Source organism: Roseobacter sp. HKCCA0434, from assembly GCF_032464675.1.
In the GTDB taxonomy this organism is placed as follows: domain Bacteria; phylum Pseudomonadota; class Alphaproteobacteria; order Rhodobacterales; family Rhodobacteraceae; genus Pontivivens.
On record NZ_JAWDKL010000013.1, the window covers coordinates 1 to 57,671 of the forward strand.

Consider the following 57,671-nt stretch of genomic DNA (forward strand, 5'->3'; position numbering starts at 1 on the left):
GCCCCGCCCGAGGCCGCGAGCGTGAGGTCGCCCGACAGCACGTCGATGGTGGCGCGGTCCGCCGTGACGGTCGTGTCGCGATCGTCGAGCGACAGGGCCACGCCTGCGCCCGCGCCGACCGAACCGCCCGCCGCGGCGATCAGGCCGCGTGCCGTCGCCTCGCCCGAGGTGATCGCGGTCGCCGAGAGGCTGCCCGCCTCGATGGTCGCATCGTCGAGGGAGATGCCGCTCTGCCGCCGGTCGAGCGCCATCGCGAAGCTGCCGGTCGCGCCTGCCGTTCCGCCGACGGCGACGCCGACCGAGGTGACGGAGAGGTCGCCGGTATTGGCCGCGTCGAGATCGACCGTACCGCCCACGCGCAGGGTCCCCGCAAGTGCGCTCGTGTCGAGATCGACCTGCGCCTGGGTGCGCGCGATGCCCATCGCCGCGACGGCCCCGGCGGACGCCGTGCCGCCGACGCCGACGGTGCCGACGCGCATCTCGACCCCGGTGCCGACGGTCGCGTCCATGTCGAGCGCGCCGAGCGTGACGTCGCCCGTGCCCGCGAGGTCCAGCGTCGCGGCGACCAGGCCGTCGCCGAGGGGGGGCTGCAGCGGCTGGGCGGTTTGCGCCTCGGGCGCTTCGGCCGTTCCGGCGGTGAAGATCTGCTGCGTGGCGGCGTCGCCTGCCGCGCGCAGGGCATCGAGCTCGGATTCCTCCTCGCGGACCAGCTCGCCCTCACGCGCAGGGTCGGCCGTTGCGCCGTCACCGCCGAGAATGACGAGGACGCCTTCGCCGAAGGCCCCGACAGTCGATCCGACGCTGGCCGCGTAGCTGTCGGCGGAAATGGTGGTGTCGTCGGAGGCCGCGACGGTCACGGCGCCCGTGACCTCGCTGCCCGCCACGGGGCCGAAATTGGCGGTGGTGCCGCCGCCCTGCTGGATCAGGGTGAACTTCGCCCCGACCGACGTGTTGCCGGAAACGGCCACATCGACTGCGAGGGTATCGAGCGCATCCGCCCGGGTCGCGGTGACGGTGGCGGAGGGGGCCACGAGCTCTCCACCCAAAGTGGCGGAAGTGTCGCGATCCGCGGTCAGCATCCGGTAGGTGGCGTTGACCCCGGCCGTGGCGGCGGCATTGGCCGAAAGGGCCCGCGCCTCGACCCGTGCGGCCGAGGTCGCGGCGACGGTGACGGCATGGCTCAGCTGCGAGGCCTGCGTGTCGCTGACATCGACGGTCGCGCTCACGTCACGGCGCAGGACGCTGCCGAGCACCTGCGCGCCGACCGCGGTGTTGCTGGAGAAGCCGACATCGAGCATCCGCGCGGCGACGAGCCCGGTGTCGGTGGCGGTGACGGACAGGGTTCCGGTGCCGAAGAAGCTGCGTGCGCCCAGCATCTCGGCGCGGATGCTGCCGCCTGCGACGACCGTCGCGCCGTTGACGTTGACCGCCGCCCCCGAAGCGTTGACGCCGCCGACGCCGCTATGCGCCGTCAGGGACCCGCTGCGGTCCGCATGCAGTCCGATATCGCCGTTGCCGAACAGGATGACGTCGCGGCCCGAGGCCGTGACCTCGCGCGTGTCGACGGTGGTCGCCGTGCCGACGCCCACCTGCGCACCGCCCGATTGCAGCGAGAGCGAGCCGGAGGTCGCATCGTAATCACGCGCGTCCAAGGCGGTCAGATCGACGAGGCCGGTGGCGAGCGTCGCGCCGTCCTGCGTCAGGTCGGCTGAGAGCAGGCCGAACTGTGCATTTCCATCCGTCGTCGGGCTGCCGAGGCTGACCGAAACCGTGCCGCGCCCGAGGGTCAGAGCCGAGGAGGCCGCAACGCCCGTGCCCTGCCCGCCGGTCAGGACGTAGATGTCGCTGCCGGTCTGCCCCGTATCGCGGGCACCGCCCGTCAGCGTGCCGCCGGTCATGCCGATCAGCCCGCGATCTGCGGTCAGCGTGAGGTCGCGGGAGCCGGTCACGAGGGCCGCCGCCCCTCCGACGCGCGGCTGTTCGCCGAGACCGCCCTGAAGCTGAACGGCGGTGGCCTGGGTGGTGCCGCCGCCCACGGCTTCGACCGTGCTGTCGGCGGTGAGCGAGAGCTGCTGGCGATCCAGCGTGACGGTGCCGCTGGTGCCCGCGGTGACGAGGGCCGCGGCGACCGCGACGCTGGCCCCGGCATCCGCATCCGGCAGCGCGAGGGCCGCGGTCTGGGCCTTGGCCGTGCGGGTCTCGTTCGTGGTGGCAGTAATGGTCGCAGACCGGATATCGAGCGAATTGGAAATCCCTGCGGACTCGCCGTTCTCGGGCGCGGGGGAGCCGAGCAGCTCGACCGACGCATCCGTGTCGTGCTCGTCGAGCGCGAAGCTGACGCCGACCGAGGTGCCGCCGCCCTGCTGGCGCACGCCCGCGAGGGTCGTGATCTCGCCGCCGCTGCGGGCGGTGGCGATCACGCTGCGTTCGCCTTCGATGGTGTTCTGGCCGAGATTGGTCAGGACGGAGGTGGCGCCCAGGTTGAGCGCCGCGCTGCCCGCCACGCGGAAGGTGGCATCGGAACGGCCCTGCTGGCCCGCGGCGAGCGTGCGGGTCGTGTTCGTTGCCAGCGCGCGGATGTCGACGGTGCCGGTGCCGGTCTGGCCCATGCCGCTGAGGCGGGCGGAAACGGACTGATCCCGCAGGCCGATCGAGGCCGCGCCCGCGATGCCGTTGGTATCGGCACCCTCGACCATCGCGCCGGTCGCGGTGGTGCTGAGGCCGTTGGACGTGGCGGCGATCGTCACGTCGCCCGATGCGACCTCGCCCCATGCGATCGAGGCGGCATCGACCGTCGTGTCGCCGAAATCGAGCGCGAAGGCGCCGGAAATGCCGAGGCCGTAACCCGCCTCACCCGAACCGGCGGTATCCTCGGTCTCGCCGCTCAGCGCCTCGGCTTCCTCGGTGTCGAGGTCCTGGCCGAGGACGGTGCCGACGCCCCAGGCGGTCTCGGTCTCGCCATCGTCGGCCTCTGGGCCAGTGCCGGAGGCGGCGCTGAGAGAGCGGATCGAACTGTCGGTCGCGGTGATGTCGAGCGTGGTGATGGCGCTGCCCGTACCGACCATCTGGCCGCCCAACGTGCCATCGGCGGCGAGCGTGCCGAACACGGCCTGCGTGCGGCTGTCGTCGAAGGCGAGCGCGGCGCTCGCGCCGATGGTGACGCCCTCGCCCGTCGTGGAGGCGAGCGCGGAGGTCACGCTCTGGCTGCGGTCGGTCGCGGTGATGGCGAGCGCGCCGGTCAGGCCCGCGCGCGGATCGACCACGGCCTGCACATCTCGGTCGAGCGACAGGATGGCGAGCGCACCATTGACGCCGACGGAGCTGGCAGCCCCCTTGGAACTTGCGAGAGTGGCGAGGCGGGTGGCGCTCTCCGCCTCGGCCGTGGCCGAGCCGGTGATGGACGCCGTGTCGACGATATCGGCGCGCGTGCGCTCGTCCCAGGCAGTGATGGCGACCGCGCCGCCGATGCCCACACCCGCACCGTCGGTGCCGACCAGATAGGTGGGGCGGCCGACCTCGGCGCTGAGCCCGCGCACGGTGCGCGCAGTGACGGAAGCACTGCCGATCACGTCGCCGGCGAGCAGGGCGGAGGTGGTCAGATCGACGTTCACGATCCCGGCCTCGACGCCCACCGTCACGTCCTCGCCCGCCGCGGCGGCGCCTTGTGAGATCGACCAATCACCGTCGGCGATGTCGCCGTTCAGCGCAGGGGCGGAGTTGTTCGGCGTGGTCTCGAACGTATCGTCGGCATCCGCGCCCTCGCCCACCTTGCGCAGCGCGGCAGCCCGGTCGGTGTTTGCCTCCGGGTCGAGGTTGGTCGTCGCCGCCACATCCGCAGTCGTCACGGTCACGGTGGCGTTCTGGCCGAGGGAGGCCTGCGTGTCGAAGTCGAGCGCGACATAGCCGAGGGCGGCGGAGACGCCGACGCCGTTCGGATCGCCCTCCTCCCGCTCGCCCAGGAAGGCCTGGGTCCGGATCTTCATGCCGTCGAGCGTGGTGTTCGCGGTCACGTCCACATCCGCCGCGGTCACGGTCGTGGTGCCGAGCGCGAGGTCGGAGCCGTCCGCGTCGATCGCGGTGCCGCCGAGGGTGGCGTGGGTCACGTCTTCCTGCCGCAGGACCGTCACGGCGCCTGCGAGGCGCACGGCATCGGCGAGGGTGCCTTCGCCGTCCGCCTCGCCCGAAGCGCCGTTCGTGCCATCGTCCGCCTCGGTCTCGGCGTCTTCGTTCACGTCGTCGCCGAGCGCTGCGAGCCGGGCACCGATGCCGTCGCTGCCGCCCTTGTCGGTCTCGCCCTCGGGGGCCGCCGTGGTGCGCCCGCCCGCCGCACGTGTCTGCACGTCGAGCGTCGTAGTGGCCGTGGCGTCGACAACCACGCCATCGGCTGCCGTCCCGTCGGAGCGGGAGACGATGCCGCCGAGACCGGCGGAGGTCAGCCCCTCGCCGAAGCCGATATTGCCCGCCATCGCGAGGAACGTGTCGTCGCCCGCCACCGCGTCCGCGTCGAAGGTCAGGGTGCGGTCGGTGGCGGCCTCGACCGTCACGACGTCGCCGAAGAGGCCCGAATTCTGTGCGGCATTGTCGACCAGCGCGGTCGCGCGGGAGCGGCGGATGCTGACCACCGCCGCGGCGTCCACGGCGCTGGCATCGGCTGCGCCGACGCGGGCGGTCAGGGTGTGATCCTCGACCGCGCGTGCACCGATCGAGAGGTTGCCAATCGCGCCGATGGCGCTGTCGGTAACGCGGGTGTCGGCGCTGACCTCGCTGACGGCGATGGTCGCCGAGATCGGCGCGTCGGTGGCGCCGAGCGTGATATCGGTCGTGGCCTGCGAGGCGATATCGGCATCGCCGACTGTCGCACCGACGATGCCGTTGACGATGTCCACTCTCGCGGCGGAGGTTGCGGATTCCGGCGAGATGGAGGCGGAGAAGGCGGTGCGCTCCGCCTCGTCGCCGCGCGCCGCGGACCCGGCCTCGTCCACCAGGTCGGCATTGGCCTGTTCCTCGGAACGGGCATCGGTGCCGTAATTCGTCTCCCCCACCGTGCCGTCGACACGGACGGCGGAGCGGGAGGTCGCGTCGATGTCGATCTCGGGTCCGAGGATCAACGCGTTCTCGCGGATCTCGACCAGTGCGGATGTGTCGACGAGGCCAGCGGTGGAGCTTGTCACGTCGCTCGCCGCCTGGATCGACACGCGGTCGGCCACATCCTGGCTCGACGTCTGGATGTCGGTGGCGCGGACGGAGACGGTCGCGTCAAGGTCGATATCGGAGAGGCTGGCCGCGATGCCGAGGTTGAAGCCGCTGTCGGCCTCGCCTTCGCCTTCGCCCTCGGCTTCGTTGGTCGCGAAATCGAGGCGCAGGTTGTCCGCGCCCAGCGAGCTTGCGGACACGGTCGGGGTGGCGTCGGCGCGGATCTCGACCGAGCCGGTCGCCCTGATATCGCCGCCGCCCAGCGCGACGTCTGCGCCGCCGTCGATGCCGAAGCCCGCGAGACCGACATTCACGCTGGCGCTGCCGTCGTCGCCCACGGGGGCGGCGGAACTGGCAGTCGCGACATGCGCGTTGGCCACTTCGGCCCGGATGGTCACGTCGTCGCCTTGCAGAAGGTCGCCATCGTCCGGCTGGGCGGAGAGATCGCCGAAGGAGATGGATGCATCGGCGGCGGTGGTACCGCCCGCGACGTTGACGCCGACATTGACGAAGCCCTGCTCGGAGCCGTTCACGGCGCGCGCGTCCAGCATGCCGTCCGTGCGGGCCGTCACGCCGATATCGCCGGCCGCGTCGATGCGCAGGCTGCGCAGCGCGATGGTGGCGGCGCTGTCGGTAACGAGCAGCGCGGAGCCGAGACCGGCGCCGATCCCCTCGCCCGCCTGGGTCAGGCCGCCCGCCGTCGCCACCATGTCCGCCCCGGCGATGGCGTCGAGCGAAACGGAAGATGCCGCGATGCGCGAGGCGCCGTAGCCGACGCCCTCGGCCCGGATCGCGGCGCTGTCTGATGCGGTGACCAAGGCGACGGAGCCGTTGAAGGCGACCGCGCCGCCTGCATCTTCACCCTCTTCGGCCGGGGCGGACTGGGTGTCGGGAGCGGCTGCCCCGGCGATGGCTTGCGCGCGCATCCGGCCAGAGGTCGTGGCGTCGAGTGCGACGGAGCCCGCGAAGCCCTCGACGTCGGTCGTGGCCCCCGCCCCGCCGATCGTGGCGGTGTCGAGCGTGATGAGAGACGCGCGATCCTCGGCCTGCAGGGCGAAGGCGACGCCGACACCGACCGTAGCGCCCGAGGCGGTGCTGCCCGCCTCCACCACGCTGTCGCCCGACACACGCGCGGCGATGACCGTGTCCGCGGCGAGCGCCATGTCCGCGCCGAGCAAAATGTCGGCCACGCTGCTGCCGGTGCGGATGGCGACGGCGCCGGACCCGGCGAGGCCGGTGGCGGCGCCGGAGGAGCGGGCGAGCACCGTGCGGGTGCCGGTCGCGTGCGCGTCCACGCTCAGCGATGCGGCCGCGACGAGGAGCGTGCCGCGCGGGGTCTTGGTAAACTCTCCCGCGTCGGTCCCCGGCTGGACGTAGTCGCGGATCTCGATGGCGACGGCTTGTGTGGACCGGTCGAGTGCGACGGCAGCCCCGATGCCGACCGAGGCGTCGGCGGTGTCCTGCGCGGCCCCCGCGACGGTTGTGATCTCTCCGCCATCAGTGGCCTCGAGCGCCGCCGTGCCCTGCGACAGGCGCAGTTCCATCGCGCCGATGTCGAGCGTGGCCGTACGGCTGCCGGACTGGAGCGCCAAGGCGCCCGCGACGCCGAGCGCGCCGCCGCCCTCGCCACCCGCACCGCCCGCGATGGTCAGCGACCGTCCGGTCAGGAGTGCGCGACCGGCGAAGCCTTCCGCCGTCCAGCCGCCGCCGACCAGGCTGGTCGCGACAGAGCGGGCGAGCGCGTCATGCGCCATGCCGCCCGCGATGCCGACCGTGACGTCGCCGGGCACGCTCGCGCCCGTCAGGGTCACGGTGTCGGATGCGTCCTCCGCCGTGACCGTCAGGTCGCCGTCCAACGTGCCGTCGCCCGCGTGGCCGAGATAGGCCAGCGTATCGACCGTGCCGAAGGTGCCCGCATAGGCGCCCGACAGCGAGAACCCGGCGCGCGCACCTTCGGCCGGATTGCCATCCTCGCCGGTCTGGACCGTCTCCTCCGACAGATCGGCATCCGAGAGGGAGACGTCGCCGACCGAGGCGGGGGTGCTGCGCGTGTCGCCCTGCGCGGCGGCTTGCGGCCGCGTTCCGGCGGAGGCGGCGGAAATGACGATGCCGTCGGTGCGGGCGGCGACGCTGAGCCCGTCGGAGAATATGCCGTAATCGTATTCGCGCGCGAAGATGGGGCTGCTCTGCGCGTAGGGGCCGGTGCCGACATAGGCGAGATCGTCGGGCTGGCCCAGCGCGGCTCGGGTGTGGCGGTCGAGGATGGTGAGCGCGGCGGAGGCGCCCACGCCGACGGTGGCCGTATCGGTCAGCGCGCCTGCCAGCGTGATCACATCCGTCGCATCGGTGGCGCGGATGCGCAGCGCACCGCCTTCGGGGCGGTCGGCCTCGGCCAGCTCGGGGGCGAAGCGGGTCTCGCTGCTGCCGGGTATCAGCCACGCATCGGTCTGCGCGGTATAGCGTGTCAGCGCAAAGGCCCCGGCAAGATCGACGGTCGTGCCACCTGCGCCCGCGGAGGCGAGGGTGGAGACCTCCAAGGCCTGCTCCGCCGCGAGCTCGAGGCCGAAGGTGGTAATGTTGCCGCGGCTCGTGGCCCTCGCCCCCGCGGTAACGTCGCTGACCGCGACACCGGCCCCGATGCCGGTGGTCGCGCCCGCGGCCAGCCGCGCGGGATCGTTGGCGCGGGTGCTGACCGCGCCGGCATTGCGTGCGGTCAGGGAGAAGCCGGACAGCGCCTCGAGCGGGGGCGTCCAGTTGCCGTAACCGTCATCGTAGCCATATCCGTCGCCGTAGCCGTAATCACCGTATCCGTAGTCCTCGTAATTGTAGGGACCTTTCAGGTAGGCATCGCCCCCCACATCGGCGGAAGTGGCGATGTCGAGCGTCGTCACGGCTGCCGTGATCGACCCGGACACGGTGCCGCCCGATCCGGTCGCGTTGGCGGAGAAGGTCATCGCGTCGGTCGCCACGAGGGTATCGGCATCCGGCAGCCCGGCGGCGGAGGACACGGTGCCCGACGCAGCCCCTGCGCCGATACCGCTGCGCGCAGCATCCAGTGCGCTGGTCGACATCTCGGGCGCGAGCAGCGTCTCCGCCAGAACAGTCACGGCGCCGCTGGTCTCCAGGTCGATATCGTCGATCTGGGCGATCGTATCCACGCCCCAGTCAGCCACGGTTCCCGCCAGCGCGATGCCGACGGCGCCGTAGCTCTCGCTGATGGCGGAGACGTCGACATCCTCCATCCGCGTGCGGGCGGTAATGGTGACGTCGGGCGCGCCATTGAAGTCGTAGAGGGAGCTGTAGAGGCCGCCCTCGGTTCCGAAGGTACGGAAATCGGGGCCGGGCAGTTCGACCCCGCCCAGGCCCGCGGCGGTGATGTCGTCATGCAGGGTCAGCACGAAACCGCCGGTCAGGTTGGCCGCGCCGCCGACCGTGTCGCTCGCCGTGCCATCCTGATCGCCAAGCGTCTCGACCGCCGAGGCACCCTCGGCGATATCGGCCTGTTCCTCCGTGGAGGAATCGCGCGCCTGCGCGTCGCCGGTCACCTCGCTCGCATCGCCCGAGACGCCGCGCGCGTCCACGTCGTAGCGCGACCAGACGGTCTCCGCCCGCAGGTCCAGACCGCCGGTCGTGTAGAAATTGCCCGCGGCGATCGCCTCACCGTCGCCGAGCGAGACCACGCCCGCCAGTGCGAGGCCGGAGGCGCCGCCATTGGCCGCCTCCGCATCGAAATCGAGGTCGTGCCGGGTTTCGGCCGCAACCGCCCCGCCGCCGCTCAGCTCGACCCACGGATCGACCTGACCGGCGAAGGGGGACGGGGTGGCTTCGGTCGTGACCCGCGCCACGGCGTCGCGCTGGGACACGATGGCAGCCGTCGCGGCCGCGCCCTCGGCACGGGCGGAAAGGCTCTGCGTCTCCTGTGCGATGGCCCGGATGTTGAGGTCGCGGTTCGCACGCAGTTCCTGCCGGTTGGCGTAGGAAGTGCCGTAGTCGAAATTGTTGACCACGTTCGCGCCGAAGGTGATCGTGGCTTGCGTATCGGTGCTGACACCGATGATCGCCAGCATGTTCGCGTCGGGCGTGATGTCGACATCGGTGGTCGCCAGCGCCTCGATGGTGACATCGCCGAAATCGGACTCGATGGTATCGGCATTGGAGTGGATGGTCGCCGTCGCCTCGGCCCGCGCGGGCAGGACGGTCGCGCCGATCGAGGCGAGCTCCCCGGTCAGGAATGCTGCGGCGTCGTTCACGAGATCGGTGACGGAGGCGTTGAGCGGGTCGGTCGCGAAGGCATCCACCTGCGCCACGTCGTCGATGGCGAAGCCCGCGGTCGCGACCGCGCGGATGGTCACGTCGCCGCCCTTGATCTGGACGTCGTTGCCCAGCGTGATGGCGGTCGACGCGCGCGCGATGCCCGCGGTATCGAGAGTCTGGTCGGCGACCGCCTCGAGCAGGACGGAGCCGCCGCTGTAGAAGGTGGAGAAGCCGAAGCCGCGCCCGCCCTCGGCGATGATCTTGGACCCCTCGGCCATGTCGATGATCGGTGCGCGCAGGGTCAGGTCGCCGGAATCGCCCAGCAGTGTCGGGTAGTAGGCGTCAATCTCCGCCTCGTCATAGAGCCGCTGCGTCGAGAGGATCACGCCGCTCCGCACGTAGATGGCGTCCGACGCCTCCAGCACCGTGTCCTGCCCTGCATAGAGCTGGTTCTCGGAGATCGTCAGCGTCTCGGGGTCGATGTAGAGGTGGCCCAGCGCGCCGGTTCCCTGCGCCGCGGCGCTCAGCTCACCGATCACGGTGACCGTCTTGAGGCCGGAGAAATGCACCTCCCCACCAGCGCCGGCGCCGATGGAGGTCGCGGTGACGGAGGCTTCCTGCGCGATGGTTGCGTGGCGCTGCGCGAGAACGTCGATCCGGCCCGCATCGGCACCGTCCACGCCGTCCGCGTCGATCCGACCGGAAACGGTGATGTCGCGTCCGGCAGTCAGCGCGACCTCGGCCCCGGCCTGGCCGTCGCGGGCCGTGACACGGCCATCCACGACGATGTCGCCGCCCGCCTCGGCCACCAGTCCGCCGGTGCCGGTATTGGCGAAGGCGCCGACCAGCGCTTCGCGCGCACCGACATCGATCGTGCCGCCGACCAGGATGTCGCCGCCCGCTCGCAGGGCCACGTCACGCGCGGTGACGGCGCCGTCGACCACGATGTCGCCGGGCGCGAGGTCCGCCGTGCCGTCGATCAGCGCGTCGCGCGCGCCGGTGTCGATGCTGCCGTCCGGGCGCACGAAATCCTCGACGAACTCCCGGCTGGGGGTGGAGACGGAGAGCCCGCCGGCATTGATCTGCCCGCCCGCTCCGACGATCACGCCGTTGGGGTTGGCGACGATCATCGTGCCGCCGACGGAGCCGTTCATCACCGAGTTGAGCGTGCCGTCGATCCGGCTCGCCCGATCGCTGACGAGGTTGACGGTCGTATCGGTGCCCTGCGGCACATGGATGTTGACCGTCCGGCCGGAACTGGCGTTGAGCTGGCGCAACGTGTTGACGCCCACTCCGCCCGAGATCGTTCCGGTCCGCACGTCGGACACCAGCCCGTTGACGGTCACGGAGGTATTGGTGCGTCCGTCGGGGATGACATCCTGCGCCGCGGCGGGGCCAGCCATGCCGAACAGGGCCGCGAGGCCGATCCCCCGATAGGCGGTGCTTCCCATCAAGCGTGCGCGCGCGCGACCCGTGCCGATCATCGATCCACTCTCCAAAACATGTCCCGCCTGCGTCGGTACGCGCAGGTCGGCCCGACCCCGACGGGATCCGGCCAGCTTTACCGAAAGGATTAATTCCCCGGTGAAACCGCGCCAGTACCATCTGGTATAAGAGCGGCCGCAACACGCCCTTCGGTTGTAAGTCTACCGTCCCGCAATCGCGTGGGTCCGTGCGCAGGCGCACAGAAGCAGACCGGGATTGGTCACCGGGAGGGTGTGGCCCGCCTCCTCGACCAGCTCGATTCTGCTGAGTGGGTTCTGCGAGAAAGCCAGCAAATCGACCACGCCGCGATGCGACACGGTCTGGGATCTCGCCCCGTGAAACAGCGTCACCGGCGCGGTCACGCGGCAGGCCAGATCGCTCCAGTCCGTGTTTGTCAGCATCATGTCGTTGCGGAACCCGCGGCCGTCCTGAGCCTGAGCCATCAGCCAGGCCTGGCGCGACACGCCGGCCTGCTCCCATTGGCGACGATCCCAGCCGCTGTCCGCGAAGACGAAGCCCGGAATGCTGTCAGCGCCCTTGCGTGCGATCTGGCGCATGCCCAGCACGACGATCCTGTCCATCAGACGGGGAAATCGCTGTGCGGCGAAGGCATTGACCCGGTGCATCGGCGGCATCTGGGCGGTTTGCTCCCAGCTGCGCATGGGGGGCGTGGTCGGACCAGCCACGAGGCCGTGCACCCGGTCGGCCCGTTCGGCGGCATAGGCATAGGCGAAAAGCGTGCCGATATCGTGCGCCATCACGACGACTTTGCCGAGACCTAGCTGGTCGAGAAGAGCGTCCGCACACTCGATCGCCTCGCGGATCGCCGCGTCGCCCGTGTCGGGGAACGGTGTCCTGCCGTAGCCCGGCCGCACGGGAGCCACGATGTCGAGACCGACATGCGGTGCGGCCTCACGCTCCGTCGCGGTGCCCGCGATGCCGAACAGCGCCCCGTGGAAGAACAGGACCGGCATCCCGCCTTCCCGTCCGAAGCGGAGCCAGTCGCATCCGGCGCGTGCGTCCCAGAGCGGCGTCGGCACGTCGGTCCGGTGGACGGCGGCGTCGTCCAGCGCGGCCAGCTGTCCGATCAGGGCGACGGCGCGTGCCTGCGAGCGCACGCCGAGCTTGCCCAGGATCGACTTGATCTGCTGCCGAACGGTCCCCTCGGACCGGGCGGCCTCCACCGCGATCTCGGCGGCACCCAGTCCCGCCGTCAGTCCCGCCAGCACGTCCCGCTCCCGCTGGGTGAGGCCGAAGAGGCTCTCGGTCAGCCGGTCGAGCTGCGGGGACCAGATCGGCTCCGCACGCGTGAGGCGGATGCCGTTCTCCACATGCGGACGGCCGACGAGCAGCAACATCTCCTCGCCCGATGTCACGAGAAGCGGGGCATGCCGCGCGCCGTCGCGCAAACGTTCCCGCAGGTAGGCGAACCCGTGCAGCGCGCCGAGGTCGTCGCCGAGCTCCAAGGGGACCGGCGCGTCCGCCTCGATCCGCTGCACGACGCCCGCGGCGTCGACGATGATCGAAAGAGTGCTTCCCCGCTCGCGCGGGACCGTCATCTCCGGCGCGCGCCCAAGCGGCAGGTGCGCCTGCCCGTCCATTCGGCGGATCAGCTCCCGCTGCACGCGCTCCAGTGCTTCGAGGTCGGTCTCTGCAAGCGATCGGCTCATGCACGAAGCATGGCGACACACCGCTTTCGGCGCAAGCGCGTGCATCGGCTGAAAATGTGCGGAAAGTGGTGCCCGGGGGCGGATTTGAACCACCGACACGCGGATTTTCAATCCGCTGCTCTACCCCTGAGCTACCCGGGCACGGGCGAGGTTTCCCTCGGGTGCCGCGTATCTAGACGAGGGGCCGGGGGGTGTCCAGAGGGTTTTTGCGTGCGCGATCGCGCTCAGACGTCGTCTCCGCGAAAGACCGGCTGCGGTGGAGTTTGCTCCGCCTCCTCGGCGCTTTCGTCGGGGATGGCGTAGCTGCCGTCGAACCAGCGGGAGAGGTCGACATCCGCGCAGTGCTTCGAGCAGAAGGGGCGGTAATCGGGCTGCTTGGGCCGACCGCAGATCGGGCAACTCATCGCAGGACCTCCCGTAGCGGCAGGCGCTCACGCTTGCGGATCAGCTCGATATGGCCGAGCGGCGTCCAGCCGACGAACTGCGTATCGACCGCGTCGCGTTTGAAGGCGCGGCGGGCGGCGGCCTCGACCTCGATGCGCTGCTTCTTGGTGATCGGCGCGCAGTCGATGACGATCTGCCCGCCGAGCCCGCGCAGGCGCAGGGCGCGCGGCAGGGCACCGATGGCAGCGAGCGTCGCCTTCAGCCCCGCGGCGGGCGAGGTGTCGCCGCCGGTATTGACGTCGACCGCCGTGAGTGCGGAGGTCGGCTCGACGCTCATCCATGCGCCGCTCGACAGCCTTTCGCGCGGGGCGCGCAGGGCGTCGATCTGGTCGTTCACGCCGTGGCGGTCGAAGGCGCCGGGCACGTCGTCGACCGTGTCGGGCGCGGGCCAGTCGCGCCAGGCCCGCTCCGCCGCGTCGGGACCGGCGACCAGCAATTCCGGGCTGCGGCCATCTTCGGCCAAGATCGCCTCGGCCAGCGCGCGCATGTCGGCGATGTCGGCGGCGACCTCCTCCTCGGACGCGGCCTCGGCGGCGGAGCGGATGACGAGGCCGAGGCCCTCGGTCCCGTCCATGCCGTCGCGAGCCAGGAGGTCGAGCCGGTCGCGCAGCTCCTCGTCACGGATCGCGCGGGCGACGTTGAGACCCGGCGCGCCAGGAGTGACGATGGCAAAGCGGGACTTGAACGTGAGGCGCGTCGTGACGGGAATGGCCTTGCCCGGCTCAGCATGGGTAGAAATCTGCACGGTCAGCGGCGTGCCGGGGGCAATCCCCTTCGCCTCGCGCAGCCAGCCGGTCGCGCCGTCGGGCAAGCGCACGGTGGCCGCCCCCTGTCCCTTCATCGGGCGATTCATCACCGCGCGCACGATGGCACCGGGAACCAGCGCCTCGCCACCCGGCGGGTCGATCAAGAGATCGTCGAGCTGGCCGTCGACGATCAGCGCCGCGCGGCGGCCCTGCCCGTCCGGATTGTCCTCTATGGCGATCGTTGTGCCCCTCATGCCGCCGGTCCCGCGTAGTCCAGCGGATAGCCCGCGGCGGCGAGCATTCCCGCAACCTCGGTCAGTGGCAGACCCACGACATTGGTATAGCTGCCGGAGATCCACGGCACGAAGGCCGCGCCGATCCCCTGGATGGCGTAGCCGCCCGCCTTGCCACGCCACTCGCCACTGTCGAGATAGGCGTCGAGTTCGTCCTGCGACAGACGCTTCAGCTTCACCGCCGTCTCCACCGTCCGGTCGCGCACGGTGCCGTCGGGAAGACGCAGGGCGATACCGGTGGTCACGCGGTGCCGCCGCCCGCCCAGCAGGGTAAGGAATCTGGCTGCCTCCCGCGCATCAGCAGGCTTGCCCATGATGCGGCGACCCGCGCTGACGACGGTGTCGGCGGCGAGGATCAGGCCATCCGCCTCGATGGCGGCAGCCTTTTCGCGTGCAAGCCGTCCGGCATAGGGGCGCGGCAGCTCTCCGCGCGCGGGCGTCTCGTCGATGTCGGCGGGAACGATCGCGTCGGGCACCACCCCGATCTGCGCGAGCAGGTCGCGCCGCCGGGGGCTGGCCGAAGCGAGGGTCAGGTGCGGGCGTGCCTCCACGCGCGCGGCCTCACTTGAAGCGGTAATTGATCCGACCCTTCGTCAGATCGTAGGGGGTCATCTCGACCTGTACCTTGTCACCGGCCAGCACGCGGATGCGGTTCTTGCGCATCTTGCCCGCGGTGTGGGCGATGATCTCATGGCCGTTTTCGAGCTTCACCCGGAACGTCGCGTTCGGCAGAAGCTCGGTCACGACTCCGGGAAATTCAAGCAGCTCTTCCTTGGCCATGCTCTCTCCAGAATTGAAAAACCGTGCACGCGGCATCGTCGCCGACCCCGCGCGTGACCGGATATGGGCCGAAACGTGCGGGGAATCAAGCCTTACGCCGCGCGGCGGGTCAGCGCGGTCACGGCGCCTGCCAGGATCAGGAAACTACCGCCGACGCGCGCGATGATCGCTTGCGCGCGCAGGCCCGCCAGTCGGTCGCGCATCGTGCCCGCCGCGACCGCCCAGATCGCTGCGTTGAGCGCGCCGAGCGTCACGAAGGTCGCCACCAGGATTGCCATCTGCGGCAGGACGGGCCGCGCGGCGTCGATGAATTGCGGCACGAAGGCGATGAAGAACACGATGCCCTTCGGATTGAGAACGGTGACGGTGAAACTGTCGCGGAACAAGCGGCGGCCGGTGGCGGGACGGGCCTCTATCGCTTTGGGACGGGCGCGCCAGAGTCCGATACCGAGCCAGACCAGATAGGCGGCACCCGCGAGCTTGAGCACGGTGAAAGCCGTGGCTGACGCGGCGAGGATCGCGCCTGCGCCCGCGAGGCTGACGACCATCGCCACCAGATCGCCCAGTGCCACACCCGGCACGGTCGCGAAGGCGGATCGCCGCCCCTGCCCCAGAGCGAGGCTGACGACGAGCACAACCGTTGGGCCGGGGATCGCGACAAGCACGGCGGAGGCGACAGCGAAGGCCAGCCATATCTCGAAACTCATGCCGCGAAGATCGGCTCGAAGCCGCCCCACATCATGCGTTCGCCATCGAAGGGCATCTCCACACCCTCAAGTTCGGGATCCTGCATCATCGCGGCGAAGGCCTTTTCATAGCTTTCGCGGTCGGGCCAGAGGATCCACGAGAAGACGACCTTTTCTGCCGGCCGCCGCTTGACCGCCATCGGGAAGGAGGTGTGCTGCCCGTCCTCGACGGCATCCTCCCAGCATTCGGTGGTGGAGATGGCACCGTGCTTCTGGAAGTAAGGCCAGAACTCTTCGGCCATCTTGCGATAGTCCTCCTTGCGATCCTCCGGGACGGCGAGCGGGAAGGCCTGGACATAGGGCATGGGGTGATCCTCCGCGTTCGAGGATAGTGAACGCAGGGTCGGCGCGATCTGGCAAGGGTGTCCCACGGCAATTCCGCACCACTAATCCAACTCGCATTCGACGACAGTACCAGCATGGCTCGCCCGTGGGTCCGGTCGGGGTCGCCTTCAGCCGAAAGTCTCGTCGATCCTCGCCGCGATCTGGTCGCGCGCGGCGCGATAGTGGCCAAGCTTTTCCTCGCGCACCTCGGACAATCCGGTCGGGTCCATGATCGGCCAGTACAGCACCTCGACCGCGCGGGTGCGGGTGAATTCCTGCGCGTGCCGCAGGCTGGCGGGCGACAGCGCGACGATCAGGTCGAAGGCCCCCAGATCGTCGCCCCACTCTGCCATCTCCTCGAAGGACCGGGACCGGTGACGCGACAGCTCCAGCCCGATCTCGGCGCAGACGGCGATGGCGAAGCCGTCGATTTCCTGATCGTGGTGCACGCCCGCGGACTGCACGTAGATCTCCCGCCCGAAACGGTCCTTCATCAGCGCCTCGGCCATCGGTGAGCGCACGGCGTTGTAATCGCAGCAGAACAGCACCGATGAGGGGCGATCGGCCATCAGCCCTTGAAATGCAGTACGCAGATCAGCGTGAAGAGCCGCCGCGCCGTGGCGTGATCGGTCACGACCTTGCCCTCGAGCCGCTCGGCCAGGATACGGCTGCCTTCGTCGTGGATGCCGCGACGGCCCATGTCGATTGCCTCGATCTGCGCGGGCGGCAGGCGCTTGACCGCGTCGAAATAGGCCTCGCAGATCTGGAAGTAATCCTTGATGACCTGCCGGAAGGGGCTGAGGGACAAATGGAAGGCCCCGACCGGCTCCCCCCCTTCGGTGCGGACGTCGAACACCAGCCGCTTGTCCTGAATCGACAGGAACAGGTGAAACGGCCCGTCGCCGGCGCCCGCGGGAGCGAACTCGTTCTGCTCCATCAGGTCGAACAGGGCGACGCGCCGCTCCTGCTCGATCTCGGGCGTGGGAGGCGGCAGCCCGGCATCGTCGAGTTCGACATGGGTGAGATGGGTCATCGGTTCAGCCTTTCGAGGCGGGCGCGGACGCTGTGGCCGTGGGCCTCGAGGCTCTCGGACTTCGCCAAGGTTTCGGCCGCGGGGCCGATGGCGGCCAGCGCGTCGGGGGTCATGCGGGCGAGCGTCGTGCGCTTCATGAAATCGAGGACGGAGAGACCGGATGAGAAGCGGGCAGAGCGGGCGGTCGGCAGGACGTGGTTCGGCCCGCCCACATAGTCGCCGATCGCCTCTGGCGTCCACGATCCGATAAAGATCGCGCCTGCATGGCGGATCCTGTCGGCGACCGCGTCGGCGTCGGCGCAAGCGATCTCAAGGTGTTCGGGCGCGATTCGGTCGGACAGGCGGACGGCCTCGTCGAGGTCGCGGACGGTGACGATGGCGCCGAAATCCGCCCAGCTTTTGCCCGCGATGGCGCGGCGGTGGAGCGTTTCAAGCCGCTTGGCCACCGCCTGCGCCACGGACTGACCGAAAGCGGCGTCATCGGTGATCAGGATGGACTGGGCGCTCTCGTCATGTTCGGCTTGGCTCAGCAGGTCGACGGCGATCCAGTCGGGGTCATTGTCCGCATCGGCGATCACGAGGATCTCTGACGGCCCCGCGATCATGTCGATGCCGACCTGGCCAAACACCCGGCGCTTCGCCGCCGCGACGAAGGCATTGCCCGGCCCGGTGATCTTGTCCACCGGGGCGATGCTGTCTGTGCCGTAGGCCATCGCGGCCACGGCCTGCGCGCCGCCGATGCGGTAGATCTCGTCCACCCCTGCCAGGCGGGCGGCGAGCAGGACCAGCGGATTGACCGCTCCGTCCGGTGTCGGGCAGCAGATGCACAGACGCTCCACCCCAGCCACCTGAGCCGGGATCGCGTTCATCAACACGGAGGAGGGGTAGGAGGCGAGACCGCCCGGCACGTAGAGCCCCGCGGCGGAGACCGGCGTCCATCGCCAGCCAAGCTCCGCCCCACTCTCATCCGTCCAGCGCGCATCTTCGGGGCGCTGGCGTTCGTGATACGCACGGATACGTACGGCGGCGAGTTCGAGGGCCGCGCGCTCGTCGGCGGGCACGTCGGCGATGGCCGTCTCGATCTCGTCGCGCGTGAACGCGAGGCCCTCGGGGTCCAGTTCGAGCCGGTCGAAGCGGGCGGTGTAGTCCACGAGGGCGGCATCGCCGCGAGAGCGCACATCGGCGATGATGGCGGCCACGGCGTCGTCGACATCGGCGTCGGCCTCCCGCTTCATGCCGAGAAGGGCAGTGAAGCGGGTTTCGAAATCGGGATCGGTGGAGTCGAGGAACAGGGGCATCGGCGCTCTCGTCTGGCTACCCGCCGGGATTAGCGCGGCCCCGGCGCGGCCTCAAGTGTCGTGGTCGGGAACCTTGCGCGACGGAGCGAGATAGGGGCGGGTCACGTCGGTGAGCGTGATGTTCAGGCTTTCCACCTCCAGAGCGATCTCGCCATCGCCCGCCAGCAGCAGGGTCAGTGTCCCCTGCCCGTCCTCCGCCGGGGTCCAGCCCAGCGACAGGATCGACAGGACGAGTTCCTTGTCGGCGGGATCGACGCCGTTCGCACGCACGCGCGTCACGTCATCGACGACCAGCGTGGACTGCACCCGCTCGGCAGGTTGGCCCGGCCGGTCGGCATGGTATTCCCAGCGGAACCGGTTGAGCAGCAGCGCGAACTCGCGGCGCGACCGCTTCCACGACATCTCGGAGGTCTGGGCCACGGCGTCCTGGCAGAGCGCCGACACCACGCGCAGATCCTCCTCGTCGGCGGCGAGGATACGCAAGGGCGCCTCGCCGCCATCCTCAAATTTCGCGTCTTCGCTCATTCGTCGACCCGCTTGATGTCGGCGCCGCAGGCCGACAGCTTCTCGACCACGTTCTCGTAGCCGCGATCGAGGTGGTAGACGCGGCTGACGCTCGTCTCTCCCTCCGCCGCGAGACCGGCCAGGATCAGGGAGACCGAGGCGCGCAGGTCGGTCGCCATCACCTTCGCACCCTTCAGAGGCGTGCCGCCATGAACATGTGCGGTACCGCCGCGCACGACGATGTTGGCGCCCATGCGCTGCAGTTCGGGCGCGTGCATGAAGCGGTTCTCGAAGATTTTTTCCTCGAGCACGCTCTCCCCGTCCGCGAGCATCAGCATCGCCATCATCTGCGCCTGAAGGTCGGTAGGGAAGCCGGGATAGGGTTCGGTCACGACATGGAGCGGCTTGAGCCCCGCCCCGTTGCGGGTGACGCGCAGGCCGTCCTCGGTCTCCTCGACCTCGACCCCGGCTTCCTCGAGCTTGTCTGCGAACGCGCCCACGAGGTCGCGGCGTCCGCCGATCAATTCGACCGAGCCGCCGGTCATAACGGGGGCGAGCATGTAGGTGCCGAGCTCGATCCGGTCGGTGACGACGCGGTGCGTCGCACCGTGCAGTTTCTCGACGCCGTGGATGGTGATGGTGCCCGTCTCGGCGCCCTCGATCTTCGCGCCCATTGCAATAAGGCAATCGGCGAGATCAACGATCTCGGGCTCGCGCGCCGCGTTCTTGAGAACGGTCGTGCCCTCGGCCAGCGTGGCGGCCATGAGCGCGTTTTCGGTCGCGCCGACGGAGACGACGGGGAACTCGAACTCGGCGCCCTTGAGGCGGCCGTCGACCTTGGCGTGGACATAGCCGTCGCGCAGCTCGATCTCGGCCCCCATCGCCTCCAGCGCCTTGAGGTGCAGATCGACGGGACGCGCGCCGATCGCGCAGCCACCCGGCAGGCTGACCGTGGCATGGCCGTCGCGTGCGAGCATGGGGCCAAGCACGAGGATCGAGGCGCGCATCTTGCGCACGATATCGTATTCGGCGGTGTGGTTGGTGATCTGCTTGCAGCCCATCGCCAGAACCTGGCCGTCCTGCAGGCGCGCAACCTCGCAGCCGAGGGATTCGAGCAGTTCGGTCATGGTGCGGATATCGCTGAGGCGCGGCGCATTGGTCAGCGTCAGCGGCTCCGCCGTCAGCAGAGCCGCGGGCATCAGCGTCAGGCACGCGTTCTTCGCCCCCGCGATCGGGATGCGTCCCTGCAGCTTGTTGCCGCCCTTCACGATAATCTTGTCCATTCGGTTCTGCCCCTCAATCCTCGGTCTCGTCCGCCTCGGCGGACCTGTCCTTGCGCGCACGGCCCTGTGCCTTGCGCCGCTGGAGATTGGCGCGAAGCTGCGCCGCGAGCCGTTCGGCCCGCGCCTCGGCAGGCGTCTTGTCGCCCTTTTCGTCGCCATCTCTCCGCGTCATGGCGCTGACATAAGTCGGATGCTGCACATGGTCCAGATTGGGGTTGCGCCGGAAGGTGAATCAGCTAAAAGACGCGCCACGGGGCTGCCGTGGCTCAGGGGTAGAGCACTCCATTGGTAATGGAGAGGTCGTGAGTTCAAATCTCACCGGCAGCACCACCATCCCAACATACGATTATCTCGATCTGCAGGATCCGCATCGGCTGCATGTGCACCGCTGCTGATCATCGCATCGTCGTGCCGTTCGATAGCGGAACGCCCGCCCCTCTTTCCAAGGGACGGGCGTCGTATCGCATCATAGCCAATTCAGCGGATCAGTCGGCCCATTGCCAGGGGCGCGAGTAGCTGCCGAGCACCGCGTTCACACCGTCATCGGTGATCGAGGCATCGTCCGCGACGAGGATCGCGACGAGGCCGCGCTTCTTGTCCTCGACCACCTCGGTCACGTGGGCCTGGACACCCGCGTCGCGCAGGGCCTTGTCGTAGATCCGCGTGATGGCGGAGCGGCGCAGATCGGGCTTGAAGATCTTGCCGACCGCCGTCTTGGGCAGTTCGTCCATAATCTCCAGATATTTCGGGATCGCTGCCCGCTCGCCGATATGCTCCTCGGCATAGGACATGAGCGCGTCCTCGGTCACGCTCGCCCCGTCGACAAGTTCGACATAGGCGGCGGGAAGCTCGCCCGCATGCGCGTCGGGCTGACCGATCGCGCCGCAGAAGGCGACGTCCTTGTGGCCGGCCAACGCCTCCTCGATGATGGCGGGGTCGATGTTGTGGCCACCGCGGATGATCAGGTCCTTGGCCCGGCCCGTGATCCAGACGAATCCGTCCGCGTCGATGCGGCCCAGATCGCCGGTGCGCAGGTAATCGCCCGCGAAGAGCCCGTTGTTCTTGGCCGCTTCGGTATAGGTCGAGCCGATCGAGACGCCGGGGTTCGACACGCAGATCTCGCCCACCTCGTCGGTGCCGCATTCCTTGTTGATCGAGCCATCGGGGGCGCAGTCGAGGATCTTCACGTCCGTGTAGGGGAAGGGCAAGCCGACCGAGCCGATCTTGCGCTCGCCCGTCGCGGGGTTGCAGGAAATCAGGCAAGTCGCTTCGGTCATGCCGTAGCCTTCGAGGATACGCACGCCCGTTGCCTCCTCGAACCGGCGAAACAGCTCGACCGGCAGCGGGGCGGAACCGCAAAGCGCATAGGTCAGCGACGACACGTCCGCGTCCACCTTGCGCTGCATCAGCGCAGCGGCCGCGGTCGGCACGGTCACCATGAAGGTCGCCTTGTAGCGCTCCACCAGCTTCCAGAAATTGTCGAACACGCCGTCGCCGCGATAGCCCTGCGGCGTCGGCATGACCATGTGTGCGCCCGAGACCACGGCGGTCATCAGGATCGGATAGGCCGCGAAGACGTGGAACAGCGGCATCGGGGCCAGCAGGACATCCTTCTCGGTGAACAGGATCTCGTTGGAGACCCAGCCGTTGTAGATCATGCCCGAATGGCGGTGCTGGGCGATCTTGGGCATGCCTGTCGTGCCACCGGTGTGGAAATAGGCGCCGACCGGATCGTCGTCCCGCTCGGTGAAGTCGAGCGCGCCGGCGTTCATCTTGTCCATCTCGGTATTGAAGTTCAGCACCGTGGCGCGGTGCCCGCCGGTCTTCTTGGGCCGGATCATCTTGGCGATCCAGGAGGTCGGCGGCGTGAGGTAGCGGGTGAGGTCGACCTCGAGGATATGTTCGACATTCGGGGCCTGCGCCGCGGCGAGTGCGGCGAGCTCGGCCACGTTGGTCTTGGGCATCGGCGCGAGGGTAACGAGGACCTTCGCCTTCGTGTCGCGCAGGATCGAGGCGATCTTTTCCGGCTCCAGCAGTGGGTTGACCGGGTTCACGATTCCCGCGGTCGCACCGCCGAGCAGCGCGATGGCGGTCTCGTTGGCGTTGGGCAGCAGGTAGGCCACGACATCGTCATCGCCGACCCCGAGCTTGCGGAAGAGATTGGCCGCCTGGGTGACGCGGGCATGCATCTGCTTCCAGGTCAGGGTCTCGGCCTTGTCCTTCGGGCCGGACTTGATCTGGAAGGTCATCGCCGCGCGGTCGCCATGCTTGCGGGCGGTGTCCGAAAGCTGCTCGTAGACGGTCTTGGCCGTCCAACGCTCCGTCACCGGCATTTCCTGTTCGATCGCGATCTTGTCGGCGAGCGTCGCCATGTCGGCCATGAGCCGTCCCTCCCTGAAATCCGGCCCGCTTGTCCGTGCGGGCATCCGTCGTTGCGGTGCAGAATGCGCAGGGCCGACGGTGACACAAGCCAGACGCGGCGTCAAAATGCACGCTTGGCGGAAGGTTCGCTTCGCGCGGTGACGCGCCGTTCAGGCGCCCCCGGTGAATTGCAGGTTCGCAAGCTGCGCGTAGAGCCCGTCCTCGGTCATCAGTTCCTCGTGCGTACCGATGGCCGCGATGCGCCCGGCTTCCATGACGACGATGCGGTCGGCCTTCTTCACGGTGGCGAGCCGGTGCGCGATGACCAGGGTGGTGCGGCCTTCGGACAGGGTCTCTACCGCCTGCTGGACCGCCCTCTCCGACTGGGCATCGAGTGCCGAGGTCGCCTCGTCGAGCAGCAGCACCGGCGCGTCGCGCAGGATGGCGCGGGCTATTGCGATGCGCTGTTTCTGTCCGCCCGAGAGCATCACGCCACGCTCGCCTACATAGGTGTCGTAACCCTCGGGCAAGGCGGTCAGGAAATCATGCGCGGCGGCCGCGCGAGCGGCCTCCTCGACCTCGGCATCGGTGGCACCCGGTCGACCGAAACGGATGTTGTCGCGGGCCGAGGCTGCAAAGATCACCGGGTCCTGCGGAACGAGGGCGAAGCGCGCGCGCATCGCGGCTCGGTCGAGGGTCGAAATATCCGCGCCATCGAGCAGGACACGCCCCGCATCGGGATCGTAGAAACGCAGGAGAAGCTGGAAGATCGTGGTCTTGCCGGCCCCGGACGGCCCGACGATCGCGACCGTCTCTCCCGGTGCGATGCGCAAGGTGACATCGTCGAGCGCGGCCACGCTGGGGCGCGCGGGATAGCGGAAGGAGACGTTCTCGAACGCGACGGCTCCGTTCGGGGCCGGCAGGTCCGCGGGAGGACTGGCATCGACGATGGGGTCCTTCGTCTGCAGCAGTTCCACGAGGCGTTCCGTCGCCCCGGCGGCGCGCATCAGCTCGCCCCAGATCTCGCTGAGCGCGCCGACTGCCCCGGCGACGAGAATGGCGTAGATCAGGAACTGCACCAGCGTGCCGGGGGTCATCAGATCGGCCCGGACGTCGCGCGCGCCCAGCCACAGCACGCCGACCACGCCGCTGAAGATCAGGAAGATGACGATGGCCGTCATCGCCGCGCGCACCTTCACGCGCCGTCGGGCGGAATCGTAAGCGGCTTCGGTCAGGGCACCGAAGGCATTTCGGCTGACTGCCTCATGCGTGTAGGCCTGCACGGTCTGGGCCGCCATAAGAGTCTCGCTCGCCTGGGCGGAGCTGTCGGCGATGCGGTCCTGATTCTCGCGGCTGAGCCCGCGCAAGCGGCGCCCCAGCAGTACGATGGGAAGGATGACCAGGGGCACGACCACCAGCACGGCCAGCGTCAGCTTGGGCGAGGTCCAGAGCATCATTACCAGACCGCCCGCGAGCGTCAGCACGTTGCGCAGCGCGACGGAGACCGACGACGAGACGACGGACAGGATCAGCGTGGTGTCGGTCGTCAGGCGGCTCAGCACCTCCCCCGTCATCAGACGTTCGTAGAAGGTCGGCGACAGGCCGATGACCCGGTCGTAGACGGCACGGCGGATGTCCGCGACCACCCGCTCGCCGATCAGCGTCACGAGCATGTAGCGGATCGCCGTGCCGACCGCGAGCAAGGCCACGATGACGAGGGCCGCGCCGAAATACGCATCCATCGCACCGACATCGTCGCCGAGGAAATTGTCGATCACCCGCCGGACCGCCAGTGGCAGGATTAAAGTCAGGGTCGCGGTCGCGACCAGCGCCGCCGCGGCGCCCGCGATCCAGAGGCGGTAGGGTGCGAGGAAGGGAGCGAGCCCGCGGATCGGCGACAGCCGGGTCGCGGCGGCGCGATCTGAGGTGGTATCGGTCATCGGGCGGTCTGTCCTGCGGTTTGCAACCGCTCTATCAACCGCGCCCGCAGGCCGCAACCGCGCGCCGTGTCGCGCCCGTCAGTTCAGAAGGCCGAGCACCACGGCGGGATCCACATCCTCGTACATGCCGACCGCGCGGTTCATCTCGATCAGAACCGGCTCGGAAAGGGCCGACAGCTCCGCCAGATCCGTGTCCGACAGGACCTCGCCCCCGCGCGCCCGCAGCAGGAGATCCTGCATCGGCGTGTAGAGTTCGGCCACCAAGGCGAGTTGATCCGCGATAGCCTCGTTCGGTTCCGGCAAGACGCCCGCATCGGGGAAGCCTTGCTGCAGCGCCGCGAGGGATGCCTCGAAGATCGACATCGTCGTCGCGAGCGACTGCGCCTGAACCTGCGGATCGGAGGCGACACGCATGAGGCAGGCTTCCTTGACCGCTTTCTGGGTCAGCATCCGCTGGCGGCCCGCCACGTCGACGGTGATCGTCAGTGCGAGAGGCAATTGCGGACCGGCCGAGCCGTAGGCACGCGCCGTGGTGTTCACGGCGGCGTTCATGTCCCGCAGCAGTTCCAGCGACATCGCATCGAGATCGAGCAGGGCCATGCTGGGTGCATCGACTTCTTCGATCGAAGCAAGAGCGCGACGATACGCCGCCCATTCGGCGTCGATCTCCCGCAAAGCCCCAAGCACGACGTTATAGCGCTCGGCCGGAAGGCCCAGATCCTCGCTGCCCTCTCTCAGCGCGAGGTCCGAATGACCGAATAGCTCGTATGCCGCATTGCGTTGATCGGCATAGGTGGCGTCACCAAGGACAGCGCCCAAGCACGCCGCCTTCGTCATCCGCTGTGACAACATACGCTGGCGGCCGGCGATGTTGACGCGCAAGGTCGCCACCTCCACCGTCACCGGGTCCGCGGCTGGCGCCTCCCCCTGCGCGGCCGCTGCAGTTGCGAGTGCAATAATAGCGGTGAGGGTCGCGGCCAAACGCATGGAAGTCTCCTGTAGCGAGGATCGAATGGCGATCAAATTGTTGCTGCAAGTGCGATGTTGCACCGCAACAGCGCCATCGCCTAGCTCTAATTCCGCAAGGGGAGACGGTCTTGGACAGATCGACGCCTTCCGAAGCCACGTTCACGCTGCCTCAAGATGGAAAATCGGCCCCGGACGCAGCCAGACGGTGTCGATCAGTCGAACGGGTCCCAATCATTCTCGATCTCGTCCGGGTCGATCGGCACGATATCGGCATTCGCGTCGGTCTCGATCTCGGGCGGGATGACGCGCATCTGCGCACCGGGGAACATCGCGAGGGCCGCGTCGACGAGCGGATGACGGCGCGCCTGGGCCTCCATGTCGTTGGCCTGCTCCTGCCGCACCTCGTCGAGCGTTCGTGCGCCGCCTTCGGACACGATCGTCACCGCCCAGCGGCTGCCGGTCCAACTCGACAGGCGCTGCGCGAGCGTCGCGGCGAGCTTCGGGGGCGCGTCGGAGGTCGGCTCGAATTCGATACGACCGGGGGTGTAGCGCGCCAGCTTTACGTGTCGTTCGACATCGACGAGCAGTTGCATGTCGCGCCGCTTTCGGATCAGGGCGACCACATCGTCGAACGCGGCATAGCGGCCGAGCGGATCCTCGGCAGGCGCTTCGACCGGAACAGGGCGGGCGACCGCCTCGGCTCCGCCGGCCAGGCGCATGCGAGCCGTCGCACCGCCCGATCCGGCTTGCTGGGGTGCACCCGATCCCTGCGCCGAAAGGCCTTTCTGATCCTGCAGCTTGCGGACGAGTTCCTCGGGACTAGGCAGATCGGCCACGTGGGTCAGCCGGATGATCGCCATTTCGGCGGCCATCATGGCATTCGGTGCGGCGGCCACCTCCTCCAGCGCCTTGATCAGCATCTGCCAGGCGCGTGACAGGGCCCGCATCGGCAGCGCCTCCGCCATCTCCAGCCCGCGCGCACGCTCGTCGGGGGAGACCGTGGGATCCTCCGCCGCCTCCGCGCTGATCTTCACGACGCTGATCCAGTGCGTGACCTCGGCCAGGTCGCGGATGACCGCGAGCGGATCGACCCCGGCAGCATACTGAGAGGACAGTTCGGACAACGCGCCCGCCGCGTCGCCACGCATTATGCGCTCGAACAGATCGAGCACGCGCCCACGATCGGCAAGGCCGAGCATGGCACGCACTTGATCGGCTGTGGTCTCCCCCGCCCCGTGGGCGATCGCCTGGTCCAGAAGGGACAGCGCGTCACGCATCGAACCTTCGGCTGCGCGGGTGATGAGGGCGAGCGCATCCTGCGCGACCTCGGCCCCTTCCTTCGCCGCGATCTCGCCCAGGTAGCGGATGGTTTCCTCCGGCTCCATCCGGCGCAGGTCGAAGCGCTGGCAGCGGCTGAGCACCGTGACCGGAACCTTGCGGATCTCCGTCGTGGCGAAGATGAATTTCACATGCTCGGGCGGCTCCTCCAGCGTCTTCAGGAGCGCGTTGAAGGCCGAGGTGCTGAGCATGTGCACCTCGTCGATGATGTAGACCTTGTAGCGGGCCGAGGCTGCGCGGTAGCGGACGGAGTCGATGATTTCGCGGATGTCGCCCACCCCGGTGCGGGAAGCGGCGTCCATCTCCATCACGTCGACATAGCGCCCTTCGGAGATCGCCACGCACGGCTCGCACACGCCGCAGGGTTGGGTGGTCGGGCCACCCTGCCCGTCTGGTCCGATGCAGTTGAGGCCCTTCGCGATGATGCGCGCCGTCGTGGTCTTTCCGGTCCCGCGGATGCCGGTCATCAGGAAGGCATGGGCGATCCGGTCGGCCTCGAACGCATTACGCAGCGTGCGGACCATCGCGTCCTGCCCGATGAGGTCGGCGAAGGTCTCCGGGCGGTACTTGCGCGCCAGCACCTGATACGTGGATTCGCTCATCTCTCGCCCCCGGATGGTTCGGCGCGCAGGGTATGCGGCGGCGCCGCGCGGCGCAACGGCGGGTGGGTCAGCGCTTCGACGCGCCTCGGATACGGGCCCGGTGCGCGATATAGAGGGTCGAGCCGACGATGAGGACGGTTCCCGCCAGGGTCGGGCCGTCGATGACCTCGCCGAACAGGGCGTAGCCCGCAACACCGATGACGACGATCCGCAGGTAGGTGATCGGCGCCAACAGCGCGGCATCCGCATAGCGGTAGGCCTGTATGTCACCGACGTTGCGCATCGCGCCCGTCGTGACGAGCACTGCGACCGCGACCCACATCCCGACGCTCGCGGGCATTTCCCAGACCGGTGCCGCGATCGGCAGGGTGACGAGGGCCGTGACGAAGACGGAGGACACGAACGCGCTGAGCGGGCCGTCCGCCTGGGCGAGACCCCGGCTCATGCTGAGGGCGGCGGCGAAGAGCACGGAGGACCCCAGCGCCGCCAGCATGGCGGGATCGAGCGTGCCGAACCCCGGCCGCAAGATGATCGCGGCCCCGACGAATCCGGCCCCGACCGCCGACCAGCGCCGGGGGCCGACCTTCTCCCCCAACAAGACCGCCGCGATGATGACCGCGAAGATCGGCGCGGTGAAGAACAGCACCGTCGCCGTGGCGAGCGGCACATGCGCCAGGGTGTAGAACCCCAGATGCGTAGAGAAGGCGATCAGCAGGCCGCGGATGATGTGCTGACCCGGTCGCGAGAACCGCATCTGCCGCCAGAACAGCGGCACGATCAGCAACGGGAGCACGATCATGCAACTCACGCCGGCACGCAGCATCAGGATCATCCGGCTGTCGAGCCCATCGGCCAGCCAGCGCACCGAAACCGACATGGCCGAGGCCGCCAGCACGGAAAACAACATCCACGCGACACCGCGCAGGTTGTCGGAGACGGCCTGCGTCGTCGGCGTGGGGTTCAGGGACGGAGGCGCGACGGGCATGAGGAGATTTCTCGACGTGTCTGGTGATCCGCAATCGGTAGACGGGTGTTGCCGAGCGGTCCAGCGGGAAGCCGTCGGAGGGACTGCGAAAAGATTCGGAACTTGGTCGGCGATTGTGCGGATTATCACATAAGAGGCGATGCGCGTATGCGAATATCCATTTTGGGGCATGCACTTAATCCAGATAACGAAAGCCAGAAAATATGAACGTACGGATCATGGTCGGCGCCACCGCCATCATGTCATCACTCGTGGGCTGCGGTGGAGGTGGCTCCAGCTTCTCTTCCGCGCAGGCGCAGTTTGCCACATCAGCATCGCCGACGATCGACACAGCGCCGATCGGCACGCGCTTTGGCCTGTCGCAACGCAGTGCACGGCTCAGAAATGGTACTTTCAGCATCGATGGTGGCGACGGATCGCCCGTCAATATCGAAGTGCTCTCCCCTACGAGGCTGCAAGTCGAGTCCCGCGAATTCGGAACTGCCGAGCTGGTCAATCGCGGCAGTTCGATGGGCATCTCGGCCTACGCCACCGATAATAGCAGCGAACCCTTCGTGGTGGGTTTGTCGGTCATCGACGACTACTCCATCGCCGGCATCGCTGCGTTGGCATCCGATGAGCTCAGCGATGACGGCGTGGCCACGGTCTTCCATACCGGCTTTCAGACCCCCGCAAGTGCCGTCCCGACATCGAGCAGCAGTGTCGTCTTCTACGACGGGCAGTTCCTTGGCTTGCGTGCGGACGTATCTGCGGCTGAACTTTTCGAAATATCGGGATTGGTCGAAATGGACGTCGACTTCAATACCTCGTCCATGACGGGCGCCGTGTTTGCTGGGACGGAAACGTCGACCACGAGAGCGGACTTCAACACCATTCTGTTGAGCGGCAACATAGTCGGGTCCGCGGTGAATGGTACCGCCGAAATCGGGCTAGGCTTCGGCAACCCAAGCGACTTTACCGTCGGTCGGACAGGACCGCTGGAAATGCAATTCTATGGACCATCGGCGAATGAGCTGGCCGGCGTTTTGGAGATCGTGGACTCCAACGGAGATGTCCTGCTCGGCTCGATGAGCGGAGCACCCTGAACTAACGACGGGGGACGCTCAGCCGAGGCCGAGCGTCCCCAACGACATCACCGCCCTTTGAACCGTTCCTGCCAGTCCTCGCGCTGCTCGTCGGTGATCTTGGCGAACAGGTTGTCGGGCACAGTGAAGGCATGGCCCGGTTCGAGTGTATCGAGCGCCGCGCCCATGTCGGACGGCCAATCGAGATCCGTGGCGAGGGCGGCGCGCAGGGTTTCGGCAGCGGCCGGGATGAAGGGGCGTGACAGAACCGCATAGAGGCGCGCGAGGTTCAACGCGAAGCGGACGATCCCCGCGGCCCGTGCGGGATCCGTCTTGAACACGGCCCAGGGTGCGGTCTCCTGCAGGTACTCGTTGCCGGCCACCCAGATCGCGCGCAGTTCCGCCGTGGCCTTACGGAACTCCATCGCCTCCATATGCCCTTCGTAGAGGCGGACGCGACGGGCGAGTTCCTCGGTCAGGGCCTGCTCTTCCTCGCCATAGGCACCATCGGGCACTTCCTCGCCGAACTTCGAGCGGCAGAACTTGGTGACGCGGCTGACGAAGTTGCCGAGCACGTCCGCGAGATCCTTGTTCACGCCCTGCTGGAAGGCCTCCCAAGTGAACTGGCTGTCCGACGTCTCGGGCACGTTCGACATCAGCCACCACCGCCAGTAGTCCGACGGCAGCACGCTGAGCGCCTGATCCATGAACACGCCGCGCCCGCGCGAGGTGGAGAACTGGCCCCCCTCGTAATTCAGGTAGTTGAACGACTTGATGTAGTCTACGAGCTTCCACGGCTGGCCGGAACCGAGGATCGTGGCGGGGAAGCTCAGCGTGTGGAAGGGGACGTTGTCCTTACCCATGAACTGAACGTAAGTCACGTCCTCGGCCCCCTTGTCGGTGCGCCACCAGCGTTCCCAATCTTCGAATTTCTCAGCGGTAGAGGCGATATACGCGATGGGCGCGTCGAACCAGACATAGAAGACCTTGCCCTCCAGCCCCGGCACCGGCACGCCCCAGTCGAGATCGCGGGTGATGCCGCGATCCTGCAGCCCGTCGCCGTCGTTGAGCCATTTCTTCGCGATTGAGGTAGTCAGGACCGGCCAGTCATGCTTGCTTTCGATCCAGTCCGCGAGTTCGCCTTTCAGCTGGCTTTGCCGCAAGTGAAGGTGCACCGTTTCACGGACCTCCAGATCCGTGGCGCCGGAAATCGTGGACCGTGGCTCGATCAGGTCGGTGGGGTCGAGCTGCTTGGTGCAGTTGTCGCACTGGTCGCCGCGCGCGCTGTCGAAGCCGCAGTTCGGACAGGTCCCCTCGATATAGCGGTCGGGCAGGAAGCGGCCGTCGGTGACCGAGTAGACCTGCTCCTCGGTGACCTTCGCAATCAGCCCGTTCGCGTCGAGCGCCGCCGCGAAGGCTTGCGTCAACTCGTGGTTCTGAGGGCTGGAAGACCGGCCGAAATGGTCGAAGGCCATGTCGAAGCCGCGGGCGAGATCGGCCTGCACCTCGTGCATCTCGGCACAGTACTCCGCCACCGGCTTGCCGGCCTTTTGCGCAGCAAGTTCCGCGGGGGAGCCATGCTCGTCCGTCGCGCAGATATGCATGACTTCGTGACCGCGCCCGCGCAGGTAGCGTGCATAGACATCCGAGGGCAGCTGGGAGCCGACGAGGTTGCCGAGGTGCTTGATGCCGTTGATGTAGGGGATCGCGGAGGTGACGAGATAGCGGGCCATCGGAAATCCTCTTCGGGGTGTCGGGCGTCTCCTACCCCATGCGGGCGGTCTTGCCCAGAGGCGGGCCGATGTCCGGGATACACTCCGACCCCGATCGGCTCAAAGGCCGAGCACCTCGCGTGCGAAACCCGTATTGACGCGCCGGTGGGCCGCCAACGCGGCGCGGTCGAGCGCCTCGACCGCACGTGCGACAGTGTCGAGCGAGCGTTCCAGCCGATGCGCGAGGAAGTTCGGCACGTTGGGCGCGAGCGCGAGTTGGCGGTCGGCCGCGATCTTGACGATCACGGCCTGGATTAGCGCGTCGTCGGGAGAGCCCATCGGAGCATGACCGGCGGCGAGGACGCGCGAGGTGAGGTCGGCAGTCGCGAAGATCCAGGACGAGGGCGCGCCGCGTCCGGTCAGCAGCAGATGCCCGCCATCCGCGGCAAGCAGGTTGTGCAGGTGGAACAGCGCCGCCTCCACCGGCTGCGGATCGGGCAGTTCCGCGACCGCATCGAGACCTTCCACCGCGACGGCATGGTGGCGGGCGAGTTTCGGTACGGTGGCATCGGTCAAAGCGTCGATCGACACGATCCGCGCGCCCGATAGCTCGGCCCAGACATGAGCGAGATGCGTCTTGCCAGAGCCGGGAGGGCCGGAGAGGGCCAGCTTGCGTCCCGGCCAGGATTGCCAGTCCTCGACCATCGCGAGGGCGGTCGCGTTGCTCTCCGACACGAAGAACGCATCGCGGTCGAGCGCCGTGCGGCTCGGCAGGTCGAGGGGGAGTTGCCGGGCGGTCACGGCTCGCGGATCTCCGGCTCTTTCGACCCGCGGTAGAGACGGCCCTGCATGTACTTTTCCAACCCGAACCGGGCCAGCACGCCGATCACCGCGGCGACGGGCACGGCGATCAGGAGCCCGGTGAAGCCCATCAGCGCACCGAAGGCGGCGAGCGCGAACATCAGCCAGACCGGATGCAGGCCGACCGAGCCTCCCACGAGCTTCGGCGTCAGGACATTGCCCTCGACGGTCTGGCCACCGACGAAGACCGCCGCGACAGCGAGGATCCACAGCGGCTGGTCCCAGAACTGGAACAGCGCGACCCCGATCGAGAGCGCCCCCCCCACGATAGAGCCGATGAACGGGATGAAGGAGATCAGCCCTGCGAAGAGCCCGATGATCAGCCCGAATTGCAGGCCGATCAGCGTCAACGCGATGGCGTAGAACGTGCCGAGGATCAGGCAGACCGTCAGTTGCCCGCGCACGAATCCCGCGAGCACGTCGTCGACGCGCCTGGCGAGCGCGCGGATCGTGTCCTGATGCTCCCGCGGAAGCCAGCCGTCGATGCGGGCGATCATGTGGTCCCAATCCATCAGCATGTAGAAGGCGACAACGGGCGCGACCACCAGCAGCAGGAAGAAGTCGAATACTGCGAGGCCGGAGGCCAGAATCCTGTTGGCGATGTCGGGGATCCGGGCGCGGACCGTCTCAGACGTGCTGTCGATGGCGTCGCGCAGCATCGAGCCCTCCTCCAGCAGATCCGGGAACCGCTCGGATAGGGCCACGCGCAAGGTCTCGGCATATTCGGGCGCCGCCTCTATCAGCGCTTCGGTCTGGTCGATGACGACCGGGATCAACAGGACGAGGATCAGCACCGTGGTCATCAGAACGCCGGCGGTGATGACCACCGTCGCCCAGAGGCGCGACAGCCCTGCCCGCTCAAGCCGATCCGCCACGGGATCAAGGAAATACGCGATAGTCATGCCGACCAGGAAAGGCAGCAGCGTGTCGCCCAGCAGCCATAGCAGCAAAACGAAGATCGCCGCCGCGATCCCCCAGTAACGTAGCTGTTCGCCGCGGCTGAGCGCCATGTGCGGTTCCTTTCAGGTTGAAAGGCAGGTTTACCGCCACCGTCCTGCGGTGGAAAGGCGTGAGTTGGATCGCGCTACAACTCGATCGGCGTCATCACCTCCGCCTCGATGACGTTCACGCCCGGCAGACCCTTCTTCATCTCGTCGGCCGATTGCTCGAGCAGACCGAAGGTCTGGTAGTGGCACGGGATGACCGTGTCGAAGTTGAAGAACATCTTCGCGGCGAAGGTCGCGCGCGTCATGTCCATCGTGAAATGGCCGCCCGCGCACAGGATGCCGATCTGCGGCTGGTGCAGCGCTTCGAACACCTCCATGTCGGCCATCACGTCGGTGTCGCCGGAGAAGTAGATCGTCTTGCCCTCGCCAGCGATCATGAAGCCCGCGCAATCGCCCGCGTAGCGCGGGCCGTCATCGGTCGAGATGCTCGACGAATGGGTCGCATTCACCATCGTGACTTTTACGCCACCCAGTTCGATCGTGCCCCCTTTGTTGAAGCCGATCGTGTCGATGCCGTGGGTCGCCTCCCACCAATTCATCAGGTCGAAGATGCCGGCGACGGGAATGCCGAGTTCCTTGGCGATGCTCACCACGTCGGATGCGTGGTCGCCGTGCCCGTGGCTGAGCAGGATGGCGGTCGCGCCTTGGATCGCCCGCTCCCGTTCGGCCTCGGCGAAGGACGGGTTGTCCTCAAGCCAGGGGTCGACCAGCAGGACCTGGTCGGCGATCTCGATGCGGAAGGCGGAGTGTCCCAGCCAGGTGATTTTCATTGCGTCCTCTCCTCGTGTCCTCATGCTGCGGGTTTGGCAGCGTCGGGAGGAACAGATGGAGTGGACCGCGCAGGTCGACAACTATTGTGAGCGGACGGACCTGTCCTACTGGTCCGAGCCGGTGAATGCGCTGACGAATGCCGCCTTCCTGATCGCGGCGATGGTGGCGTGGTTCGTGCTGCGCGACAGACGCGATCCCGGTACACTCCTGCTGCTGGTCATCCTGACCGCCATCGGCATCGGATCCTTCCTGTTCCATACGCATGCGACACGCTGGGCGGGCGTGGCGGACGTGCTGCCGATCATGTTCTATATTCTCGTCTACCTCTATCTCGCGACGGTGCGGATGGTTGGGCTGCCATGGTGGGCCGGCGCCTTCGCCGTCATCCTGTTCTTTCCGTTCACGGCGATCGTCTCTGGTATCGTCAGCGTTCTGACCGGCGGGCTGAACGGGTCCGAGGGCTATGTTCCGACTCTGCTGTTGATCGCGGGCTATGGCCTATGGCTGCGCGGACGGGCGCCCTCGACCGGGCGGGGCCTCCTGATCGGTGCGGGGATACTTACGCTCTCACTGACCGCCCGCTCGGTGGATGCGGCGGTCTGCGAGGCCATCCCTCTCGGAACACATTGGCTGTGGCACTGTCTGAACGGGGTGATGCTGGGCTGGATGATCGTGGTGATGGACCGGCATCGCGCGGTCAGGTGACCTTGCCCTCGGCTCGCCGAAAGCGGATATTGCCCGGATGAGTCTGCCACCCTCATTCTTCGACGAATTGCGTGCCCGCACCTCGCTGTCGCAGGTCGTTGGGCGCAAGGTGACGTGGGACAATCGCAAATCGAACGCCGCCAAGGGCGACATGTGGGCGCCCTGCCCGTTCCACCAGGAAAAGACCGCGTCGTTCCATGTCGATGACCGGAAGGGCTTCTACTACTGCTTCGGCTGCCACGCGAAGGGCGACGCCATCGGTTTCGTGAAGGAGACCGAAAATGTCGGCTTCATGGAGGCGGTCGAGATCCTCGCTCGCGAGGCCGGGATGCAGATGCCCGCGCGCGATCCTGCGGCCGCGAAGAAGGCGGAGGAGCGGGCGAGCCTGGCCGATATCGTGGAGATCGCCGTCAAGTTCTACCGCGCACAGCTATCGGGCGGCCGTGCGGCGGAAGCGCGTGCCTATCTAGACCGCCGCGGGCTGAGCGCCGCGACGCTGGACCGCTTCGAGATCGGTTTCGCCCCGTCCGAGCGGACCGTCCTGTTCGATCATCTGCGCGGCAAGGGCATCTCCGCGGAAGATATCGTGGCGAGCGGCATGGCCGCGAAGTCGGATCGGGGCGAGGTTTACGACCGTTTCCGAGGCCGGATCGTCTTTCCCATCCGCGACCAGCGCGGGAGGGCGATCAGCCTGGGCGGGCGGGCGATGGATCCGAACGCACGGGCCAAGTACCTGAACGGGCCGGAAACACCCCTCTTCGACAAGGGGCGCGCGCTTTACAATCATGGCCCCGCGCGGGAGGCGGCGGGTAAGGTGCAGGCGTTGATCGTCGCCGAAGGCTACATGGACGTCATCGCGCTGGCGCAGGCGGGTCTGGGCCACGCGGTCGCCCCGCTGGGAACCGCGATCACCGAAGGACAGCTGCAATTGATGTGGCGTATCGCCGATGAGCCGGTCATCGCGCTCGACGGCGATGCGGCGGGTATTCGTGCGGCCCGGCGGTTGATCGACGTCGCGCTGCCGCTTTTGGTGCCGGGCAAGTCGCTGCGCTTTTGCATGATGCCGGAAGGACAGGACCCGGACGATCTGATCCGCGCGGGCGGGACGGCGGCGATGGAAGCGCAACTCGCCAAAGCGCGCCCGATGGTCGATCTGCTGTGGGAGAGGGAGACGGAAGGCAAGCAGTTCGACAGCCCCGAGCGGCGCGCAGCTCTGGATGCGGAACTGCGCAGGCTGCTCGGCACCATTCAGGACCCGTCGATCCGCAGCCACTACACCTCGGCTCTCCGGGAAAAGCGCCAGGATCTGTTCGGCGGCAATCGCGCCCGGCAGGGGTTTGCACCGCGTGGCGGCTGGCGCGCGAAAGGGGCGGCCGAACCAGCCAGTGCGGGGGCACGGGCGTCGTTCCTAGCCAAGGCGGGTGCGACAATGCAGGACGAGGCGCGTCTGCGAGAGAGCGCAATCCTTGCAGGGTGTCTCAACCACCCCGAAATTGCGCTGAGGCTCGAGGCCGCCCTGGAAGCACTCCCGTTGACATGTGCCGACCTCGCCGACATCCGGGACAAGCTCTTGCATCAGATCGGCTCGCCCCTACATGACCAGCCCGGCGACGCGGTGACGGCGATGATCGCGGAGCTAGGCTTCGACCCGCGGGATCGCTTGGGCGCGCTCGGGCCAGTTCGGGTGGTACCGCATCTTCAGCCCACTGCCGATCGCGCGCTCGCGGAGGCTGCAATCCGGGAGGAGATGGCGAAACAGGTAGCCGTCATGGGCATCTGGGAGGAGGTCCGCGATGCCGAGCAGGATCTCGGCGGGGTCGCCGATGAAGGCGTCACATGGCGCCTCAAGCAAGCGAGCATAGCCCGCGACAGGGCCTTGCGAGGTATTTCGGGCGAGGAAAGCACGTCACAGGGTGGCGAACAGGAATTGTCGGACCATCTTTCGCGTTTAATCGCTGAAGAGGTCTGGATAAAGAAACGGTAGAGCCGCGCGCCCGAATCGGTTTCGTTACGAAATTGTGACGGCAGCGCTGGGCAAGGGATATGGTCGGATGATCGCAATCATCGGACCACGCGGAGGGGCGGAAGACCTCTTTGCGGACAGTTGGACGGAGTGACGGAATGGCGGCGAACGACGTCGAGCAGCGCAAGGACGACGATCAGGACACCGGCGCGGGCAACATGCTCGACATGAGCCAGGCGGCCGTGAAGAAGATGATCGCGACCGCGAAATCGCGCGGCTACATCACCTATGACGAACTCAACACCGTCATGCCCCCCGATCAGGTCTCGTCCGAGCAGATCGAGGACGTGATGGCCATGCTTTCGGAGATGGGCATCAACGTCATCGAGCCCGAGGAGGCCGAGGACGAGGACGGCAAGAAGCCCGAGGAAGTCGAGACCTCGTCGAGCCGCGAGGTCGCCACCACCACCGCCAGCAACGAGACACTGGATCGCACCGACGATCCGGTGCGCATGTACCTGCGCGAGATGGGCTCGGTCGAACTTCTCAGCCGCGAGGGCGAAATCGCCATCGCCAAGCGGATCGAGGCTGGGCGCAACACCATGATTCTGGGGCTGTGCGAAAGCCCCCTGACCTTCCAGGCCATCACGATCTGGCGTGAAGAGCTGATGGAAGAGGACATCATGCTGCGCGACGTGATCGACCTCGAGACCACCTTCGGCGCCTCGATGGAGGATGACGAGGAGGAGGAGGTCGAGGCCGCGGGCGACGAGGCGGCCAAGACCCCCGAGGCCGAGGCCGGCGAGCAGGACGAGGACGAGGAGGACGAGCAGGCCAACCTGTCGCTCGCCGCGATGGAAGCGCAGCTCAAGCCGCAGGTGCTGGAGACGCTCGATCGGATCGCCGAGGATTACGCGCGACTGGCCGAGATGCAGGACGATCGCATGTCCGCCGCGATCAACGAGAGCGCGTCGTTCTCCTCGACGCAGGAACGCGACTACCAGCGCCTGCGCTCGGAAATCGTGGAGCTGGTCAATTCGCTTCACCTGCACAACAACCGCATCGAGGCGCTGGTCGACCAGATTTACGGCATCAACCGCAAGATCATGGCGCTCGACAGCGACATGGTGAAGCTCGCCGATCTCAGCCGGATCAACCGCAAGGATTTCATCGAGGAATATCGCGGCGCGGAGCTGGAGCCCGGATGGCTCGACCGCGTCGGCGAAAAGGACGCGCGCGGCTGGTCCACGCTGGCGGGCACTCATCGCGCGAAGGTCGAAGCGATCCGCGCCGAGATGGGCGAAGTCGGCACCTATATCGGCGTCGACATTCCCGAATTCCGCCGGATCGTCCAGCAGGTCCAGAAGGGCGAGAAGGAAGCCCGGCAGGCCAAGAAGGAAATGGTCGAGGCGAACCTGCGCCTCGTCATCTCCATCGCCAAGAAATACACGAACCGTGGTCTGCAGTTCCTCGACCTGATTCAAGAGGGCAACATCGGCCTGATGAAGGCTGTGGACAAGTTCGAGTATCGCCGCGGCTACAAGTTCTCGACCTATGCAACCTGGTGGATCCGGCAGGCGATCACGCGCTCGATCGCCGATCAGGCCCGCACGATCCGCATCCCGGTCCACATGATCGAGACGATCAACAAGCTGGTGCGGACCGGGCGCCAGATGCTGCACGAGATCGGCCGCGAGCCGACGCCGGAGGAACTGGCGGAAAAGCTGCAGATGCCGCTCGACAAGGTGCGCAAGGTCCAGAAGATCGCCAAGGAGCCGATCAGCCTCGAAACCCCGATCGGGGACGAGGAGGACAGCCAGCTCGGCGATTTCATCGAGGACAAGAACGCCATGCTGCCGCTGGATGCGGCAATCCAAGGCAATCTGAAGGAGACGACGACCCGCGTTCTGGCGAGCCTCACCCCTCGCGAGGAACGCGTCTTGCGGATGCGGTTCGGGATCGGGATGAACACCGACCACACGCTCGAGGAAGTCGGACAGCAGTTCAGTGTCACGCGCGAGCGGATCCGTCAGATCGAGGCGAAGGCGCTGCGCAAGCTCAAGCATCCGTCGCGCAGCCGCAAGCTGCGGTCGTTCCTCGATCAATAGAACGCGCGTGAGGTCCCTCGTCACCCTCAGCGCACGTCGTGGAGCCGTCTCGGCAGCGCGGACATGATCCGCCTGCCCTTCGTCCCAGTGGCTCGGGCGTCGGCTTTCGCATTCGCAGGACTGGCGGTGTTCTACATCTTCTCGCCGGATGTTCCGATGCGGTTTCTCGGCATCTCGCCGGAGGCCGGGTTGGCGATGGACCGGGCCGGGGCGATGTTCGGCGGGTTTGCGTTCCTGTTGTGGCGCGGTGCGCCCGTCAAGGCGCGTCGCGCGCAGATCGCGATGTTGGGAAGCGTGGCGATGGGCCTCATCCTGCTGGCGATGACGGGTCTGGCGGGATACTTGCGCCAGCCCGACATGCCGGGGCTCGCCATAGCATCGGGGGCCGAACTGGCCTGGGCGACGGCGTTGCTGCTGGCGCTGCGCCGTCCCCGAACCGGTTGAGGATCAGTTCACCGGCATCACGAAGACCTCGCCGACATTGACGTGCGCGGGCTGCTCCAGCGCGTAGACGACGGCCGATGCGATATCTTCGGGCTTGAGCTTGTCCGGTTTGCCCTCGTCGAAGAACGCGGTGTCGACCATGCCGGGCGCGATCACCGTGCAACGTCCGCCCCACTCCCGCATTTCCTGCGCGAGATTGCCGCCATAGCCGTGCACGAACCACTTGGAAGCACCGTAGATCGAACCGGAGATGTGGGTCCGTCCTGCGGCGGATCCGGTCATAACCATGTGACCACACGATCGCTTCAGGTGAGGCAATGCCGCTTTCGCCGTCCAGAGCACCCCGAGGACGTTGAGATGCACCAGATTGTGCCATTCGTCCGGGTCACCGTTCTCGGTGCCGGGCGTATTCAATCCGGTTCCGGCATTGGCGAAGGCTGCGTCGAGCCTGCCGAAATGGCGCACCGCACGGCCGACGGCATCCTCCTGCGCTGACAGATCGGTCGCGTCGCCCGGCAGCGCGACGGCGGCGTCACCCAGGTCGCTGACGATCCGGGCGAGCTTGTCCTCGCTGCGGGCCATGAGGCCGACGGACCAGCCCGCCTCGACCGCGGCACGGGCCGTCGCCTCTCCGATACCGCTCGATGCGCCGGTAATGAATAGGACCTTATCGCTCATCGCGCTTGTCTCCCTTGGATCGATGACAGTGTTCGACATAGCCTGCCTCGCGATGCCGTCAGGATGAGGAGCCATGATGTTGCAGATCGATACGAATGGCCGGGGTTTCTATGAGATCACGGAACGGGTCGCAAAGGCGCTGCCGGCGCGTTCGGGACTACTCCATCTTTTCGTGCGTCATACGTCCTGCTCGCTCCTGATCCAGGAGAACGCCGACCCGGACGTGCAACACGACCTCGCCGCTTTCTTCGCGCAGCTGATACCCGATGCCGACGATCCGCAGATGGCGTATCTGACACATCGCGACGAGGGGCCGGACGACATGCCAGCGCATATCAAGAGCGCGCTCCTGCCGGTTAGCTTGAGCATCCCCGTTTCGAACGGGCGTATGATGTTGGGCCGCTGGCAGGGCATCTATCTGGTCGAGCATCGCGACCGGCCTCACCGCCGCGAAATCCTGGTGACGATGGCTTAAACACGATTGTCCGTATCGACGCACACAAACCCGTCGCATAGCCGATGATAGCAAGCGGGCCACACCGCGCGGATTTGCGCGGTTGGATCGGTCCCGGCGTGGCATTGGCGCACAAGACGCGGCATTGTCATGCCGGGCAACCGAAACCGTGAACTTGGGAGACGATACAATGAAAAAGACCCTTCTCGCCGCGGCAGCCTTTCTATTGTCGGCCGGTGCCGCGCATGCCTGCCCCAACTGGCAACTCGACAGCCCTGCCGATATCAGCGGAACCGCCAGCTATTTCTACTCGCCGCGCACCTACAACGTGCTCGCAGGGGGTGACCGGAACCTCAACGCGTGCGGTATCCGTAATCGAACCGATGGGGTCCCCACGGGTTTCGTGGCCGCGACGCCGGATTTCGAGCTCTACTTCCAGAAAGATCGCAATTACGCGCTGGAGTTCCGCACGATCGGCAATTGCGATACCGTCCTCTTGATCAATACCGGTGGCGGCAACTGGTATTACGACGATGACGACAATGGCGGCGGCGGCGCGAAGATCCGGCTGACCAACCCGTCGGCGGGCGTCTACGACATCTGGATCGGGACCTACGGCTCGCAGCTCTGCGATGCGCAGCTTCAGATCGAGACTTTCTGAGCCGACAGACGCCGCGCAGGTCCCTTTCAGTCTGCGCGGCATCTTTAACGACACTCTATAGACCAAACGGCGAACTCGAGCGTCGGACGAGCATAAAGTCGCCACAATCGGCGGGCTAATTCGCCGAAAATATCAAGATGCCTTCTCGTTCGCTTCGGAAGCCTCCGGTCAAGGCCGGGCAAACCGGGCAAGGGTTGTGCAAACACCGATTCCGGAGACAGAAATGCTGAAATCTCTTCTTGTTGCCGCGGGCCTGATGCTCGCTGCGGGCGCAGCGCATGCGTGTCCGAACTATGCGCTGAACGGCGCTACGATCAATGCGAGCGGAAGCTATCTCTACCAGCCGCGGTCCTACGACGTGATTGCCGGTGGCGGCGCCAACCTCGCCGGGTGCTTGGGCTTTTCGGGGTTCGTGCAGTCGGCTCCAGATTTTACGCTCTACTACGATCGCAACGGCAATTACGATCTGGAGATCCGTGTCGTCTCGAATTGCGATGCCGTCCTGCTCGTCAACGGTCCGAACGGCCGCTATTTCTACGACGACGACAGCAACGCCAGCAGCTATCTCGATCCGCGCCTCTATTTCAGCGGTGGCGGAAGCGGGATCTACGACATCTGGGTGGGCACCATCGGCACCTCGACCTGCAGTGCCCGCCTGGAACTGGAAAGCTACTGATCGGCATGGGGGCAACACCCCCCGCGTGACCTCATTCCAGCCCTTGTCACCACAAGGGCTGGAATGCACACTGATGGCGACCACCACCACTGGCCGATTGGCCTGACCATTGAGGTCGATAGCGGAGTTCGCCCATGCGCTGTCCCTTCTGCGGCAATACCGATACGCAGGTGAAGGATTCCCGTCCCGCGGAGGACCATGTCGCGATCCGAAGGCGGCGCTACTGCCCGGCCTGCGCGGGTCGGTTCACCACCTACGAGCGAGTGCAGCTGCGCGACCTCGTCGTCGTCAAGAAGAACGGGCGTCGCGAAAGCTTCGATCGGGACAAGCTCGAGCGCTCGATCCGCATTGCCCTGCAGAAGCGACCGATCGAGGCGGAGCGGGTCGATCAGATGATCTCCGGCATCGTGCGGCGGCTCGAAAGCATGGGCGAGAGCGATATCCCCTCCGACACGATCGGTGCCATCGTCATGGAGACGCTCGCGCGGATCGATACGGTCGCCTATGTCCGTTTCGCCAGCGTCTACAAGAATTTCCAGGCGGCGGACGATTTCGAGGATTTCGTCCACGAGCTGCGGCCTCCCGCACCCAACGGCGATGGATGACAGGAACGCGCGGGGGCTGATCCACGCCCTGCGACTGGCCGAGCGGGGGTTGGGGCGGACCTGGCCCAACCCTGCGGTCGGCTGCGTCATCATGAACGAGGGACGCGTCGTCGGTCGGGGCTGGACGCAACCGGGCGGTCGCCCGCACGCGGAGACCGTCGCACTGGGTCAGGCGGGTGAAGCCGCGCGGGGTGCGACGGCCTATGTCAGCCTCGAACCTTGCGCTCATCACGGCAGGACACCGCCCTGCGCGGATGCTCTGGTCGATGCGGGTATCGCGCGCGTCGTCGTTCCGATGGAGGATCCCGATCCGCGTGTGTCCGGACGTGGGTTCGAGATCCTGCGGAGCGGGGGCGTTACCGTCGATCTGGCGCCGCAATTCGCTGCACGTGCAGTCGCCGTGAACCAAGGGTTTCTCAAAAGGCAGGCGACGGGCCGTCCACTGGTCGAACTGAAGCTCGCAGCGTCGCTCGATGGCCGGATCGCCACGGCGGGCGGGGAAAGCCGCTGGATCACCGGGCCCGAGGCCCGCGCAGAGGTCCACATGATGCGCGCCCGCGCGGATGCCCTGCTGATCGGGTGCGGTACGGCAGCCGCGGACGACCCCGCGCTCGACGTGCGCCTGCCGGGGCTGGCCGATGCGGCGCCGGTTCGCGTCGTGGCCGACAGTCGGCTTCGACTGCCGGTCGTGGGACGTCTGGCAGAGCCGGGAGCGCCACTTTGGCTTCTTCACGGTCCGGCTGCCCGAGAGGTCGACATGGAGGCGTGGCAGAAGGTCGGGGCGAAAACCTTGTCCTGTGAGGTCGACGAGGCTGGGCGGCTCGACCTCGGCTTCGCACTCGACGTTCTGGGTGCGCGAGGGATCACGCGCCTGATGTGTGAAGGCGGTGGTCAGCTTGCCGCCACGCTGCTGCGCCGAGGATTGGTCGATCGGTTGGTGATGTTCCATGCGGGCCTGACCTTGGGGGCGACCGGGTTGGCTTCGCTGGCCGATCTCGGCATCTCCGCGCTGAAGGATGCGCCCCGCTGGACTCTAGTCGAATCGCGCCTTGTCGGCGCGGATGTCATGTCGATCTGGCAGCCAGCCGCGCCCGCGTGATCAAACGACCGAGGGCGGAAAGCCGGACCGGCCGTTCTGCCCCCCCCTCTTTCAGCCAGTCGAGGATGTCCTCCGGCCCGCACCCCCGCCCCGTTCTCGGATCGAGGTACAGCGGATAGTCGATCAGCGCCGCATGGACCAAACCTGTGAGGGTCGGGCGCGTCGTCCGGCGTTGCGGCGCGCCGCCGAGATCTTCGGTCAGCCCCCATCCCGCATAAAAGGGCTGCCCCAGGCAGGTGACCGACACGTTGCGGAGCAAAGCCTCGAACCCGGCAAGTGAGGTCAGCGTCCAGACCCGTTCCGCCGATTCGAGAAGGTCCGGCAGATGTCCGGTGACGACCTCGATGTCCTGTGGAATCGAGCCGGTTCGCAGTCCGGCGACGACATCGGGATGTGGCTTGAAGATCAGCCTGCGATCCGGATGCGCCGCGCGGGCCGCCGCGATCAGGTCGATCTCCGTGCGCTCGTAGGCACCCGCTGTCACCGAGGCATCGTCCGACACCTGCCCGATCAACAGGATATATCCTGGCTCGGGACGCGGCTCCGGCATCAGGTTGTACTTCGCGACACGCTCGGCACGCAGACGTTCGATGAGCCTCTCGGCACGCGCGATCGCAGCCGGGGGCAGGTCCACGCTTCGCGAGATCACTCGCTCCAGCCGACTGGGCCGCGACGGATCGTAGTGGATGCCATCTTCGTCGAAACTGAGCGACACTGGCGGCACGAGGGCGGCGCCCAGGCCGCGGGAGCGCAGGAAACCATCCTCGATCCGGGCCTGCCCCGACGCGCGACTGGCCCAGGCGACGCGTGTCTTCGGCCCGTCATGGGGAAAGAACTGGGCGACCCGTCGCCGTTTCCACAGCGAGACCCCGTAGAGCCGGGGACGGATGGTCGTGCGCCGAAACGCTTCGACCTGACTGGCCAGCCTCCCGACTGCGCGTATCATGTCTTCCTCGCGTCCCGTCGCGGGATCGGTCCAGTGTGACGCGTCTCGCATGATCCCGGTGAAAAGCTGCTCGGCAGTCAGGCGTGCGTGCCGATCCGGGAAGTCTTGCCGGTCATCGCTCAACCCCCACCCGGCATAGATCGGGTGTCCGTGTATCGTTGGACGCAAACCGGCGAGGATTGCCTCGTAGCCGAGCGTTGAGGACCAGACATGCACGCCAGCACAGCGTGGCCACAGGTCCCAGGGGTTCACTCCGGCCGGCACGCGAGCGACGTCGATTGGGACAAGTCCTCGCCCGGCCGGATGGCCCCGCACGAGGACGGGGACGCCCAGAACGCGCGCATCTTCTCTCGCCGAAGCAAGCATCGCGGCGAACTCCGCACGGCCCGCCCCGCCGAGTGCCGCATCGCCCGCAAGCTGATCGATGACCAGTACGAAGCGCTCGGGCAAGTCGGTCTGCGCCGTCCAGTGATTGTATTTCGAGAGCCGGTGATGGCGAATGAGCCCGAGTGCAACCCGTGCATCCTCGTCCACGATTGGCCGGGATTCGAGGATCTGCTCCACACGGCTGCGGGGCGAGAAATGGACGCCGAGATCGTCGATCAGCAGGCCAGCCGAAGGCCCCCGCCCCGGATACACCGATCGCAGAAAGGAGTCCTCGATCGTCACCAGAGGAAGCCGACGCGCTGTGGCGATTGCCTGCCCGCGTTCGGCGACGCCCCCACGTCCCCAGACACCGATCGCGTCACAATCCGTCCAGAACGGCACGACCTGCCAGCCAGCGCTCGCCAAGGCGGTCCTGAGCCACGCCTGGCGCGCAAACCCGAGCGAAGCGACGCCGAGACGCCGCATCAGCCTCCCAGCGGATTCGTCGCCAGTGACAGCGTCGAGTTGATGCTGTTGATCGGCGGTGCGATAGACCCGATTATCTTCAGGAATTGCACGTAGGGCGCTTCGGAAACGAAGATGATATCGCCATCGCGCACGTCGAAATTCGATGCGATGAAGAACGCGGCGGGCTTGGTCAGGTCCATCACGTAGCCGATACGGACCGGCGCGGGTGCGAATTGTCCGGTGACCCGTTGGTAGATGTCGGGCCGCTCCTCCCGCAGGACGAAGACACCGCGCGGATCGGCCGTGTTGCCGTTCAAGCCACCGAGCAGCGCCAGCGCCTCCATCAGCGAGATGTCGCGGCCCGGAAACTCGACCTCCGCCTGCTGCCCCAGCTCGCCGAGCGCGATGAAGCTGCGGGCATCCCTCTCGATGTTGATGACGTCGCCACCACGCAAAGCGATATCGGCACTGGGATCATTGAAGATATCCGTCACCCAGACCCGCTCGACGAGATTGCCGCGACGGATCGAGAGCTGGGCGATATCGGGTTCGATCCCGGCGGCGGGCGCATTCGCGATCAATCCCGACAAGGTGCGCGTGCCCGGACCGATCGGAATTTCACCCAAGGCCCCTTCGGAGCCGAAGATGCGGACGGTATTGGTGCCCGCCGACTCCAATCGCACCTCGACCTGGGGTTCCGGGGTCATGGGCGCAAGGCGCGCGGTCAGTTCGCGCCGCAACTGCTCGACTGTCTTGCCGGCGGCCTGGATCGTCCCGACCTGCGGCATGAAGAAGGTGCCGTTCAGCCCGACACGCATATCGGCCAGCGTCGAAGGTCCGCCGAAACCGCCACCTCCGCCGAACAGGGGGAACTCGCCATTCTCCCACACGGTGATGTTGAGCACGTCGAGCGGCTGGATCACCTCGATATTGGCGACGGGCGCATTCAGGAAGGCGGAGCTGAAGCTGAGATCCTCGCTGATTTCGGTCAGGCGCGCGACGTCATCCGTGATCGGGATGATCCCGACCGCCGCGGAACCGTCGGCCGGCTGGGCGGTGATCTCCGCGATCGTAGGACCGGATCTGGGCAGGTTGTCGCACGCGCCGAGCGCAAGAAGTGCTGCGAGACAGATCCCGCCCCGGATGATCGCGTTCATAACTAGCGTCCTGTGCCCTATGGTTCTTCGCCGGATTTGTCCGATCTGCCCGAAGCCTAGCCGCACGCGGCGCCTTGGCCAACCGCTTACCTCAAGCCCCCGGCGCATTCAGCGGCAGAATTTCCGCCCCTGTGGCCCCGGTGTGGCACCCGATTGCCCCATAGGGGTCTTCGTCCGCCAAGATCATGTCGATCAGTCGGCGCAGGGCCTGCGCTCGCCCGGAAGCGGTGTAGAAGCCTCCCTTGACCTGCGAGCTCGCCAGGAGCAGGCGGCGAAACGCCAGATAGTCGACCCGATCCGGCGCAAAGGGGGCCGCGAAGAAATCCCCGAGCGACTGGTTCGAGACCAGCCCGGGCTTGGAATAGATCGCCTGCCCGGCCGCCCAGACGGGCAAGCCGCGCCAGAGCGCCTGTTGCGCGGCCGTCGAATTGATCGTGACGGCCGAACTCGCAGCATCGAGCAGCGTGGCGAGACGCTCGCCTTCGAGAATATGGGTCCGCGCTGCGAGACCCAGCTCCTGCGTGATTGCCCTGATGTGACGGGGAAGCGACTCGCGACCGTCCTCGAACGGGTGCAGCTTGAAGACAAGGTGATGGTGCATGGGCGCCGACCGCGCAAATGCCACGGCGACGTCGGTGACGAACCCGCGCATGTCGCGATATGGACTGTGGGCTTGCACCGAGGCATCGTGCCCTAGTTGCAGGAGGGCGACATGGTAAGGCACCCCGGCCCGTCGCAACCGGGCATCCGCGCGCGATCTGCGCAGGCGACGCAAGGGGAGATCGATCAGGCCTCTCAAGGCCAAAGCGCGCTCTCGCGCCGGATCGATCGGACGATGAGTGCGGTACGCCGGCCAGTGTCGTGCCCCGGATGCGACGCGCGCATGGTAGAGAAGCCCGTGCCACAGATGCCCGCCCATCGCACCCCATTGGTCGGGTGCGGCGCGATCGCGTTCCTGCAGATCCCGCGCGACGGCGCGGATACGCTCCATGCTCATGTTCATCAGCGGTGACCGGCCATTCACACCGTCACGCTCGTATGTGATCCAGTGCGGCCGGAGATAGCCTTCCTCCAGATAATGAAGGCGAAGCCCGGCATCGTGCGCCAAGCGTCCGGCGATGCGATGCACCTCCCGGTGATCGCCGTAGAGCACAAGGTCCGTCACACCGCGTGACGCCAGCCGCGGCTGCAACCATCCGCGAAGGTCCGCCGCGCCGACATCGCATCGCCAGAGACCATCGCCCCACCCGTGAGCATCACCGGCATTGAGCGCGACGCGCGACACCTCCTGCCCGGCGGCACGCAGCCGTGCAGCCAACTCTGCCCAAAACGGGCCGTGGGGACCTTGCATCAAGAGGAAATGTCGCGCCATCCGGTTCCGTCCTGCCCGCATCGCGCAAGTGTCGCATGCGCGCTTGCGCCTTGCCAAGCGAGGTGCGCTTGCATAGCTGTCGGCTCGGAACGGACAAGCGGAACGAGGGCGGTGCGATGTTTACCGGCATCATAACGGATATCGGTACGGTCAAACAGGTCGACCGGCGCGGCGACCTGCATGTGCGGATCGAAACCTCCTACCCCGCGGACGGCATCGCGCTCGGAGCATCCATCGCCTGCGACGGGTGCTGCCTGACCGTGACCGATCGCGGTGTCGATGCCGGGCAGGACTGGTTCGACGTGACGATCTCGGCCGAGAGCGTGGACAAGACGACGGCCGGGACCTGGCAGCCGGGTCGCCGCCTCAACCTGGAACGCGCCTTGAAGGTCGGCGATGAGCTGGGCGGGCATATCGTTTCGGGCCATGTCGACGGTCTCGCCGAAATCATCGCGATGGAAGACGAGGGCGAAAGCACGCGTGTGACCCTTCGCGCCCCCGACGCGCTGGCCCGGTTCATCGCGCCCAAGGGATCGGTGGCGCTCAACGGCACCTCGCTGACGGTGAATGACGTCGACGGGGCCGAGTTCGGCATCAACTTCATTCCGCACACCAAGCAAGAGACGACCTGGGGTGACGTTGCGGTCGGCGACCGGATCAATCTGGAGATCGATACGCTCGCACGGTATGTCGCGCGGCTCAACGAGATGCAGGACAGCGCATGACCGATTACGCCGACGCCATTTCCTCGGTTGAGGAGATCATCGAGGACGCCCGCGCGGGCCGCATGTTCATCCTCGTGGACCACGAGGATCGGGAGAACGAGGGGGATCTGGTCATCCCCGCCGTTCACGCGGACGCCGCGGCGATCAACTTCATGGCGAAGCATGGTCGTGGTCTCATCTGTCTGACCCTGTCGGGCGAGCGCCTGGATGCGTTGGGCTTGCCGATGATGGCGCAGAGCAATTCCAGCCGCCACGAAACGGCCTTCACCGTGTCGATCGAGGCGCGCGAAGGCGTGACCACAGGCATCTCGGCCGCGGATCGGGCGCGCACGATCGCCGTCGCGATCAATCCTGAAAGCGGTGCACAGGACATCGCCACACCCGGGCACGTCTTTCCGTTGCGCGCGCGCGAAGGTGGCGTCCTCGTTCGAGCCGGTCACACAGAGGCAGCCACGGATATCAGCCGTCTGGCAGGGCTCGATCCCTCGGGCGTCATCTGCGAGATCATGAAGGAAGACGGCGAAATGGCGCGCCTGCCCGATCTCGTGGAATTCGCGCAGTATCACGGGCTGAAGATCGGAACGATCTCCGACCTGATCGCCTATCGTCGCCGCCACGACAATCTGGTGAGGGAAGTCGCGACCCGGCAGGTCACATCCGAATATGGCGGCGACTGGACCCTGCGCGTATTCTCCGACACCACCGGTGGGGCCGAGCATCTGGCCCTGAGCAAGGGCGACCTGACCACGGGTCCCGTCATGGTCAGGATGCATCCGGCCAACCCGCTGGAGGACATGCTGGCCCTCGTTCCGGGGCGGTCGCATCAGCTCGAGCAGGCCATGCGGATGATCGCCGATGAGGGTCGCGGCGTCGTCGTCCTGCTGCGCGACATGAGTGCGAAGATGGCGATGGATGGCGAGGTCTCCCCCCAAACCCTGCGCAACTACGGCACGGGAGCCGAGATCCTGAGCGCGCTAGGCGTTCACGAGATGACGCTGTTGACGAACTCGGCCGCGCCGAAGGTCGTCGGGCTGGAGGGTTACGGCCTGACCATCGCGGGGACGCGCCCCATTCCGGACAAGGAGGCCTGAAATGGCGAGCAACGAAGACCATTTCGAGATGCCGTCGCCGGACATCTCGCCTGCGCCACACCTGTTATTGGTGACGGCACCCTTCTATCGCGGCATCGCCGACTGGCTGATCGAGGGCGCACAGGCCGCCATCGCCGAAGTCGGTGGAACCGCCGATGCCATCGAGGTGCCGGGCGCGCTCGAGATCCCCACTGCGATCCGGCTGGCGGCCCGCGCACAGCGATATGACGGGTTCGTCGCGCTTGGCTGCGTGATCCGCGGGGCCACGACCCACTACGAGACGGTCTGCAACGATAGCTCGCGTGCGATCACCTTGCTCGGGCTGGAGGGGCTGTGCATCGGCAACGGCATCCTGACGGTCGAGAACCGGGCCCAGGCCGAGGAGCGCGCAGACCCGGCGCAGATGAACAAGGGCGCAGGCGCGGCGCGGGCCGCCTTGCATCTGATCGCGCTCGACCGACAGTACCGCGCACCGGCCCCTGTTGCCGATCCGCGGGATACAATCCAAATGGCGGGCGATCTGTCCGCGAAGGGACTTGCCTGACATGCCACGCCCCCTGCCGACCCCGAGCCGCGAAGAGAAACGCCGCATGCGCTCCGCCTCGCGTCTCTTCGCCGTACAGGCCCTTTTCCAGATGGAGCAATCCGGGCAGCCGATGCCGGATGTCCGCGAGCAGTTCGAAAGCCACCGCTTCGGTGCCGAGCTGGATGGCGATACCTATTCCGAAGGCGACGTCGACCTGTTCCGCAAGACATTGTCGGATGCGCTCGACCGGCAGGGCGAGATCGACCGCGCAACCGACAAGGCACTGGTCGAGCGCTGGCCGCTGGGCAAGATCGATCCGACCTTGCGCGCCCTGTTCCGCGCGGCGGGCGCGGAACTCGCCGCATCGACGACCCCGCCCAAGGTTGTCATCACGGAATATGTTGACGTGGCCAAGGCATTCTTTACCGATGGGAAAGAAGCGAAGTTCGTCAATGCCGTGCTCGACCATATGGCACGGCAGTTCAAGCCGGAGGCCTTCGACGGGTGAATATCGGGACCATCTTCTCGAATACGTTCGGCTTGCTGAGCCGCAATTTCCTGCTGTTCTTCACATTGTCCTTCGTCGGCACGCTGCTGGTCGCGTTCCTGCAGATCGCTCTCCTCGGCATGGACAGCTTCGCGCCCGCGCCGCCGCCCGAGATCAGCGACGACATGACCCCCGAAGAGGTCAGCGCCGCGATGATGGCGGGTTTCGACGGTGGTCTGCTGCTGTGGAACTTCTTTTCCCAAATCCTCTATTCCGTGCTTTCCGCGGTTCTGCATCTTGCGGCCTGGGATCGCATCCAGAACCGCGCACCACGGATTGCGGACTATGTCGGCCTGTCCGCGCACATGGTGTTGCCCCTCTTCTTCTTGTCGGTCGCCATGGGCATCCTGATGGTGATCGGTTTCTTCTTCCTGATCGTGCCGGGTCTTTACGTCTTCGCGATGTTCGCCGTTCTCGTCCCGGTCATCGTGGTCGAACGGCGCGGTTGGGGGGCGTTCCAGCCCACCATCGCGCTGACCCACGGGCATCGCTGGAAGATCCTGCTGGCCTATCTCGCGCTCGGAATACCACTCTTCCTCGTTCTCGCCATCGTGGGTGGGGCATTCTCGGCAGCGGGGGGTGACGCGCTCGGTGCGATGATCGCCGTCAATGTGGTGGTTTCGGCGCTGTTTCTGGCGATCTTCGCGATCTTCACGACGGAGATATACGCTCAGTTGCGCGCTGCCGAGTAAACAGGCGACACGGTTCAGTCGATAGGCGCGGTTTCGGAGCAGATCGCGCGCAGTGCCAGCCATTGCGCCTCCGTCAATGCCGGGCGCGCTTCTGCCGGAGATAGCGCCGCCGCCTCCGCACGCTCCGCCCTCTCGATCAGGTCGGGATGAGTCTCGAAATGGGTGAACACCGTATCGGCGCTGGCAACCTCGGGCACCAGCCGACGGAAGAAATCGCCCAGCGGTGCCGACGAGATCGCCGCCGCTTCCAACCGATCGAAGGCGAACTGATCCGCGGCGGCCTCGGCCTCCCGCGTGTAGGAAGCGTTCAGCAGCTGCTGTGCGACGAGAACCGAGCCCGCGCCGCCCGCGAAGTCGCCGAGCACGACACTGATCAGCCCAGCCGACCCCGCCGCGCGCAAGGTCAGCCGAAGACCATCACGCGCAGCCACGTGACCGATTTCATGCGCGAGCACCCCCGCCACCTCGTCGGGATGCTCGGCATCGAGGATCAATGCGTCGAGGAACAGGACGCGCCCGCCTGGCAGCGCCAGCGCATTGGCAATCTCCGACTTCCAGACCTCGACTTCCAGATCGTATGGCAGATCGAGATCGCCCTGCACCCTCTCGGTCAGGACGTCGAGTGCCCGAACACCCTTGGGCTCGATACAAACCTCGGGCGCCTCGCCCATCAGCATCGTGCCGAAATTCGCGAGGCTGCCGCGGACCCTGTCGCCCAGCTTCGCCTCGGCCGAAACCGGTACGCGCGGGGCGAGGAAGTCCGCGGACATGGGAACAAGGACGAACAGGATGCCCGCCGTCGCGGCGATCGCTCCAGCCATCCACAGCGCGGTCCGCCGCAATCTGCGCGGACCGGGCAAGGGTCGCTCGAACCTGCGCACGCGGCGGCGCAGTTCCTTGATCAAGCTCGGTGCGACGATGTCGAGCCGCTCGTCACCCGTCGATCTGGCCAGCGTAGCGTGCTCTGCATCGCCACCTGGCAATCCGCGCAGTTCGAACAATGGCCAGCGGGCGAGAGGTCGACCGGTGACGGCTTCGGAGATCTCGAGTTCCTCTCCGACGATCTCTGCCGTAGCGATCCACGAGCGGGGACTTTCGCCATCGAAATATCGTGCCGAAGCCGCCATCAGAACGCCCCCCCTACATCGAGCGCATCGGCGAATCCTTCGGCCTCGATCATCTCGTCCCGCTCCCGCTGTCGGATCGCGTTGAGCGCTTCGGGCGCGCGCAGGCTCAGCGTGGTCACGTAGTGCCGCAGCAGTGGCTGGGTGATGAAAACCTCGGACAACGCCGTCGTGAAAACGATGAACCCGACATATCCCGCCACCAGCCCCAGCAGGGGCCCCGTGGCCGAAAGGAGTGACGGGTCCAGGTCCGTCAGGACGCCGGTTCCAGACAGCACCAGCCCCGCGACGATGCCGAGGATCGCGAAGAACACGCTTCCGATCAGTGCCACCAGAAGCCAGCCGAGGATATAGATCCCGATCACGGTTCCCGTTCGGGCGTGCGACTCGAAAGTGACACCACCGAGTGTCTTCCGGCTCGCCAATCTACGGAACGAAGCGACCTGGTAATGCACCCAGGCAATCAGGATGAGCGGCATCAGCAGCACGAACCCGAGGAGATAGAGCGGCTCTCCTGCCGTCTGCGCGGTACCCAGCAGTCCGAGCGACATCAGGATTGGCAGCATCACCAGCATCCACGGCCCCAGCAGCATCGTCCAGCGGCCGCCTTGAGCGAAAGAGGTATCGCCGTAGAAGCTGCGATCGGTCCGGAACCGTTCGAGATGAAAATGCGCGCGCGGGTAAAGAAGGCCCAAGGTCAGGACCACGCTGATTCCATGCAGGATCGCGAGGCCGACATAGCGCCACGCACCAGGACTTTGCCCGAACCGGATGCCCCGCAATCTCGTCCGCGCGAGGATATAGCGTCTTGCGCGATACTGGGCATAGAACAACAGCGGGACGAGCGGCAGGGTCGTCAGCGCGCTGCCGATCTCGGTACTGCCGAACAGCGCGATCCCCAGATAGGTCAAAGCAACGTAAGCGAAGGTCAGGTAGACCGCGAGGAAGACCATCGCGATCAGGAAGCCCAAGAGCTTCTCCAATCCCGTACCGGTATATTCGAGCGGGCTGCCATCGACGCGGGTTGCGTTCCAATAGTGACGCCGCAGTTTCGTCCGCAGCCAGAACCGATAGATGCCGAGCGTCAGGACCGTCAGCAGGTTCAGCCGCAGAGCCAGCCGGAACAACCGGCCACCCGAACCGGTGAAGCCGAGCGGCAGACGCGCCTGAACTGGATCGCCGAACGTTGACACGGCTCAGAACCTGTTGTCGCGCGGGAAGCCCCGCGGCGCCATGCGGCCGGTACCGGCCCGCTTGCCAAGCCAGTCGGCGAGATCGGATTGGGTCCGCGTGCGGCCGCCGCTTTCCTTCCACTGGAGGCCATCGGCAAGGGCGAAGGTAATGGCGTCGCTGAGGCCGCCATCCTTGTATTTCTGCAAGCGCACGCCCTTGCCTCGCGTCATTTCGGGCAGTTCGTCGAGAGGGAAGACCAACACCTTCCGGTTTTCTCCCACGACGGCGACGTGGTCGCCGGTGACGGGCGTGCAGACCTGTGCGCGTGCCTCCCGCAGGTTCAGCGCCTGCTTGCCGCTGCGGGTCTGCGCGACGATCTCCGCCTCCGGCACCACGAATCCGTCCCCCGCATTCGAGGCGACGAGCAACCGTCGCGACGGATCGTGGGTGAAGAAGGCGAGCACTTCCGCCTCGTTCGGCAGATCGACCATCAAGCGAACCGGCTCTCCCATCCCGCGACCGCCGGGCAGGTTCGCAGCACTGAGCGTATAGAAGCGTCCATTGGTGCCGAACACGATCAAACGGTCGGTCGTTTCCGCATGGAAGATGAACTTTGGCCCGTCGCCATCCTTGAACTTCAACTCACTGTCGAGTGCGATGTGCCCCTTCATCGCGCGGACCCAGCCCATCTGCGAACAGACGACGGTGATCGGCTCCCGCTCGATCATCGCCTCGAGCGGTACTTCCTCGGTCTCGCCCGCATCGGCGAACCCGGTCCGACGGGCTCCGACCGGATAGTCGGCACCATCCGCCGCCTTGAGATCGGCGAGGCTTTCGGCCGCCGTTATGCCCTTGTATTTCGCCGGGGGACCGAAGGCCTTGCGCGTCTCGCGCAGTTGATCCGCGATGCGCCCCCACTGCATCTCGTCAGAGGCGAGCAGCGCCGTCAGGTCCTCACGCTCGGCCAGCAAGGCCTCGCGCTCACGCCGCAACTCCATTTCCTCCAATTTCCGCAAGGAGCGCAGGCGCATGTTGAGGATGGCTTCGGCCTGGGTTTCCGTCAGCCCGAATTCGCCCATCATGACGGGCTTGGGCTCATCTTCGGTCCGGATGATCTCGATCACGCGGTCGAGATTGAGAAAGGCGACGATGTAGCCCTCGAGAACCTCGAGCCGCGCCGCGATCTTGTCCAGCCGGTGACGGGACCGTCGTCCCAGCACGTCGCGCTGATGGTCTAGCCAGGCGCGCAGCACGTCCCGCAGGGAACAGACCTGCGGGGTGCGACCGTCGATCAGCACATTCATGTTGAGCGAGAAGCGCGTCTCGAGATCGGTCTGCCGGTAAAGTGCGCTCATCAGCGTGGCTGGATCGACCGTGCGGGACTTCGGCTCCAAGACGATGCGAATATCCTCGGCGCTTTCGTCGCGGATGTCGGCGAGGATCGGCAGCTTCTTGGAATTTATCAGTTCGGCGATGCGCTCGATGAGCTTCGATTTCTGAACTTGGTAAGGAATCTCGGTGACGACGATCTGCCACTGGCCACGGCCCAGATCCTCACGCGTCCAGGTCGCGCGCAGGCGGAAGGCGCCCCGCCCCGTCGCATAGGCCGCGCGGATCGCCGCGGGTGGCTCCACGATCGTGCCGCCGGTCGGAAAGTCGGGACCGGGCACGAACTCCACCAGCTTCTCGATCCCGGCATTGGGCGTCTTGATGAGGTAGAGCGCAGCATCGATGACCTCCCCCACATTGTGGGGCGGGATATTGGTCGCCATGCCGACAGCGATGCCGCTGGCGCCGTTGGCCAAGAGGTTCGGAAAGGCGCCGGGCAGCACTTCCGGCTCGCTCTCCGATCCATCGTAATTGGGACGGAAATCGACGGCGTTCTCGGCGAGCCCTTCCATCATCGCGGTCGCCACGGCCGTCATCCGCGCCTCGGTGTAGCGCTGCGCCGCCGGGTTGTCCCCGTCGATATTGCCGAAGTTTCCCTGCCCGTCGACCAGCGGGTAGCGCACCGCGAAATCCTGCGCCAACCGCGCCAGCGCGTCGTAGATCGCCTGATCGCCATGCGGGTGATAGTTGCCCATCACCTCGCCCACGATCTTGGCGCATTTGCGGAACGCGCCGTTCGGGTCGAGCCGCAGACCGCGCATGGCGTAGAGTATGCGGCGATGCACCGGCTTCAGGCCGTCCCGCGCGTCTGGCAACGCACGGTGCATGATCGTCGACAACGCGTATTGCAGATAGCGATCCCCGATCGCGCGGCCGAGCGGCTCCTGCGTTACGTGGCCTTCGGTATCGGCGGTCGGATCGGTCATGTCGGTCATGGGTTCACGTTTAGGTCGCACCGTGGAGACGGTAAAGTGCCAAAGGTCACCCCCGCGACCGCGTGGCCCCTTTGCACCGGAGAAGCGGCGCGCTAGGTCTGGCGCATGGTTACAGGACTCCCCCTCTACATCATCGGCATCGCCTGCATCGCCGTGCTGGTCGTGCTCCTCATCGGCGTCGGTGGCTTTGCCAAGGGCGGCGATTTCAACAAGAAACACGCGAACAGGATCATGCGCCTGCGCATCCTGCTGCAGTTCATCGCCGTCATCGTGATCGTCGGCGCGGTCTGGTTCGCCCGGAACGGAGGCTGAGATGGTCGTCCTCAACAAGATCTACACCAAGACCGGCGATCACGGGGAGACCGCGCTGGGCAACGGATCGCGCGTGGCCAAGCATTCCACTCGCGTCAGCGCCTATGGCACCGTGGACGAGGTCAATGCGACCGTGGGCCTCGCCCGGCAGGTGGCCGAAGGCGATATGGATGCCCGCCTCGCCGCGATCCAGAACGATCTTTTCGATCTCGGCGCCGATCTGTGCACGCCGGACATGGAAAAGGACGCGGAGCGCGAGTATCCGCCCCTGCGCGTCGCCGACAGCCAGGTCTTGCGGCTGGAGTCGGAGATCGACGCGATGAACAAGGGGCTCGAGCCTCTGCGCAGCTTCATCCTGCCCGGTGGAACCGCGCTCGCCGCGCAGATGCACCTTTGCCGCACAGTCGCGAGGCGCGCCGAGCGGCTGGTGGTGGAACTGGCGACCATGGAGACCGTGAACCCCGCCGCGGTGAAGTATCTCAACCGCCTCAGCGACTGGTTCTTCGTCGCGGGCCGTGTCGCGAACGACGGCGGCTCGGGCGACGTCCTGTGGGTGCCCGGAGCGAACCGTTGAAGCGGATGGATGACGCGACGGCTTGCTAGGCGTCCCGCTACCGCCTGACGTGACGTTGGATTTGACGTGCACGTCACTTGGTCGGAGAAATCCGGCGTCGAACGGCGCGAAGCCGTCGCATTCATGACTTGGTCCCGCGACGCACGGGTCTACATGGATGGTCGAGAGAAAACCGCCGGCCATGTCCGGCAAAACAGTGGAGAGACGCCAATGAAGGTGCTGGTGCCCGTCAAGCGCGTGATCGACTACAACGTGAAGGTCCGTGTGAAGGCGGACGGAAGCGGTGTCGATCTCGCCAACGTCAAGATGTCGATGAACCCGTTCGACGAGATCGCCGTCGAGGAGGCGATCCGCCTGAAGGAGGCCGGCAAGGCCGAGGAAGTCATCGCCGTTTCCATCGGCGTGAAGCAGAGCCAGGAGACCCTGCGCACCGCGCTCGCGATGGGGGCCGACCGCGCGATCCTGATCGTGGCCGCCGATGACGTCCACAAGGATATCGAGCCACTCGCCGTCGCGAAGCTGCTGGCCAAGGTGATCGAGGAAGAGCAGCCCGGTCTGGTCATCGCGGGCAAGCAGGCGATCGACAACGACCTGAACGCCACCGGCCAGATGCTCGGCGCGCTGACCGGCTGGGCGCAGGCGACCAACGCCAACGAGGTGTCGATCGACGGCGACCATGCCACCGTGACGCGCGAGGTCGATGGCGGCCTGCAGACGATCAAGGTGAACATGCCCGCGATCATCACGACCGATCTGCGACTGAACGAGCCGCGCTACGCGTCGCTGCCCAACATCATGAAGGCGAAGAAGAAGCCGCTGGAGGAGAAGACGCCCGAGGATTACGGCGTCGACGTCTCGCCGCGCCTCGAGATCGTCAAGACGTCCGAGCCTGCGGAACGCTCCGCCGGCGTGATGGTCGGCTCGGTCGAGGAACTGGTGTCGAAACTCAAAAACGAAGCGGGGGTGCTCTGATGGCCGTCCTTCTGGTTGCCGAAATCAACGGGGGAGAGCTGCAACTCGACCCGACCGCGAAGGCGCTGACGGCTGCGAAGCAGCTGGGCGATGTCGATGTGCTGGTCGCATCGGGTGACGCGGGCGCAGGTGCGTCCGAGGTCGCCAAGCTCGACGGCGTGGCGAAGGTACTCTCCGTCTCCGACGCGAGCCTCGCGCATGGGCTGGCCGAGCCGCTGGCCGCGCTGGTGGCGAAGCTGGGCGAGG

49 protein-coding genes and 2 tRNA genes (1 of these 51 running past the window's edge) are annotated in these 57,671 nt (G+C 66.9%); 20 read left to right on the forward strand and 31 right to left on the reverse strand.

The window, feature by feature from the left end; translation table 11 throughout:
- The 15 genes from RX333_RS09445 to RX333_RS09515 form a co-directional block, all read right to left on the reverse strand.
- Positions 1-10,898 (reverse strand): leukotoxin LktA family filamentous adhesin (locus RX333_RS09445; RefSeq protein WP_316014687.1); only part of this gene is annotated, 10,898 nt, incomplete at its 3' end.
- 195 nt (positions 10,899-11,093) lie between these two features.
- Positions 11,094-12,602: an alpha/beta fold hydrolase gene (locus RX333_RS09450; protein ID WP_316014688.1), complete on the reverse strand. Its 1,509-nt coding sequence runs from the start codon at positions 12,600-12,602 to the stop codon at positions 11,094-11,096.
- A gap of 66 nt (positions 12,603-12,668) precedes the next feature.
- Positions 12,669-12,743 (reverse strand) — tRNA-Phe (locus RX333_RS09455).
- Between the two features lie 83 nt (positions 12,744-12,826).
- Entirely contained in the window at positions 12,827-13,006 is a 180-nt protein-coding gene (locus RX333_RS09460; RefSeq protein WP_316014689.1) for a DNA gyrase inhibitor YacG, read from the reverse strand.
- Entirely contained in the window at positions 13,003-14,046 is a 1,044-nt protein-coding gene (locus tag RX333_RS09465) for a ribonuclease E/G (RefSeq protein ID WP_316014690.1), read from the reverse strand. The genes RX333_RS09460 and RX333_RS09465 overlap by 4 nt, the downstream gene beginning before the upstream one ends.
- Positions 14,043-14,636 (reverse strand): Maf family protein, encoded by a 594-nt coding sequence (locus RX333_RS09470; protein ID WP_316014691.1) that lies wholly within the window; start codon positions 14,634-14,636, stop codon positions 14,043-14,045. Before RX333_RS09470 ends, RX333_RS09465 begins: the two co-directional genes overlap by 4 nt.
- Before the next feature lie 10 nt (positions 14,637-14,646).
- Complete coding sequence (gene infA / locus RX333_RS09475) at positions 14,647-14,865, reverse strand: translation initiation factor IF-1 (RefSeq protein ID WP_108782316.1); 219 nt, start codon at positions 14,863-14,865, stop codon at positions 14,647-14,649.
- A gap of 92 nt (positions 14,866-14,957) precedes the next feature.
- Positions 14,958-15,572 (reverse strand): LysE family translocator, encoded by a 615-nt coding sequence (locus RX333_RS09480; protein WP_316014692.1) that lies wholly within the window; start codon positions 15,570-15,572, stop codon positions 14,958-14,960.
- Complete coding sequence (locus tag RX333_RS09485) at positions 15,569-15,916, reverse strand: DUF1428 domain-containing protein (RefSeq protein WP_316014693.1); 348 nt, start codon at positions 15,914-15,916, stop codon at positions 15,569-15,571. The genes RX333_RS09480 and RX333_RS09485 overlap by 4 nt, the downstream gene beginning before the upstream one ends.
- Positions 15,917-16,063: 147 nt before the next feature.
- The gene (locus RX333_RS09490; RefSeq protein WP_316014694.1) at positions 16,064-16,504 is read right to left on the reverse strand and encodes a low molecular weight phosphatase family protein; all 441 of its coding nucleotides are present in this window, start codon (positions 16,502-16,504) and stop codon (positions 16,064-16,066) included.
- Positions 16,504-16,968: a UPF0262 family protein gene (locus tag RX333_RS09495; RefSeq protein ID WP_316014695.1), complete on the reverse strand. Its 465-nt coding sequence runs from the start codon at positions 16,966-16,968 to the stop codon at positions 16,504-16,506. Before RX333_RS09495 ends, RX333_RS09490 begins: the two co-directional genes overlap by 1 nt.
- A complete protein-coding gene (gene hisD, locus RX333_RS09500; RefSeq protein ID WP_316014696.1) occupies positions 16,965-18,266 on the reverse strand; it encodes a histidinol dehydrogenase in 1,302 nt (433 codons plus the stop codon). The genes RX333_RS09495 and hisD overlap by 4 nt, the downstream gene beginning before the upstream one ends.
- 51 nt (positions 18,267-18,317) lie before the next feature.
- Positions 18,318-18,791 (reverse strand): DUF2948 family protein, encoded by a 474-nt coding sequence (locus tag RX333_RS09505; protein ID WP_316014697.1) that lies wholly within the window; start codon positions 18,789-18,791, stop codon positions 18,318-18,320.
- Positions 18,788-20,053 (reverse strand): UDP-N-acetylglucosamine 1-carboxyvinyltransferase, encoded by a 1,266-nt coding sequence (gene murA / locus RX333_RS09510; RefSeq protein WP_316014698.1) that lies wholly within the window; start codon positions 20,051-20,053, stop codon positions 18,788-18,790. Before murA ends, RX333_RS09505 begins: the two co-directional genes overlap by 4 nt.
- A 13-nt stretch (positions 20,054-20,066) precedes the next feature.
- Positions 20,067-20,225 carry a hypothetical protein gene (locus tag RX333_RS09515; protein ID WP_316014699.1) on the reverse strand — a complete coding sequence of 53 codons (159 nt, stop codon included), beginning with the start codon at positions 20,223-20,225 and terminating at the stop codon, positions 20,067-20,069.
- Positions 20,226-20,308: 83 nt separating this feature from the next.
- On the opposite strand from RX333_RS09515, the gene RX333_RS09520 reads away from it, so the two are divergent.
- A tRNA-Thr gene (locus RX333_RS09520) sits at positions 20,309-20,383 on the forward strand.
- 155 nt (positions 20,384-20,538) lie between these two features.
- On the opposite strand, the gene RX333_RS09525 is transcribed toward RX333_RS09520, so the two are convergent.
- The 5 genes from RX333_RS09525 to RX333_RS09545 form a co-directional block, all read right to left on the reverse strand.
- Positions 20,539-22,434: an acyl-CoA synthetase gene (locus tag RX333_RS09525; protein ID WP_316014700.1), complete on the reverse strand. Its 1,896-nt coding sequence runs from the start codon at positions 22,432-22,434 to the stop codon at positions 20,539-20,541.
- A 150-nt stretch (positions 22,435-22,584) separates the two neighbouring features.
- Positions 22,585-24,354: an ABC transporter transmembrane domain-containing protein gene (locus RX333_RS09530; protein ID WP_316014701.1), complete on the reverse strand. Its 1,770-nt coding sequence runs from the start codon at positions 24,352-24,354 to the stop codon at positions 22,585-22,587.
- Between the two features lie 78 nt (positions 24,355-24,432).
- On the reverse strand, positions 24,433-25,341 hold the full coding sequence (locus RX333_RS09535) for a type IV pili methyl-accepting chemotaxis transducer N-terminal domain-containing protein (protein ID WP_316014702.1): 909 nt from the start codon (positions 25,339-25,341) through the stop codon (positions 24,433-24,435).
- 194 nt (positions 25,342-25,535) lie between these two features.
- Positions 25,536-27,263 (reverse strand): DNA polymerase III subunit gamma/tau, encoded by a 1,728-nt coding sequence (locus RX333_RS09540; RefSeq protein ID WP_316014703.1) that lies wholly within the window; start codon positions 27,261-27,263, stop codon positions 25,536-25,538.
- A gap of 67 nt (positions 27,264-27,330) precedes the next feature.
- Positions 27,331-28,248, reverse strand: coding sequence for a DMT family transporter (locus RX333_RS09545; RefSeq protein WP_316014704.1), 918 nt, complete (start codon positions 28,246-28,248; stop codon positions 27,331-27,333).
- Positions 28,249-28,451: 203 nt separating this feature from the next.
- On the opposite strand from RX333_RS09545, the gene RX333_RS09550 reads away from it, so the two are divergent.
- On the forward strand, positions 28,452-29,333 hold the full coding sequence (locus RX333_RS09550) for a transferrin-binding protein-like solute binding protein (protein WP_316014705.1): 882 nt from the start codon (positions 28,452-28,454) through the stop codon (positions 29,331-29,333).
- A gap of 47 nt (positions 29,334-29,380) precedes the next feature.
- Here RX333_RS09550 and metG read toward each other — a convergent pair whose 3' ends face one another.
- From metG to RX333_RS09570, 4 genes are all read right to left on the reverse strand, one after another.
- Positions 29,381-31,045 carry a methionine--tRNA ligase gene (metG, locus tag RX333_RS09555; protein ID WP_316014706.1) on the reverse strand — a complete coding sequence of 555 codons (1,665 nt, stop codon included), beginning with the start codon at positions 31,043-31,045 and terminating at the stop codon, positions 29,381-29,383.
- Positions 31,046-31,144: 99 nt separating this feature from the next.
- Positions 31,145-31,825, reverse strand: a complete 681-nt coding sequence (locus tag RX333_RS09560; protein ID WP_316014707.1) for an HdaA/DnaA family protein — start codon at positions 31,823-31,825, stop codon at positions 31,145-31,147.
- The gene (locus RX333_RS09565) at positions 31,822-32,895 is read right to left on the reverse strand and encodes an AI-2E family transporter (protein ID WP_316014708.1); all 1,074 of its coding nucleotides are present in this window, start codon (positions 32,893-32,895) and stop codon (positions 31,822-31,824) included. Before RX333_RS09565 ends, RX333_RS09560 begins: the two co-directional genes overlap by 4 nt.
- A 74-nt stretch (positions 32,896-32,969) precedes the next feature.
- A complete protein-coding gene (locus RX333_RS09570; protein ID WP_316014709.1) occupies positions 32,970-33,662 on the reverse strand; it encodes a metal-dependent hydrolase in 693 nt (230 codons plus the stop codon).
- Between the two features lie 55 nt (positions 33,663-33,717).
- On the opposite strand from RX333_RS09570, the gene RX333_RS09575 reads away from it, so the two are divergent.
- From RX333_RS09575 to RX333_RS09590, 4 genes are all read left to right on the forward strand, one after another.
- Complete coding sequence (locus tag RX333_RS09575; RefSeq protein ID WP_316014710.1) at positions 33,718-34,368, forward strand: ceramidase domain-containing protein; 651 nt, start codon at positions 33,718-33,720, stop codon at positions 34,366-34,368.
- Between the two features lie 37 nt (positions 34,369-34,405).
- Complete coding sequence (gene dnaG, locus RX333_RS09580; protein ID WP_316014711.1) at positions 34,406-36,352, forward strand: DNA primase; 1,947 nt, start codon at positions 34,406-34,408, stop codon at positions 36,350-36,352.
- Between the two features lie 137 nt (positions 36,353-36,489).
- Positions 36,490-38,439 (forward strand): RNA polymerase sigma factor RpoD, encoded by a 1,950-nt coding sequence (gene rpoD / locus RX333_RS09585; protein WP_316014712.1) that lies wholly within the window; start codon positions 36,490-36,492, stop codon positions 38,437-38,439.
- A 126-nt stretch (positions 38,440-38,565) separates the two neighbouring features.
- Positions 38,566-38,883: a hypothetical protein gene (locus RX333_RS09590; protein WP_316014713.1), complete on the forward strand. Its 318-nt coding sequence runs from the start codon at positions 38,566-38,568 to the stop codon at positions 38,881-38,883.
- Positions 38,884-38,886: 3 nt separating this feature from the next.
- On the opposite strand, the gene RX333_RS09595 is transcribed toward RX333_RS09590, so the two are convergent.
- On the reverse strand, positions 38,887-39,561 hold the full coding sequence (locus tag RX333_RS09595; protein WP_316014714.1) for an SDR family oxidoreductase: 675 nt from the start codon (positions 39,559-39,561) through the stop codon (positions 38,887-38,889).
- A 76-nt stretch (positions 39,562-39,637) separates the two neighbouring features.
- Here RX333_RS09595 and RX333_RS09600 point away from each other — a divergent pair, with 76 nt between their 5' ends.
- The 5 genes from RX333_RS09600 to ribD all read left to right on the forward strand — a co-directional run bounded on the left by RX333_RS09600 (position 39,638) and on the right by ribD (position 43,056).
- A complete protein-coding gene (locus RX333_RS09600) occupies positions 39,638-40,036 on the forward strand; it encodes a secondary thiamine-phosphate synthase enzyme YjbQ (RefSeq protein WP_316014715.1) in 399 nt (132 codons plus the stop codon).
- Positions 40,037-40,205: 169 nt separating this feature from the next.
- The gene (locus RX333_RS09605; protein WP_316014716.1) at positions 40,206-40,676 is read left to right on the forward strand and encodes a hypothetical protein; all 471 of its coding nucleotides are present in this window, start codon (positions 40,206-40,208) and stop codon (positions 40,674-40,676) included.
- 223 nt (positions 40,677-40,899) lie between these two features.
- The gene (locus tag RX333_RS09610; protein ID WP_316014717.1) at positions 40,900-41,352 is read left to right on the forward strand and encodes a hypothetical protein; all 453 of its coding nucleotides are present in this window, start codon (positions 40,900-40,902) and stop codon (positions 41,350-41,352) included.
- A gap of 134 nt (positions 41,353-41,486) precedes the next feature.
- Complete coding sequence (gene nrdR, locus RX333_RS09615; protein ID WP_316014718.1) at positions 41,487-41,957, forward strand: transcriptional regulator NrdR; 471 nt, start codon at positions 41,487-41,489, stop codon at positions 41,955-41,957.
- A complete protein-coding gene (gene ribD, locus RX333_RS09620; RefSeq protein ID WP_316014719.1) occupies positions 41,950-43,056 on the forward strand; it encodes a bifunctional diaminohydroxyphosphoribosylaminopyrimidine deaminase/5-amino-6-(5-phosphoribosylamino)uracil reductase RibD in 1,107 nt (368 codons plus the stop codon). Before nrdR ends, ribD begins: the two co-directional genes overlap by 8 nt.
- Here ribD and RX333_RS09625 read toward each other — a convergent pair.
- The 3 genes from RX333_RS09625 to RX333_RS09635 form a co-directional block, all read right to left on the reverse strand.
- The gene (locus tag RX333_RS09625; RefSeq protein ID WP_316014720.1) at positions 43,022-44,854 is read right to left on the reverse strand and encodes a capsular polysaccharide biosynthesis protein; all 1,833 of its coding nucleotides are present in this window, start codon (positions 44,852-44,854) and stop codon (positions 43,022-43,024) included. The two genes, ribD and RX333_RS09625, sit on opposite strands and share 35 nt — an antisense overlap.
- On the reverse strand, positions 44,854-45,993 hold the full coding sequence (locus RX333_RS09630; RefSeq protein WP_316014721.1) for a polysaccharide biosynthesis/export family protein: 1,140 nt from the start codon (positions 45,991-45,993) through the stop codon (positions 44,854-44,856). Before RX333_RS09630 ends, RX333_RS09625 begins: the two co-directional genes overlap by 1 nt.
- Positions 45,994-46,084: 91 nt before the next feature.
- Positions 46,085-47,365: a capsule biosynthesis protein CapA gene (locus RX333_RS09635; protein ID WP_316014722.1), complete on the reverse strand. Its 1,281-nt coding sequence runs from the start codon at positions 47,363-47,365 to the stop codon at positions 46,085-46,087.
- A 116-nt stretch (positions 47,366-47,481) separates the two neighbouring features.
- On the opposite strand from RX333_RS09635, the gene RX333_RS09640 reads away from it, so the two are divergent.
- From RX333_RS09640 to RX333_RS09660, 5 genes are read left to right on the forward strand one after another with little or no spacing between them, the layout of a single operon-like run.
- Positions 47,482-48,090 carry a riboflavin synthase gene (locus RX333_RS09640; protein ID WP_316014723.1) on the forward strand — a complete coding sequence of 203 codons (609 nt, stop codon included), beginning with the start codon at positions 47,482-47,484 and terminating at the stop codon, positions 48,088-48,090.
- Positions 48,087-49,181, forward strand: coding sequence for a 3,4-dihydroxy-2-butanone-4-phosphate synthase (ribB, locus tag RX333_RS09645; protein WP_316014724.1), 1,095 nt, complete (start codon positions 48,087-48,089; stop codon positions 49,179-49,181). Before RX333_RS09640 ends, ribB begins: the two co-directional genes overlap by 4 nt.
- 1 nt (position 49,182) lies before the next feature.
- Positions 49,183-49,725 (forward strand): 6,7-dimethyl-8-ribityllumazine synthase, encoded by a 543-nt coding sequence (locus RX333_RS09650; RefSeq protein ID WP_316014725.1) that lies wholly within the window; start codon positions 49,183-49,185, stop codon positions 49,723-49,725.
- A 1-nt stretch (position 49,726) separates the two neighbouring features.
- Positions 49,727-50,215, forward strand: coding sequence for a transcription antitermination factor NusB (nusB, locus tag RX333_RS09655; RefSeq protein WP_316014726.1), 489 nt, complete (start codon positions 49,727-49,729; stop codon positions 50,213-50,215).
- Positions 50,212-50,946 carry a hypothetical protein gene (locus tag RX333_RS09660; RefSeq protein WP_316014727.1) on the forward strand — a complete coding sequence of 245 codons (735 nt, stop codon included), beginning with the start codon at positions 50,212-50,214 and terminating at the stop codon, positions 50,944-50,946. The genes nusB and RX333_RS09660 overlap by 4 nt, the downstream gene beginning before the upstream one ends.
- 14 nt (positions 50,947-50,960) lie before the next feature.
- Here the strand turns inward: RX333_RS09660 and RX333_RS09665 are convergent, their stop codons facing one another.
- Genes RX333_RS09665 through parC form a run of 3 tightly spaced genes read right to left on the reverse strand, consistent with a single transcriptional unit; the run spans position 50,961 to position 55,567 of the window.
- Entirely contained in the window at positions 50,961-52,073 is a 1,113-nt protein-coding gene (locus tag RX333_RS09665) for a M48 family metallopeptidase (RefSeq protein ID WP_316014728.1), read from the reverse strand.
- Positions 52,073-53,263: a YjgN family protein gene (locus RX333_RS09670; protein WP_316014729.1), complete on the reverse strand. Its 1,191-nt coding sequence runs from the start codon at positions 53,261-53,263 to the stop codon at positions 52,073-52,075. The genes RX333_RS09665 and RX333_RS09670 overlap by 1 nt, the downstream gene beginning before the upstream one ends.
- 3 nt (positions 53,264-53,266) lie before the next feature.
- Positions 53,267-55,567, reverse strand: a complete 2,301-nt coding sequence (parC, locus tag RX333_RS09675) for a DNA topoisomerase IV subunit A (RefSeq protein ID WP_316014730.1) — start codon at positions 55,565-55,567, stop codon at positions 53,267-53,269.
- A gap of 105 nt (positions 55,568-55,672) precedes the next feature.
- On the opposite strand from parC, the gene RX333_RS09680 reads away from it, so the two are divergent.
- The 4 genes from RX333_RS09680 to RX333_RS09695 all read left to right on the forward strand — a co-directional run.
- Positions 55,673-55,879, forward strand: coding sequence for a twin transmembrane helix small protein (locus RX333_RS09680; protein WP_316014731.1), 207 nt, complete (start codon positions 55,673-55,675; stop codon positions 55,877-55,879).
- Between the two features lies 1 nt (position 55,880).
- Positions 55,881-56,453, forward strand: a complete 573-nt coding sequence (locus RX333_RS09685) for a cob(I)yrinic acid a,c-diamide adenosyltransferase (RefSeq protein ID WP_316014732.1) — start codon at positions 55,881-55,883, stop codon at positions 56,451-56,453.
- A gap of 210 nt (positions 56,454-56,663) precedes the next feature.
- Positions 56,664-57,425 (forward strand): electron transfer flavoprotein subunit beta/FixA family protein, encoded by a 762-nt coding sequence (locus RX333_RS09690; RefSeq protein ID WP_316014733.1) that lies wholly within the window; start codon positions 56,664-56,666, stop codon positions 57,423-57,425.
- Positions 57,425-57,671, forward strand: partial view of an electron transfer flavoprotein subunit alpha/FixB family protein gene (locus tag RX333_RS09695; RefSeq protein WP_316014734.1) — the start only. 683 nt of this gene lie beyond the right edge of the window; the window shows 247 of its 930 coding nt (coding positions 1-247); it begins with the start codon at positions 57,425-57,427; its stop codon lies beyond the right edge, outside the window. The genes RX333_RS09690 and RX333_RS09695 overlap by 1 nt, the downstream gene beginning before the upstream one ends.

Bases quoted from the DNA above. Each gene is read 5' to 3' on its own strand.
- RX333_RS09610 (WP_316014717.1), top strand. From the start codon at position 40,900: ATGCTGAAATCTCTTCTTGTTGCCGCGGGCCTGATGCTCGCTGCGGGC.
- RX333_RS09565 (WP_316014708.1), bottom strand. From the start codon at position 32,895: ATGGCGCTCAGCCGCGGCGAACAGCTACGTTACTGGGGGATCGCGGCG.
- RX333_RS09490 (WP_316014694.1), bottom strand. From the start codon at position 16,504: ATGGCCGATCGCCCCTCATCGGTGCTGTTCTGCTGCGATTACAACGCC.
- RX333_RS09690 (WP_316014733.1), top strand. From the start codon at position 56,664: ATGAAGGTGCTGGTGCCCGTCAAGCGCGTGATCGACTACAACGTGAAG.
- RX333_RS09575 (WP_316014710.1), top strand. From the start codon at position 33,718: ATGGAGTGGACCGCGCAGGTCGACAACTATTGTGAGCGGACGGACCTG.
- RX333_RS09545 (WP_316014704.1), bottom strand. From the start codon at position 28,248: ATGCCCGTCGCGCCTCCGTCCCTGAACCCCACGCCGACGACGCAGGCC.
- RX333_RS09460 (WP_316014689.1), bottom strand. From the start codon at position 13,006: ATGAGTTGCCCGATCTGCGGTCGGCCCAAGCAGCCCGATTACCGCCCC.
- parC (WP_316014730.1), bottom strand. From the start codon at position 55,567: ATGACCGACATGACCGATCCGACCGCCGATACCGAAGGCCACGTAACG.
- RX333_RS09595 (WP_316014714.1), bottom strand. From the start codon at position 39,561: ATGAGCGATAAGGTCCTATTCATTACCGGCGCATCGAGCGGTATCGGA.
- RX333_RS09680 (WP_316014731.1), top strand. From the start codon at position 55,673: ATGGTTACAGGACTCCCCCTCTACATCATCGGCATCGCCTGCATCGCC.
- RX333_RS09570 (WP_316014709.1), bottom strand. From the start codon at position 33,662: ATGAAAATCACCTGGCTGGGACACTCCGCCTTCCGCATCGAGATCGCC.
- dnaG (WP_316014711.1), top strand. From the start codon at position 34,406: ATGAGTCTGCCACCCTCATTCTTCGACGAATTGCGTGCCCGCACCTCG.
- RX333_RS09465 (WP_316014690.1), bottom strand. From the start codon at position 14,046: ATGAGGGGCACAACGATCGCCATAGAGGACAATCCGGACGGGCAGGGC.
- metG (WP_316014706.1), bottom strand. From the start codon at position 31,045: ATGGCCCGCTATCTCGTCACCTCCGCGATCCCCTACATCAACGGCATC.
- nrdR (WP_316014718.1), top strand. From the start codon at position 41,487: ATGCGCTGTCCCTTCTGCGGCAATACCGATACGCAGGTGAAGGATTCC.
- RX333_RS09630 (WP_316014721.1), bottom strand. From the start codon at position 45,993: ATGAACGCGATCATCCGGGGCGGGATCTGTCTCGCAGCACTTCTTGCG.
- RX333_RS09515 (WP_316014699.1), bottom strand. From the start codon at position 20,225: ATGACGCGGAGAGATGGCGACGAAAAGGGCGACAAGACGCCTGCCGAG.
- RX333_RS09450 (WP_316014688.1), bottom strand. From the start codon at position 12,602: ATGAGCCGATCGCTTGCAGAGACCGACCTCGAAGCACTGGAGCGCGTG.
- RX333_RS09525 (WP_316014700.1), bottom strand. From the start codon at position 22,434: ATGGCCGACATGGCGACGCTCGCCGACAAGATCGCGATCGAACAGGAA.
- infA (WP_108782316.1), bottom strand. From the start codon at position 14,865: ATGGCCAAGGAAGAGCTGCTTGAATTTCCCGGAGTCGTGACCGAGCTT.
- murA (WP_316014698.1), bottom strand. From the start codon at position 20,053: ATGGACAAGATTATCGTGAAGGGCGGCAACAAGCTGCAGGGACGCATC.
- rpoD (WP_316014712.1), top strand. From the start codon at position 36,490: ATGGCGGCGAACGACGTCGAGCAGCGCAAGGACGACGATCAGGACACC.
- RX333_RS09625 (WP_316014720.1), bottom strand. From the start codon at position 44,854: ATGCGGCGTCTCGGCGTCGCTTCGCTCGGGTTTGCGCGCCAGGCGTGG.
- RX333_RS09650 (WP_316014725.1), top strand. From the start codon at position 49,183: ATGGCGAGCAACGAAGACCATTTCGAGATGCCGTCGCCGGACATCTCG.
- RX333_RS09535 (WP_316014702.1), bottom strand. From the start codon at position 25,341: ATGCGTTTGGCCGCGACCCTCACCGCTATTATTGCACTCGCAACTGCA.
- RX333_RS09635 (WP_316014722.1), bottom strand. From the start codon at position 47,365: ATGGCGCGACATTTCCTCTTGATGCAAGGTCCCCACGGCCCGTTTTGG.
- RX333_RS09605 (WP_316014716.1), top strand. From the start codon at position 40,206: ATGAAAAAGACCCTTCTCGCCGCGGCAGCCTTTCTATTGTCGGCCGGT.
- hisD (WP_316014696.1), bottom strand. From the start codon at position 18,266: ATGCCCCTGTTCCTCGACTCCACCGATCCCGATTTCGAAACCCGCTTC.
- RX333_RS09505 (WP_316014697.1), bottom strand. From the start codon at position 18,791: ATGAGCGAAGACGCGAAATTTGAGGATGGCGGCGAGGCGCCCTTGCGT.
- ribD (WP_316014719.1), top strand. From the start codon at position 41,950: ATGGATGACAGGAACGCGCGGGGGCTGATCCACGCCCTGCGACTGGCC.
- ribB (WP_316014724.1), top strand. From the start codon at position 48,087: ATGACCGATTACGCCGACGCCATTTCCTCGGTTGAGGAGATCATCGAG.
- RX333_RS09485 (WP_316014693.1), bottom strand. From the start codon at position 15,916: ATGCCCTATGTCCAGGCCTTCCCGCTCGCCGTCCCGGAGGATCGCAAG.
- RX333_RS09665 (WP_316014728.1), bottom strand. From the start codon at position 52,073: ATGGCGGCTTCGGCACGATATTTCGATGGCGAAAGTCCCCGCTCGTGG.
- RX333_RS09495 (WP_316014695.1), bottom strand. From the start codon at position 16,968: ATGACCCATCTCACCCATGTCGAACTCGACGATGCCGGGCTGCCGCCT.
- RX333_RS09480 (WP_316014692.1), bottom strand. From the start codon at position 15,572: ATGAGTTTCGAGATATGGCTGGCCTTCGCTGTCGCCTCCGCCGTGCTT.
- RX333_RS09530 (WP_316014701.1), bottom strand. From the start codon at position 24,354: ATGACCGATACCACCTCAGATCGCGCCGCCGCGACCCGGCTGTCGCCG.
- RX333_RS09540 (WP_316014703.1), bottom strand. From the start codon at position 27,263: ATGAGCGAATCCACGTATCAGGTGCTGGCGCGCAAGTACCGCCCGGAG.
- RX333_RS09550 (WP_316014705.1), top strand. From the start codon at position 28,452: ATGAACGTACGGATCATGGTCGGCGCCACCGCCATCATGTCATCACTC.
- nusB (WP_316014726.1), top strand. From the start codon at position 49,727: ATGCCACGCCCCCTGCCGACCCCGAGCCGCGAAGAGAAACGCCGCATG.
- RX333_RS09685 (WP_316014732.1), top strand. From the start codon at position 55,881: ATGGTCGTCCTCAACAAGATCTACACCAAGACCGGCGATCACGGGGAG.
- RX333_RS09600 (WP_316014715.1), top strand. From the start codon at position 39,638: ATGTTGCAGATCGATACGAATGGCCGGGGTTTCTATGAGATCACGGAA.
- RX333_RS09640 (WP_316014723.1), top strand. From the start codon at position 47,482: ATGTTTACCGGCATCATAACGGATATCGGTACGGTCAAACAGGTCGAC.